Annotated in this window: 49 protein-coding genes and 1 riboswitch (1 of these 50 only partly in view); of the genes, 25 read left to right on the top strand and 24 right to left on the bottom strand. The window is 72.3% G+C overall.

Going from position 1 to position 56467, the window contains the following annotated elements; translation table 11 throughout:
• Nucleotides 1-630 precede the first annotated feature (630 nt).
• Nucleotides 631-2403, top strand: a complete 1773-nt coding sequence (locus tag ACZ6QO_RS00300) for a bifunctional metallophosphatase/5'-nucleotidase (protein WP_465846201.1) — start codon at nt 631-633, stop codon at nt 2401-2403.
• 194 nt (nt 2404-2597) lie between these two features.
• Complete coding sequence (locus ACZ6QO_RS00305; protein WP_465846202.1) at nt 2598-3464, top strand: hypothetical protein; 867 nt, start codon at nt 2598-2600, stop codon at nt 3462-3464.
• A gap of 418 nt (nt 3465-3882) precedes the next feature.
• On the opposite strand, the gene ACZ6QO_RS00310 is transcribed toward ACZ6QO_RS00305, so the two are convergent.
• The gene (locus ACZ6QO_RS00310) at nt 3883-4527 is read right to left on the bottom strand and encodes a TetR/AcrR family transcriptional regulator (protein ID WP_465846204.1); all 645 of its coding nucleotides are present in this window, start codon (nt 4525-4527) and stop codon (nt 3883-3885) included.
• A gap of 74 nt (nt 4528-4601) precedes the next feature.
• Here ACZ6QO_RS00310 and ACZ6QO_RS00315 point away from each other — a divergent pair, with 74 nt between their 5' ends.
• The 3 genes from ACZ6QO_RS00315 to ACZ6QO_RS00325 all read left to right on the top strand — a co-directional run bounded on the left by ACZ6QO_RS00315 (nt 4602) and on the right by ACZ6QO_RS00325 (nt 6331).
• The gene (locus tag ACZ6QO_RS00315; RefSeq protein WP_465846206.1) at nt 4602-5048 is read left to right on the top strand and encodes a VOC family protein; all 447 of its coding nucleotides are present in this window, start codon (nt 4602-4604) and stop codon (nt 5046-5048) included.
• On the top strand, nt 5045-6073 hold the full coding sequence (locus ACZ6QO_RS00320; RefSeq protein WP_465846207.1) for an aldo/keto reductase: 1029 nt from the start codon (nt 5045-5047) through the stop codon (nt 6071-6073). Before ACZ6QO_RS00315 ends, ACZ6QO_RS00320 begins: the two co-directional genes overlap by 4 nt.
• Before the next feature lie 75 nt (nt 6074-6148).
• A complete protein-coding gene (locus ACZ6QO_RS00325) occupies nt 6149-6331 on the top strand; it encodes a DUF397 domain-containing protein (protein ID WP_465847210.1) in 183 nt (60 codons plus the stop codon).
• Nucleotides 6332-6406: 75 nt separating this feature from the next.
• Here ACZ6QO_RS00325 and ACZ6QO_RS00330 read toward each other — a convergent pair whose 3' ends face one another.
• On the bottom strand, nt 6407-7870 hold the full coding sequence (locus tag ACZ6QO_RS00330; protein WP_465846208.1) for a nitronate monooxygenase: 1464 nt from the start codon (nt 7868-7870) through the stop codon (nt 6407-6409).
• 265 nt (nt 7871-8135) lie between these two features.
• Here ACZ6QO_RS00330 and ACZ6QO_RS00335 point away from each other — a divergent pair, with 265 nt between their 5' ends.
• Nucleotides 8136-8930, top strand: coding sequence for a GDSL-type esterase/lipase family protein (locus ACZ6QO_RS00335; RefSeq protein WP_465846210.1), 795 nt, complete (start codon nt 8136-8138; stop codon nt 8928-8930).
• Nucleotides 8931-9006: 76 nt separating this feature from the next.
• On the opposite strand, the gene ACZ6QO_RS00340 is transcribed toward ACZ6QO_RS00335, so the two are convergent.
• The 3 genes from ACZ6QO_RS00340 to ACZ6QO_RS00350 all read right to left on the bottom strand — a co-directional run bounded on the left by ACZ6QO_RS00340 (nt 9007) and on the right by ACZ6QO_RS00350 (nt 10913).
• Nucleotides 9007-9732, bottom strand: a complete 726-nt coding sequence (locus tag ACZ6QO_RS00340) for an alpha/beta fold hydrolase (protein ID WP_465846212.1) — start codon at nt 9730-9732, stop codon at nt 9007-9009.
• A 144-nt stretch (nt 9733-9876) separates the two neighbouring features.
• Nucleotides 9877-10629, bottom strand: a complete 753-nt coding sequence (locus ACZ6QO_RS00345) for a 4'-phosphopantetheinyl transferase family protein (RefSeq protein ID WP_465846213.1) — start codon at nt 10627-10629, stop codon at nt 9877-9879.
• Nucleotides 10626-10913 carry a hypothetical protein gene (locus tag ACZ6QO_RS00350; protein ID WP_465846215.1) on the bottom strand — a complete coding sequence of 96 codons (288 nt, stop codon included), beginning with the start codon at nt 10911-10913 and terminating at the stop codon, nt 10626-10628. Before ACZ6QO_RS00350 ends, ACZ6QO_RS00345 begins: the two co-directional genes overlap by 4 nt.
• Before the next feature lie 384 nt (nt 10914-11297).
• Between ACZ6QO_RS00350 and ACZ6QO_RS00355 the strand changes: the two genes are divergently transcribed.
• The gene (locus ACZ6QO_RS00355; RefSeq protein ID WP_465846217.1) at nt 11298-12731 is read left to right on the top strand and encodes a WS/DGAT/MGAT family O-acyltransferase; all 1434 of its coding nucleotides are present in this window, start codon (nt 11298-11300) and stop codon (nt 12729-12731) included.
• A gap of 91 nt (nt 12732-12822) precedes the next feature.
• Here ACZ6QO_RS00355 and ACZ6QO_RS00360 read toward each other — a convergent pair whose 3' ends face one another.
• Nucleotides 12823-13680, bottom strand: coding sequence for a hypothetical protein (locus ACZ6QO_RS00360; protein ID WP_465846219.1), 858 nt, complete (start codon nt 13678-13680; stop codon nt 12823-12825).
• Nucleotides 13681-14111: 431 nt separating this feature from the next.
• Between ACZ6QO_RS00360 and ACZ6QO_RS00365 the strand changes: the two genes are divergently transcribed.
• Nucleotides 14112-14894, top strand: a complete 783-nt coding sequence (locus ACZ6QO_RS00365) for a hypothetical protein (protein ID WP_465846221.1) — start codon at nt 14112-14114, stop codon at nt 14892-14894.
• Between the two features lie 326 nt (nt 14895-15220).
• On the opposite strand, the gene ACZ6QO_RS00370 is transcribed toward ACZ6QO_RS00365, so the two are convergent.
• The gene (locus ACZ6QO_RS00370; protein ID WP_465846223.1) at nt 15221-16141 is read right to left on the bottom strand and encodes an ROK family protein; all 921 of its coding nucleotides are present in this window, start codon (nt 16139-16141) and stop codon (nt 15221-15223) included.
• A 121-nt stretch (nt 16142-16262) separates the two neighbouring features.
• Nucleotides 16263-17609 (bottom strand): ROK family transcriptional regulator, encoded by a 1347-nt coding sequence (locus ACZ6QO_RS00375; protein ID WP_465846225.1) that lies wholly within the window; start codon nt 17607-17609, stop codon nt 16263-16265.
• A gap of 196 nt (nt 17610-17805) precedes the next feature.
• Here ACZ6QO_RS00375 and ACZ6QO_RS00380 point away from each other — a divergent pair, with 196 nt between their 5' ends.
• The 6 genes from ACZ6QO_RS00380 to ACZ6QO_RS00405 all read left to right on the top strand — a co-directional run bounded on the left by ACZ6QO_RS00380 (nt 17806) and on the right by ACZ6QO_RS00405 (nt 27661).
• Entirely contained in the window at nt 17806-19176 is a 1371-nt protein-coding gene (locus ACZ6QO_RS00380) for an extracellular solute-binding protein (RefSeq protein WP_465846227.1), read from the top strand.
• Nucleotides 19173-20102: a carbohydrate ABC transporter permease gene (locus tag ACZ6QO_RS00385; protein ID WP_465846229.1), complete on the top strand. Its 930-nt coding sequence runs from the start codon at nt 19173-19175 to the stop codon at nt 20100-20102. Before ACZ6QO_RS00380 ends, ACZ6QO_RS00385 begins: the two co-directional genes overlap by 4 nt.
• A complete protein-coding gene (locus ACZ6QO_RS00390; RefSeq protein ID WP_465846230.1) occupies nt 20099-20920 on the top strand; it encodes a carbohydrate ABC transporter permease in 822 nt (273 codons plus the stop codon). The genes ACZ6QO_RS00385 and ACZ6QO_RS00390 overlap by 4 nt, the downstream gene beginning before the upstream one ends.
• Before the next feature lie 3 nt (nt 20921-20923).
• Complete coding sequence (locus ACZ6QO_RS00395; RefSeq protein WP_465846231.1) at nt 20924-25201, top strand: glycoside hydrolase family 38 N-terminal domain-containing protein; 4278 nt, start codon at nt 20924-20926, stop codon at nt 25199-25201.
• Nucleotides 25198-25992 carry a DUF7158 domain-containing protein gene (locus ACZ6QO_RS00400; protein ID WP_465846232.1) on the top strand — a complete coding sequence of 265 codons (795 nt, stop codon included), beginning with the start codon at nt 25198-25200 and terminating at the stop codon, nt 25990-25992. Before ACZ6QO_RS00395 ends, ACZ6QO_RS00400 begins: the two co-directional genes overlap by 4 nt.
• A 112-nt stretch (nt 25993-26104) precedes the next feature.
• Complete coding sequence (locus tag ACZ6QO_RS00405) at nt 26105-27661, top strand: gamma-glutamyltransferase family protein (RefSeq protein WP_465846233.1); 1557 nt, start codon at nt 26105-26107, stop codon at nt 27659-27661.
• Between the two features lie 438 nt (nt 27662-28099).
• On the opposite strand, the gene ACZ6QO_RS00410 is transcribed toward ACZ6QO_RS00405, so the two are convergent.
• Nucleotides 28100-29110: an aldo/keto reductase gene (locus ACZ6QO_RS00410; RefSeq protein WP_465846235.1), complete on the bottom strand. Its 1011-nt coding sequence runs from the start codon at nt 29108-29110 to the stop codon at nt 28100-28102.
• 97 nt (nt 29111-29207) lie between these two features.
• On the opposite strand from ACZ6QO_RS00410, the gene ACZ6QO_RS00415 reads away from it, so the two are divergent.
• Both ACZ6QO_RS00415 and ACZ6QO_RS00420 read left to right on the top strand, forming a co-directional pair.
• Complete coding sequence (locus ACZ6QO_RS00415) at nt 29208-29927, top strand: TetR/AcrR family transcriptional regulator (RefSeq protein WP_465846237.1); 720 nt, start codon at nt 29208-29210, stop codon at nt 29925-29927.
• A gap of 80 nt (nt 29928-30007) precedes the next feature.
• Complete coding sequence (locus tag ACZ6QO_RS00420) at nt 30008-30964, top strand: cyclase family protein (protein WP_465846239.1); 957 nt, start codon at nt 30008-30010, stop codon at nt 30962-30964.
• Between the two features lie 69 nt (nt 30965-31033).
• Here the strand turns inward: ACZ6QO_RS00420 and ACZ6QO_RS00425 are convergent, their stop codons facing one another.
• On the bottom strand, nt 31034-31960 hold the full coding sequence (locus ACZ6QO_RS00425; protein WP_465846240.1) for a bifunctional 5,10-methylenetetrahydrofolate dehydrogenase/5,10-methenyltetrahydrofolate cyclohydrolase: 927 nt from the start codon (nt 31958-31960) through the stop codon (nt 31034-31036).
• 12 nt (nt 31961-31972) lie between these two features.
• A riboswitch (ZMP/ZTP riboswitch) is annotated at nt 31973-32056 on the bottom strand.
• A 183-nt stretch (nt 32057-32239) separates the two neighbouring features.
• Complete coding sequence (locus ACZ6QO_RS00430; RefSeq protein ID WP_465846241.1) at nt 32240-33211, bottom strand: NAD(P)-dependent alcohol dehydrogenase; 972 nt, start codon at nt 33209-33211, stop codon at nt 32240-32242.
• A 201-nt stretch (nt 33212-33412) separates the two neighbouring features.
• Between ACZ6QO_RS00430 and ACZ6QO_RS00435 the strand changes: the two genes are divergently transcribed.
• The gene (locus ACZ6QO_RS00435) at nt 33413-33919 is read left to right on the top strand and encodes a hypothetical protein (protein ID WP_465846243.1); all 507 of its coding nucleotides are present in this window, start codon (nt 33413-33415) and stop codon (nt 33917-33919) included.
• Between the two features lie 119 nt (nt 33920-34038).
• On the opposite strand, the gene ACZ6QO_RS00440 is transcribed toward ACZ6QO_RS00435, so the two are convergent.
• The 12 genes from ACZ6QO_RS00440 to lanKC all read right to left on the bottom strand — a co-directional run bounded on the left by ACZ6QO_RS00440 (nt 34039) and on the right by lanKC (nt 44753).
• Complete coding sequence (locus ACZ6QO_RS00440; RefSeq protein WP_465846245.1) at nt 34039-34506, bottom strand: DUF4383 domain-containing protein; 468 nt, start codon at nt 34504-34506, stop codon at nt 34039-34041.
• A gap of 99 nt (nt 34507-34605) precedes the next feature.
• Nucleotides 34606-35247 (bottom strand): alkaline shock response membrane anchor protein AmaP, encoded by a 642-nt coding sequence (locus ACZ6QO_RS00445; RefSeq protein WP_465846247.1) that lies wholly within the window; start codon nt 35245-35247, stop codon nt 34606-34608.
• Between the two features lie 3 nt (nt 35248-35250).
• Complete coding sequence (locus tag ACZ6QO_RS00450; RefSeq protein WP_465846248.1) at nt 35251-36126, bottom strand: DUF6286 domain-containing protein; 876 nt, start codon at nt 36124-36126, stop codon at nt 35251-35253.
• Nucleotides 36123-36620, bottom strand: a complete 498-nt coding sequence (locus ACZ6QO_RS00455; RefSeq protein WP_465846249.1) for an Asp23/Gls24 family envelope stress response protein — start codon at nt 36618-36620, stop codon at nt 36123-36125. The genes ACZ6QO_RS00450 and ACZ6QO_RS00455 overlap by 4 nt, the downstream gene beginning before the upstream one ends.
• Nucleotides 36617-36808, bottom strand: a complete 192-nt coding sequence (locus tag ACZ6QO_RS00460) for a DUF2273 domain-containing protein (protein ID WP_465846250.1) — start codon at nt 36806-36808, stop codon at nt 36617-36619. The genes ACZ6QO_RS00455 and ACZ6QO_RS00460 overlap by 4 nt, the downstream gene beginning before the upstream one ends.
• An 88-nt stretch (nt 36809-36896) precedes the next feature.
• Nucleotides 36897-37283, bottom strand: a complete 387-nt coding sequence (locus ACZ6QO_RS00465) for an Asp23/Gls24 family envelope stress response protein (RefSeq protein WP_465846252.1) — start codon at nt 37281-37283, stop codon at nt 36897-36899.
• Nucleotides 37280-37747 (bottom strand): Asp23/Gls24 family envelope stress response protein, encoded by a 468-nt coding sequence (locus ACZ6QO_RS00470; RefSeq protein ID WP_465847211.1) that lies wholly within the window; start codon nt 37745-37747, stop codon nt 37280-37282. Before ACZ6QO_RS00470 ends, ACZ6QO_RS00465 begins: the two co-directional genes overlap by 4 nt.
• A 153-nt stretch (nt 37748-37900) precedes the next feature.
• On the bottom strand, nt 37901-39613 hold the full coding sequence (locus ACZ6QO_RS00475; protein ID WP_465846254.1) for an ATP-binding cassette domain-containing protein: 1713 nt from the start codon (nt 39611-39613) through the stop codon (nt 37901-37903).
• A complete protein-coding gene (locus ACZ6QO_RS00480; protein WP_465846256.1) occupies nt 39610-41658 on the bottom strand; it encodes an ABC transporter ATP-binding protein in 2049 nt (682 codons plus the stop codon). The genes ACZ6QO_RS00475 and ACZ6QO_RS00480 overlap by 4 nt, the downstream gene beginning before the upstream one ends.
• An 85-nt stretch (nt 41659-41743) precedes the next feature.
• A complete protein-coding gene (locus tag ACZ6QO_RS00485; protein ID WP_465847213.1) occupies nt 41744-41869 on the bottom strand; it encodes a SapB/AmfS family lanthipeptide in 126 nt (41 codons plus the stop codon).
• A 37-nt stretch (nt 41870-41906) separates the two neighbouring features.
• Nucleotides 41907-42029, bottom strand: a complete 123-nt coding sequence (locus ACZ6QO_RS00490) for a SapB/AmfS family lanthipeptide (protein WP_465846258.1) — start codon at nt 42027-42029, stop codon at nt 41907-41909.
• A gap of 6 nt (nt 42030-42035) precedes the next feature.
• Entirely contained in the window at nt 42036-44753 is a 2718-nt protein-coding gene (gene lanKC, locus ACZ6QO_RS00495) for a class III lanthionine synthetase LanKC (protein ID WP_465846259.1), read from the bottom strand.
• A gap of 530 nt (nt 44754-45283) precedes the next feature.
• Here lanKC and ACZ6QO_RS00500 point away from each other — a divergent pair.
• Together ACZ6QO_RS00500 and ACZ6QO_RS00505 are read left to right on the top strand one after the other, a co-directional pair.
• On the top strand, nt 45284-45475 hold the full coding sequence (locus tag ACZ6QO_RS00500) for a DUF2795 domain-containing protein (protein ID WP_465846261.1): 192 nt from the start codon (nt 45284-45286) through the stop codon (nt 45473-45475).
• A 306-nt stretch (nt 45476-45781) separates the two neighbouring features.
• Nucleotides 45782-47638: a pyridoxal phosphate-dependent aminotransferase gene (locus ACZ6QO_RS00505; RefSeq protein WP_465846263.1), complete on the top strand. Its 1857-nt coding sequence runs from the start codon at nt 45782-45784 to the stop codon at nt 47636-47638.
• On the opposite strand, the gene ACZ6QO_RS00510 is transcribed toward ACZ6QO_RS00505, so the two are convergent.
• Nucleotides 47614-48612, bottom strand: coding sequence for a hypothetical protein (locus ACZ6QO_RS00510; RefSeq protein WP_465846265.1), 999 nt, complete (start codon nt 48610-48612; stop codon nt 47614-47616). The genes ACZ6QO_RS00505 and ACZ6QO_RS00510 overlap by 25 nt on opposite strands.
• 61 nt (nt 48613-48673) lie before the next feature.
• Between ACZ6QO_RS00510 and ppgK the strand changes: the two genes are divergently transcribed.
• From ppgK to ACZ6QO_RS00540, 6 genes are all read left to right on the top strand, one after another.
• Nucleotides 48674-49426 carry a polyphosphate--glucose phosphotransferase gene (gene ppgK, locus ACZ6QO_RS00515; RefSeq protein ID WP_465846266.1) on the top strand — a complete coding sequence of 251 codons (753 nt, stop codon included), beginning with the start codon at nt 48674-48676 and terminating at the stop codon, nt 49424-49426.
• 94 nt (nt 49427-49520) lie between these two features.
• Complete coding sequence (locus ACZ6QO_RS00520) at nt 49521-49952, top strand: ATP-binding protein (RefSeq protein ID WP_465846268.1); 432 nt, start codon at nt 49521-49523, stop codon at nt 49950-49952.
• A gap of 281 nt (nt 49953-50233) precedes the next feature.
• A complete protein-coding gene (gene hrpA, locus ACZ6QO_RS00525) occupies nt 50234-54124 on the top strand; it encodes an ATP-dependent RNA helicase HrpA (protein WP_465846269.1) in 3891 nt (1296 codons plus the stop codon).
• 244 nt (nt 54125-54368) lie between these two features.
• Nucleotides 54369-54824, top strand: a complete 456-nt coding sequence (locus ACZ6QO_RS00530) for an XRE family transcriptional regulator (RefSeq protein WP_465846270.1) — start codon at nt 54369-54371, stop codon at nt 54822-54824.
• A 37-nt stretch (nt 54825-54861) separates the two neighbouring features.
• Nucleotides 54862-55389: an ImmA/IrrE family metallo-endopeptidase gene (locus ACZ6QO_RS00535; RefSeq protein WP_465846271.1), complete on the top strand. Its 528-nt coding sequence runs from the start codon at nt 54862-54864 to the stop codon at nt 55387-55389.
• A protein-coding gene (locus ACZ6QO_RS00540; protein ID WP_465846273.1) for an MAB_1171c family putative transporter crosses the window boundary here: on the top strand, nt 55386-56467 show its 5' portion. It continues 151 nt past the right edge of the window; the window shows 1082 of its 1233 coding nt (coding positions 1-1082); its start codon is at nt 55386-55388; its stop codon lies beyond the right edge, outside the window. Before ACZ6QO_RS00535 ends, ACZ6QO_RS00540 begins: the two co-directional genes overlap by 4 nt.

Here is a 56467-nt window from a genome sequence, read left to right on the forward strand (position 1 = left end):
ATCTCCCCCCCCCTCCCCCCCCCCCCCCCCCCCCCCCCCCCCCCCCCCCCCCCCCCCCCCCCCCCCCCCCCCCCTCCCCCCCCCCCCCCCCCCCCCCCCCCCCCCCCCCCCCCCCCCCCGCCGCCGTCACCGCCACCGCACGCGGTGACGGTGACGGCCAGAACCGCGGCGAGCAGAGGGGTGACCATACCGGGGCGTAGCTTGCCCATGAACCCTCCTGGGGGGCGAATTATGATCTTGGAGGGAGCGCTCCCCGAGAAGCGTCACGCCGCTCACACCTTCGTGTCAACGGGTCATTCTGTAACAATCGCCGTGATGTACCCGCCAATGCCGGCATCGCCACGAGAGAGCGCTCTCTGCGATATTCCCGCATCTTCCCAGCTCAGAGAGCTCCTCTTCCGGTCATGAGGTCTGGGTGAGAGCGCTCTCAGGCCACGTCCAGGAGCGGTCCACGGGTATACACCGGGTTTCCTTCCTGTTAACCCGAGCCTTGACATTTTTCCACGGAAAGCGCAGGCTCGGTCGACAGGGAGCGCTTTCCGATTCTTCAACTACGGCGAGACATCGCACCGCGCGGGCGAAAGGCGTCTCGTGACCTGTAAGCGATTCGCGCTGGCTACCGTCCTCGCCATGAGTTCCAGAATCGGCCGGGCCATGGCCACCGGCGCCGCCGGCGCCGTGGCCGTCGGCCTGCTCGTGTCCCCCGCCCCCGCCTCAGCCACGGGCGGCCACACGGTCAAGGTCACCGTGATGGCCAGCTCCGACACCCACGGCAATGTCCTCAACTGGGACTACTTCAAGAACGCCGAGTTCGACGACAGCGCGCACAACGACGTCGGCCTGGCCAAGGTCTCCACCCTGGTCAACCAGATACGCGCCGACCGCGGCGCCGGCCGCACGCTGCTGTTCGACTCCGGCGACACCATCCAGGGCACCCCGCTGGACTACTACTACGCCAAGGTCGAGCCGATCACCGAGACCGGCCGGACCCATCCGATGGCCGGCGCCATGAACGCCATCGGATACGACGCCGTGACGCTCGGCAACCACGAGTTCAACTACGGGCTGCCGCTGCTGGCCGCCTGGGTCAAGCAGATGAAGGCCCCCGTGCTCGGCGCCAACGCCGTCTCGGCCAGGACCGGCCTGCCCGCGTACCGGCCGTTCGTCATCAAGACGATGAAGGTCGCCGGCGAGAAGCCGATCAGGGTCGGCGTGCTCGGCCTGACCAACCCGGGCGTCGCCATCTGGGACAAGGCCAACGTCGAGGGCAGGCTGAAGTTCCTGGACCTGGTCGGCACCGCCAAGAAGTGGGTGCCGGTGATCCGCGGCCTCGGCGCCGACGTCGTCCTGGTCACCGCGCACGCCGGCGACAACGGCATGTCCTCCTACGGCTCGGACCTGCCGGTCGAGAACGCCGCGGCCATGGTCGCCGAGCAGGTCCCCGGCATCGACGCCGTCCTGTTCGGCCACGCCCACAACGACGTCCCGCAGAGGTTCGTCACCAACAAGGCCACCGGGCGGCAGGTGCTGCTCACCGAGCCGGGCAAGTGGGGCCAGCGGCTGTCGGTCGTCGACTTCACCCTCGCCAAGCGGCAGGGCACATGGACGGTGACCGGCAAGTCCTCCACCACGCTCAACACCAACACCGTCGCAGAGGACCCGAAGATCGTCGCGCTGATGAAGGACCGGCACGACAAGACGGTCGGCTACGTCAACCAGGTCATCGCCCAGTCCAAGGAGCAGCTGTCGGCGGCGGAGTCGCCCTACAAGGACACGCCGATCCTGGACTACATCCAGAAGGTGCAGACCGACCTGGTGAGCAAGGCGATCGCCGCGACGGCCGACGCCTCGCTGCCGGTGCTGTCGATCGCCGCGCCGTTCAGCCGCACCGCCGTCTTCCCGGCGGGACCGGTGAGCGTGCGCGACATGGCCGGGCTGTACGTCTACGACAACACCCTGCTCGGCGTGAAGCTGACCGGCGCCCAGATCAAGGACTACCTGGAGTACTCCGCCAAGTACTTCGCCCAGGTGGCCCCGGACGCGCCGATCGACCTGGCCACGCTGACCAACGCGGGCGGCACCCCCGACTACAACTACGACCAGCTGTCGGGCGTCACCTACGACGTCGACATCTCCCAGCCGGTCGGGCAGCGCATCACCGGGCTGTCCTACCAGGGCGCGCCGGTGACCGCCGACCAGCTGTTCGTGGTCGCCGTCAACAACTACCGGCAGTCGGGCGGCGGCGGCTTCCCGCACGTCGCGACGGCTCCGGTGGTGTACAACGCCCAGGTGGAGATCCGGCAGGCGCTGATCGAGTACGCCACCGCCTCCGGCACCATCGACCCGGCCACCTTCGCCACCCCCAACTGGCAACTCACCCGCGCCGGCACCCCGGTCTTCTAACCCCCTCCCGGCCGGTGCCCCCACCCAGGGCACCGGCCGCCCCTTTCCCAGAGAGGTGAACTCCCCGCCGGGAAAACCCCTCCGAAGCGGGGGCTTTCGGCCCGCGCGGTCCGGGCGAAAGCCTCTGGGCGGGCGTCGCACCGGGCGTCATCGTCAGCGCAGGGCCCGAACGCTTCCAGTGAGGGGTTCTCCCGATGGATGAGACGATCGTTTCCCGCACCCGGCCGCCGATGTCAGGACCGCCACCCGCCCGGCCGGGTCCCCGATTCCGGGCGGCCTGGTGGCTGACCGGCCTCATCGCCGTCCTCACCGTCGTCGCCGCGGCGACCGGGCTGTGGAGGGACGACCTGTACCCCGGTTCCCCCGTCTTGGTCGCCAGGTTCCGCGGCAACGACCTGGCGACCCTGGCCGCGGGCGTCCCCCTGATGCTCGCGGCGCTGGCCGGATCGGTACGGCGTTCCCCGCGCGCCGACCTGGTCTGGGTGGGCATGCTCGCCTACTCGGTCTACAACTACGCCTACTACGTCTACGACCCCGCCTACACCGACCTGTTCCTGCTGCACGTGACCATCCTCGTGCTGTCTGCGACGGCACTGGGTTTGGCGCTGACGGAGCTGGACGTCACCCCCCACGCCCCGAGAGCGATGCGCTGGGTGAGCGGCCTGCTGCTCCTGCTGGCCGTCGCCATGATCGGCATGTACGCCCCCATGATCGTCCGCCAGGCCGCCACGGGACAGATACCGGCGGACGTCCTGCCGTTGCCCCCGGCCCAGATCCACCTGGGCCAGGCCCTCGACCTGACCATGATCGCGCCGCCGCTGGTGCTGGCCGGCGTGCTGCTGTGGCGACGCACCGCCTGGGGCCACGCGCTCGGCGTCGCGACCTGCGTCTACGTCGGCGCCTACCAGCTCAACTACCTGGCGGCCCGCTACTTCGTCGCGGAGACGGGAGCCCCCGGAGTCGCACACCTCGACCCGCTCGACCTCATCATCCCCGCCCTCCTCCTCCCCGCCACACTCGCCCTCCTCCACCACCCCCGCCGCCGCCGACCCCATCGATGACCCCTCCGAACGGCCCACCACGGATCACCCCACCCACGGCCGTGAAAGCTGCTCCGCTCCCCCAGCCACGGCGCAGCCGGAGCAGGAAGCGACCGGCGGGGGGGGGGGGGGGGCCCCCCCCCCCCCCCCCCCCCTTGCTTTTATGTCACCCTCCCCCGAGGCCCAAAAGGTGCCTGCGGTGCGNNNNCGTACGCCCCCCCCCCCCCCCCCCCCCCCCCCCCCCCCCCCCCCCCCCCCCCCCCCCCCACACCCCCCACCCCCCCCCCCCCCCCCCCCCCCCCCCCCCCCCCCCCCCCCCCCCGGGTTCGTTGCGCATACGACCTCCGCCGGAGCCCAGGAGGTCTAGCGTGGCCGGGGAACATCGACATCAGGGTCTTGCCGTTCGCGACCGGCGCCCACGCCGCTCACGATGGCTCATTCAGCCGGATTGTGCGGTGTGGCCGTAGAGGAGGGAGGTCCAGGCGTTGGTTAGGGTGTCGACGAGGATCTCCTCGTCGTCGAAGGGAGGTACCGCGGCCGCGGCGAGGTAGTAGAGCCGCTCCCCGAGCCAGGTGAGCGAGGCGGCGACGCTGCGGATGTCCGCGTCGCCGAGTCGCCGTCGGGCTTGCGGGTCGGACCGGATGCGTGCAGCGGCCGCGTCGGTGAACAGGTCCATCTGTTCGAGCCACAGGGCTCGCAAATCCTCGTCGGAGCCCCAGCTCTCGACGATCGCCATGAGGACGCCGGCGTTGGCGCGCCACAGACGGGCGCCGTCCGTCACGCCCGCCCGGAGCGCGGCGACCGGATCCTGCTGCCCCTCGATCCAGGGTTGCGCCGCCTGCTGCCCCTGCGCCACGGCTTCGCGCACGAGCTCGCCGAGCACGGCCTGTTTGCTCGGGAAGTAGAAGTAGAAGCTCGCCCGGGAGACCTCCGCGGCGGTCAGTATGTCGGCCACGCTGAGGGCGTCGAAGCGGCGGTGCCGCAGCAGCTCGCGCGTCGCGGACAGGATGCGCTCCCGCAACTCGGCGGAAGCGGGCGCCGTACCGGATCGCCGGGCGGAGCGCGCGATGCGCTTGGAGGGCATGCCGGCCAGCATACGACAGCCTGTACGGACACGAGGTCTGTACAGGCTGTCCATACAGTGTGTATGGTCTGATCATGACGCAATTAGCGATCCACTTGGTCGTTGGCGACCCCGACCACGCCGCCGTCTGGTACGCGGAGGCTCTGGGCGCCCGGGAGACGAGCCGCATCACCCTTCCCGACGGTCGCACGCTCACCGTGGAGCTCCGGCTCGGCGACACCGTCCTTGCGGTGGCCGGCGAGATGCCCGCGCGGGGCATGCGCTCGCCCGCCGGACTCGGCGGCACGTCCGCCGCCCTGCACCTGCGGGTCCCGGACGCCGACGCGGCCTGGGCGCGGGCGCTGCGGGCGGGGGCGACGGTGTTCGAGCCGGTGCACGACGCCTTCTGGGGCGACCGCACCGGTCAGCTGCTGGATCCGTTCGGGCACCGCTGGGCGCTGGACGAGCACGTGCGGGACGTGCCGCACGATGAGGTCGTCTCGCGCGCCGCGGAGCTGTTCAGCGGATCGGCGACGGCATGAGGTACCGCACGCTGGGCGCGAGCGGCCTGCGCGTGTCCGACCTGATCCTGGGCGCGATGACCTTCGGCGAGCAGGGCGGGGTCGGCGCGCCGTTACCGGAGTGCCGGCGGATGCTGGATCTGTACGCCGAGGCCGGCGGCAACACGATCGACACCGCGGTCAACTACCGCGACGGAGCGAGCGAGGAGATCCTCGGCGAACTGCTGGAGGGCCGGCGGGAGTCGTTCGTGCTCGGCACGAAGTACACCGTGTCCCGCGCCCGCTCCGACCCGAACGCCGCGGGCAACCACCGCAAGAACCTGCGGGCGTCGCTCGAGACCAGCCTGCGCCGGCTGCGCACGGACTATCTGGACCTGTACTGGGTGCACATGTGGGACCGTGACACGCCGGTCGAGGAGACCATGCGCGCGCTGGACGACGCCGTCCGGGCGGGCAAGGTGCTGTACGTGGGCATCTCCGACGCCCCGGCCTGGGTCGTGTCCCGCGCCAACACGCTGGCGCAGTGGCACGGCTGGAGTCCGTTCATCGGCCTGCAGGTTCCGTACAGCCTGCTGCAGCGCGACATCGAACGTGAACTGCTGCCGATGGCCGAGTCCCTCACCCTGGGCGTCACCGCGTGGAGCCCGCTGGCCGGCGGAGTGCTGTCCGGCAAGTACACCCGCCCGGACGGCCCCGCGGCGGGCGGCAGGCTGGCCGTCGGCTCGCTCTCGGCCCGTGACCATGCCGTCACCCGGGTCGTCCAGGAGGTGGCCGACGACCTGGGCGCCACACCCTCGCAGGTGGCGATCGCCTGGACGATGAGCCGCTCTCGCGCCGTCCATCCCATCATCGGGGCACGCCGCGTCGACCAGCTCCGCGACAATCTCGCCGCCGCCGACCTCACCCTGCCACCCGAGAGCGTCGCCCGCCTGGAAGAGGCGACCGGCTTCACGCTCGGATTCCCGGGCGACTTCATCGCCCAGACCTCTCCATGGGTCTTCGGCTCGGCGCTCGTCGACCCGCTCGCGGCCACGACCAGGCAATGACGACCGCGAGTTCGACGAGCTCAGCGGAAGGTGACGATGTCAACCCCCGAGCATGAGCAAACCGCTGCGTGGCACATGAGCAGTTTCAGTCCCGACGCCGGTTCCAATTGTGTTGAGGCCGGCCCGTTGCTCGATGGCAGTGGGCGGATCGCTGTACGGCACAGCCGTCACCCCGACGGCCCGACGATCATCTACGCCAGGGCCGAGTGGGACGCCTTCCTGGCCGGCGTCCGCGCCAACGAGTTCGACTTCCAGTAGAGGCGGCCCCCAGTAGAGGCGGCCCCCAGCAGAGGCAGGCGGGCCCGCCGTCGGCCGGCCGCCGCGCGCCGTCCCCTAGACGGCGCTCCCCGTGCCGAGGACGTGGTCGACGACGTCGGCGGCCGAGTAGTCCTCCGGCAGTCCCCGCAGGAAGTCCAGGTCCTGCCCGAGTGTGAGCAGCGGAGGCTCCTGGTAGCCGTCCGGGCGGCGCTGCCCGAGACCGGTGGCGGCCACCAGGCCGTTGCACAGGCAGCGGCGGCCCTCGGTGTCCTCGGCGGGCCGCCCCTTGCGCACATGCTGGGCGACCGGCTCGGCCGGGCAGCGGTAGCCGAGCGAGCCGTCCGGCCTGCGGTAGGGGGTGCGCAGATGCCCGAGGTCGCACAGCCGCGGACGCGCGGCGTAGACGTCCTCGCCGGACAGGGTGCCGGCCACCTCGGCGATCTTGAAGGGAAAGCCTGCGGGCGAGGCGCCCGGGTCGTTGCGGACCACGAGGTCCCCCGCGCGGGCGCGCTCCAGCAGGCGCCGTCTCAGCGCGCCGTCCAGCCCGGACTCCCGGCACAGCGCGAAGGCGGAGCCGACCTGGACGCCGGCGGCGCCCGCCTCCAGCGCCCGCGCCAGGCCCTCGGGCGTCCCGTACCCGCCGGCCGGCCAGAACGGCAGCCCGAGCGCCGCCACCTTGCCGAGGTCGGCCTCGTCCCGCGGCCCGTAGAGGGGTTCACCGGTGTCGCCGAGGCGCATCCTGCCGCGCGGCGGCGCGCTGTGCCCGCCCGCCATCGGCGACTCCACCACGAACCCGTCCGGCCGGGTGTGCGGGGAGCGCGCCAGATAGGCGGCCAGGACGTGGGAGGAGACGATGGCGAGCAGCCGGGGCCGCCGCAGCGGCGCGGGAGCGTGGCCGAGCAGCGCCTTGGGGTCGACGCCGACGGTGTACCGGTCGCCGGCGCCGGCGTCGGCCACCGCGACGGTGATCTCCGCCGGTCGGTGCCCGGCGAGCGCGTCCAGCAGCCCCGGGATCTCCGAGGGGATGCCGGCGCCCATCAGCATGTAGTCCACGCCCGCGAGCATCGCCCCGTACACGGCGGCGGGCGTGGCCATCTGGATCTTCTCCAGGTAGTTGACCCCGATCGGCCCGTCGTGCCCTTCCTTGGCCAGGAACACCTCGGCGTAGTTGGCGACCACCGTGAGCTCCGTGCGGGCGGCGTTCGGGCGCAGCCCGAGCCTGGGCACCGGCCGGTAGGGGGCGCCGGCGGCGAGACCTCCGGGGACGAAGTAGCGGGCCAGGACGCGCGCGGCGATCTCCGGGGACGGGAAGCGGGCCAGGGCGCGGCGCAGGTGGCCTCCGGGGTCGCCGCGCTGGAGCCGCCTGGCCAGCACGACGTCCAGCGCCGTCCCCGACACCACGCCGAGCTGCCCGGTCAGGGCGACGGCGCGCGCGAGCGGCCAGCCGGAGACGGCGACCCCCATCCCGCCCTGGATCAGCACGGGCTGCGAGGGCGCGGGCGTGGGAGCCGGCAGGGCGGTCTCATCACTGGTCGTCAAGGCACTACCTCCTGGGCGGCGGAGCGCCGCGGGGCCCGCCGGTGGGTTGTCGCACCTGTGATCCAAGCGACCGGCGGGCTCCCGCACCCAGTGACCAAGGTCCCGAGTGACCGGGTCTTACGGTCGCGGGGGGGGGGGGGGGGGGGGGGGGGGGGGGGGGGGGGGGGGGGGGGGTTCGGGGGGGGGGGGGGGGGGGGGGGGGGGCGGTGGGGGGGGGGGGGGGGGCCCCCCCCCCCCCCCCCCGCTTCCGCCCATTCCCGGCTCGGTGCTTCCGTCCCTGCCTTCGCCGGGCTCCGGTCCGGACGACGCGGGCTCGGTCCCGCACGTGATGATCGTGGGCGACTCGATCAGCCAGGGGCGCGAAGGCGACCACACCTGGCGCTACCGGCTGTGGCGGACGCTCCTCGACCAGGGGGCGGCGGTGCGCTTCGTCGGGCCGTGGAAGGGCACCTGGGTGTCCTCCGCGGTCTGGCCGGCCGACCGCCCCGTCCACCCGGCCCGTCCAGACGACCCCGCGCACGCCGGCGCCTACCGCCGGGGGCTGCACTTCCCGAGCTGCCGGCACTACGCGAGCTGGGGGCGGCTGATGCGCGAGGCCAAGGACAACATCGAGGACGCGGTCGCCGTCCACCGGCCGGACTGGCTGATGGTCGCGCTGGGGTTCAACGATCTGGCGTGGGGAGTCTCGGGCCCCGACCGGCTGCTCGCGGATCTTGAGACCTTCGTCCGGCGCGCCCGCGTGGCGAATCCCGCTATTCAGTTCTTAATCGGAAATGTCATTCATCGCACCCCGCTGCCGGAGCATCCGCGCCTCGCCGGCGACACCGACGCCTACAACCGGGAGCTGCCCTCGCGTCTCGCGGCGCTGTCCACGGAGGCGTCCAAGGTGGTGCTCGTCGACCTGGCCGGGGTTTACGATCCTCGCATTGACGCCTATGACGGCGTCCATCCGAACGGCTCGGGCGAGATCAAGATCGCCGCGGCGTTCGCCGCCGCCTTCGCCCCGGCGCTCCGCCGGGTGCCGGCCGGCGTCCCTGACCAGGCGCCCGCACTCGGCTGACGTAGGCCCGATGCCCGGACTGGGCTGACGTGGACCAGGCGCCCGCACTGGGCTGACATGCCGCGCGGGCGGGGTCTCAGACGCGCTCGGCGGCGATGGAGGTCAGCAGCGAGACCAGCCGGTCGGGGGCCGACACCATGGGCCAGTGGCCGGTGTCGAGCGTGTGGAAGGTCCAGTTGGGCTCGGCGCGCATGGCGGCGACGTCCTCGGAGACGCGCCCGCCGAAGTGCTCCTTGGAGCAGACGATGTAGCTCGCCCGCTGGTGCGCCAGCGGGCGGGTCAGGACGGCGGGCTCCGACAGGGTGTGCCCGGGGTGGCCGACGAAGCGCTCGACCAGCCAGTGCGCCTGGCGCCTGGACAGGTCCTGCCCCTCGGCCACGCTGCTGACGTCCGGGATCGGCCAGCGGCCGCGGTTCTCGGCGATCAGCCGCAGCTCCCCGGCGCGGACGCGCTCGGGGAAGGCGTGCAGCATCGACTTGCCGTCGTGCGGAAGGAAGCCCTCGACGAACACCGTGCGCGCCACGCGGTCGGGCGCGCGGTCGGCGACCTGGCCGGCGACGATGCCCGAATAGCTGTGCCCCACGACGATCACGTCACGCAGATCGTGTTTCTCCAGCAGCGCGAGCACATCGTCGACATGGGTGGCCAGCCCGACGGTGGAAACGTCGGTCTCTGGATCGATCAACCCGGAAAGGGTGAGCGGGTGGACCTCATGGCCGAGTGCGCGCAGCCCGCGGGTCACCGGTTCCCAGACCCACGCGCCCATCCACGGGCCGGGAATGAGGATGAATTGGTTTTTCACGGCAGGTCAGCTTCCTCTCCTTTACGGCTGGACTGCCTGATCGGTACGGAATTCGGACCTGGCGGGGCTTTTAGTATGCGGGCCGGGGCGAGATGAATTTCCGTAGTTATTGAACAGGCTCGTGCCGGATGGCGTCAACGGTGGTCAGGCGGCCACGGGGAGCGCGGCGGACGGGCGCAGGGCGGTGGCGTCCCACTCCGACACCCTGATCGGCTGGTCGTCACCGAGGACGGCGACCACGCCGGCGTAGCCCTCCCCGGGGTAGATGGTGCGCATCTGCACCGTGTGCGGGGGAATGTCCAACGGCCAGCTCAGCAGGGCGGGCTCCTCGCCCGGACCGCTCACCTCGACCTTGTGCGGCGAGATGCGCAGGCCGTGGCCGGTGGCCTTGAGCACCGCCTCCTTGCACACCCACATCCGGGCGAACGCGGCCTGCTGGTGCCGCACGGGGAACGTCTTCAGCACCTCCTGCTCGTCACGCGACAGGGCGCACCCCACCAGCTCGCTCACCGGGGCCGTGGGCACCTGCTCGACGTCCACGCCCACCGGCCCGGCGGTGGTCAGCGCCACCGCGACCCGGTTGCCCGAGTGCGAGATCGACGCGTGCAGCCCGTCGTCGGTGAGGATGTACGGCCGGCCGTGCGGCTTGTCGCAGGTCATGCAGCGCCGCTCGATGGGCACCCGCTCGGGGGCGATGTCGAGCTGGGCGCCGGCGGCGGTGCGCAGCAGCCAGGCGGCGGTGACGAACCTCTGGCGGTCCTGCTCGCGCTTGTAGGCGGCGGCCCGCTTCAGCTCGGTGCCGTTCAGCACGCCGACCAGCGACTCGATCGCGTGGTCCTGCGGGTCGGCCCACCAGATGTGGCAGTCGACGGTCCGGAGAGAAGCGATGGCGTTCATGGCGTGTCCTCCTTGGGTGTGGGGCGGCCGTTGGTCAGGGTCCGGCAGGTCACCAGTTCCCAGTCGCTGACTTCGGGGTTGGTCAGGATCCGCGTCACCTCGGCGCGGATCTGCGCGTCGGTGGTGTCCTCGTCGGTGTGCACGCGGATGGCGATGTCACCGGTCACGTTCTTGAGGTCTTTTCTCCAACTTCTGGGGAGCAGGGCCAGAATTCTTATTCCGTCGACCGGAGAGTTCGGCAACGGTTCTCCGGCCGTCCTGCGGATGGTCAGTTCGACGAGCATTCGGTCACCTCAGTCCCAGGTCGTTCCGGGCATGACGGGCGCATGGCCGGGGGCGGTGCGCGTGACGGCGAATTCGAATTCGGCGCGGGCGGTGTTCTCGCTCTGCATTTCCGTTCCCTTTCCTTCGGTGCTGCCTTTGTTCTGGCAAGAACAACTCTGCGGGATTCCGGGGCGCCGGAACAGAAGAAACGAAGTCAGCAAGCTGCAGAGCGGTTGCAGTTTCCTGCCAACCTGGCGGGGTGCGAGCGCGCGCGAGCCGCCGGACGCCGGCGACCGCGCAGGTCACCGGCGTCCGCACCGGCGAGGGGGCAGCGTTCCCGCGGGGCGAGGCGGGCTGATAGAACGGAGACGGCCCGCACCCGCCCGGCCCGAGGAGGTGGACCCGTGCGGCAGCTCAGTGCCCTCGACGCGCAGTTCCTGGCTTTCGAGACCGACACCAACGTGGCCAACGTCGCAGGCCTGTCGATCCTGGAAGGCCCGATCGGCCGCGACGAGCTGCTGGACCTGGTCGAGGAGAGGTCGGCGCTGGTCGCGCCGTTGCGGCAGCGCATCATGCAGGTGCCGTTCAACCTCGACCACCCCTACTGGGTGCAGGACGACGAGCTCGACCTCGACTACCACGTGCGCGAGCTGGCCCTGCCGCCTCCCGGCACCGACCGGCAGCTCGCCGCGCAGGTGGCCCGGCTGCACGCCCGCCGCCTCGACCGGCGCCACCCGCTGTGGGAGATGTACCTCATCCACGGGCTCCAGGGCGGCCGCACCGCCCTGTACACCAAGCTGCACCACGCCGCGATAGACGGCCTCGGCGGGGCGGACGTGCTGGCCGCGTTCATGGATCTGGAGCCGAACCCGAAGCGCCGGCCCGGCAAGCCCCACGTGGAGCCCGACTTCGCCCCCGAGACGGCGCAGATGCTGCTCAGGACCGGCGCCCGGCTGGCCGCCAACCCGGCCCACCTGCTCAGGTTCCTCGCCGAGGCGATGCCCTACCTGGACGAGATCCCGCTGCTCTCACGCCTGCCCGGCGCCGGAGCGGTCTCGCGGGCCACCCGGTGGCTGGCCCGCGAGCTGAAGATCACCGACGGCCGCGAGGTCCCCGAGCTGCCGAAGCTCGCCGTGCCGCGCACGCCGTTCAACGGCCCGGTCTCCGCGCACCGCCGCTTCGCCTTCGCCGAACTGCCGCTCGACGAGGTGAAGAAGGTCAAGAACGTCTTCGGCGTCACCGTCAACGACGTCGTCATGACGCTGGCCGCCACCGCGGTGCGCAACTGGCTGATCGACCAGGACGCGCTGCCCGAGGTCCCGCTGGTCGCCGGCGTGCCGTTCTCGCTGCGCGGCGTGGAGGGCACCGAGCCGGGCAACCAGGTCACCCTGATGATCACCTCGCTGGACACGCACATCGCCGACCCGCGTGAGCGGCTGTACGCCGTGCGCGACTCCATGCAGCGCATCAAGGACCGCTTCAGCCTGTCGCCGGCGCGCTGGCTGCGCCATCTGAGCGAGAGCATGCCCGCCGCGCTGACGGGCCTGGCCGAGCGCGCGGCGTTCGGCCTGGCCGCGCAGACCTCGCCGCCGGTCAACCTGCTGATCTCCAACGTGCCGGGCCCGCAGATCCCGCTGTACATCTGCGGCCGGCGCCTGCTCGCCCAGTACCCGGTGTCGGTGGTCACCGACGCCAGCGGCGGCCTGAACATCACCGCGTTCTCCTACAACGGCCAGGTCGCGGTCGGCGTCATCGCCGACCGGGCCATGGTCCCCGACGTCTGGAAGCTCACCACCCACCTCCGCGACGCCCTCGACGAGCTGATGTCCCTCACCTGACCGAGCGTCCCGCCCGCGGACCGGCCACCGGATCGCTGGAATGGCGGAGCCCCTCCACCGGCACGGGCGGAGGGGCTCGGGGGAACGGGAATCAGCTCGGCGGGAAATTGCCGTTCTTGGCGACCGGCAGGGCCAGCTGGCTCGCGCCGGTGAGGACGGCCTGCTCGGCCGGCAGGCCGGCGAGCACGGGGTTGATGTGCCGCAGGGTCAGCGAGACCGTGGGCAGGGCCGGGGTGGCGAGGTCGAACTTCTCCAGGTCGATCCACCGCACGATGTTGAACACTTCGCTCGGCATGTTGTCGCCGGCCTTGAACACCGGGACGCACAGCTGGCGGGCATAGAGGACCTGCGCGCCGTGCGTCGGGATCATCGGAGTCAGCACGGGGTTGAGCTGGCGCAGCGACAGCTGCTGGTTCAGCGGGGTGTTCGGGGTGATGGCGTAGCACTTGAGGTCGATGTGGCGGACCAGCGACAGCACGTCGGCGGGCGGCACCACGTTGTTCTTGATGACCGGAACGCACAGCTGTTGCGGGGTGGTCATGGCTATCTGCGTGCGCGGCAGGTTCTGGAACAGGGGGTTGAGGTGGCTGAGCACCAGACCCGTGTTCACCGTGATTCCGGAGATCTTGTAGCAGGACAGGTCGATGTACCTGATGAAGTCGAGCGCGGGCGACGGCGGCGTCTGGTTGTTCTTGGCGACCGGGACGCACAGCTGCTCGCGCTGGCCGAGGGTGACGGTCTCGGTCGGCAGGGCGCTGAGCACGGGGTTCATGTGCCGCAGCGTGAGCGTGGTGGCCGGCGGCTGGTACGGATTGGTCTTGAAGCATTCCATGTCGAGGAAGGCGGTCAGAGCTTTCGGCGTCGGCAGCGCGAGGGCGGTGGCCGACGGCACGCCGAGGAATGCCACGGCGAGCACCGCGACGGCGGCGGACGCGAGGCGCCGGAGCACCGTTTTCCTGCGCCCGTGAATTGCGATTACGGATCGGTCCATTGTGGCTCCAAAAGCTGGGGACAGGCCTTCTCGCCACCGAGTGTGTGCCGCCGCGACCGCTTCCACAATATCGCTGGCCGCTTCCGGCCGTACCCGGCATTCGGGCCGATGCGCCATGGAGTTATTATCAGGCATAAAAAGCATCGCAGGCTCACTGAAAATCAATAAATGGCAGGCTTTATAGCGACTTATCGACCTGGCGGCACGGGCGACCGGCCACACCCCTTCCCCCCGGCGCCGCCGCACCCGCCAAGGGCGCCCGGACGACGGCTTCGGCGCCACACGCCTCCGGGAGCGGAGACTCACGCACCAATCCCAATCGGTTCGGCGGACGAATAAGGACCGTGCCGGCTGGAGAGCCGGACGCGCGAACCGAGAAGGGGGTCCGCATGAAGCTCGTCACCAAGGTCGCGGCACTGCTCGCCGCCCTGCTCCTCGCAGCGGGGGCGGTGGGCGCGACGATGGCGGTGGCCGCACCGTCACCGCCGAAAGATCCATACCCGGCCGTCAAGGTCGACCCCGCGATCTGCAAGGTCGAGGCGCTCCGGGTGAAGAAGGCCCAGATCAGGCGCGAGTTCTCCGCGAAGAGGTACGACCGGGCGGCCGAGGCCCTCGCCAAGGGCGTGGGTTCCCGCGACGATTTCCGCAAGGCCGAGACGGACCTGGCGAAGCTGGACATCGAGCTGACCGACGCGAAGTACGCCGAGGCGAGCTGCCAGCTGAACAAGGGAGCGAGGCCGAAGCAGTCCTGCGAGGCGATGGCCCTGGAGCTGAACCGGCTCATCGACCAACTGGCGAACCGCAAGAAACTGGAGGCGGCCGCCAAGGAGGCCTACGAGAAGGCCAAGACCGCGCCGGGCGGATTCGGCGTCGAGCAACTGGAGTCGCTGGAGGAGACGGCGCGGATCACCGAGATCGAGCGTCAGGAGACCGAGCAGGCCATCCAGGACCAGCGCGACCTGATCAAGGCCGACCCCGCCTGCAAGGACTTCCCCAGCGAGCGCCCAGACCCCCCGGCGCCCACCTCCACCCCCACTACTCAACCCACCCCAACCCCCACGACCACCACCGTCCCGCCCACCTCGGCCCCGACCGCCACCGTCGCCCCCACCGCCACCTCAGCTCCCACCACCCCGGCCCCAACCCCCACCGTCGACCCGTCGGACGCATGAACCCGGCAATTCCCAGGGGACGGTGACCGGCTCCCGGCCACCGTCCCCGTCGGAGTGGTGGGCGGCCGAGACCGGACTTACCCGGGCGGGGGAAGACGGCGAAAATCGCTGAGACGCTCTGGTCCCGGCGTTTCGCTGTGAATCTCCGGCCTGGCGGTACCGGTGCGGATTTCACCGTCGCCTGGATTCACGGCCTTTCCGCGCCGCGCCAGGCGGCCACCACAGGTATGCCAATACCCGCGGACGCCGGACCGGCTCAGGATTCGCGCATCTCTGTTTCCGCGCCGCCGCGGCGTCCGTGGTATCGGCGGAAATCGTTGGTGTGGTCAGGTGGTCCGGGGGGAGGACAGCAGGGCCATGCGGGCGGCGCCTACCAGGCCGGCGTCGCGGCCGAGGGCGGCGGGGGTGACGCGGAGGCGGCGGACGAACTCAAGGCCCGCTCGTTCGGAGACCGCGCGGCGCAGCGGGGCGAACAGGACCTCGCCCGCCGCGGCGACGCCGCCGCCGACGACCACCTGGTCCAGGTCGCAGACCGTGGCCACCGCGAGGATCGCCATGGCGAGCGCGTCAGCCGCGCGGTCGAAGGCGGCCAGCGCCACCGGGTCGTCCTCGGACGCCGCGCGCGCGAGCTCGCGGGCGTCGGCGCCCCGCCAACCTTGCCGGGTGGCCCAGCGGACCATCGACGGGCCGCTCGCGATCGTCTCGACGCAGCCGACCGCGCCGCACGGGCAGGGCTCGCCGGCGGGGTCCACCACGATGTGACCGATGTGCCCGGCGTTGCCGGTCGGCCCGGTGTACGGGGCGCCGTTCAGGACGAGCCCGCCGCCGATGCCGGTGGAGACGACGATGCCGAGCATGGCGCCGGCCTCGCGGCCCGCGCCGCGCCAGTGCTCTCCGGTGGCCGCCGCCACGGCGTCGCCGAACAGGTGGCACGGGGCTCCGGGCACGGCGTCGGCCACCCGGGCGAGCAGCGGGAAGTGCCGCCAGGCCGGGATGTTCACCGGGCTCACCGTGCCCGCCTGCGGGTCGAGCGGACCGGCGGACGCCACGCCCACGGCCAGGGGCGGCACCTCGCCGGCGACGTCGCGGAGCAGTCCGACCAGGGCGTCGCTCACCACGCCGGGGTGGCCGGGCGGCGCGGCCGGGGTCGGCACCTCACCCCTGCGGAGCACCGTCCCGTCCTTGCCGACCAGGGCCGCGGCCAGCTTCGTGCCGCCGATGTCGGCGGACAGCACGTACGAAGTCATGGGTTCCTCGTCGCTCGGGTCGGGGATCGGCGGCCCGGCGCCGGTCCGGTACGCGGGAGGCCGGTGCGTGCGGCCTGGGCGGACGGCGCGGACGGCGCGGTGGCGTCAGGGGATGAGTGTGTCACGAGGTCAGCAGGGCGCCGAGCCGGGGGGCGTAGGTGGCGTGGAAGACCAGCGAGGCGGCGCCGATCGCCGCGGCGTCGGCGGCGATCGGGGAGGTGACCACCTCCACCTGGTGGAGCCGGCGGGCCAGCGGGCGGCTGGCCACGGCGTCGGCGATGGCCTCGTGGTAGATGTGCCCGACGTCGTGCATGGCGGGCCCGCCCAGTACGAGCAGGTCGATGTCCAGCACGTTGACGATGCTCACGGCGGCGGCCGCGAGCCGTTCGGCGACCTCGCGGATGACGCTCAGCGCGAGCGGGTCGCCGGCCGCGGCCGCCGCGCAGATCGCCGCGTGGTCGGGGGAGGAGAGGGAGGCGGCCGAGGCGTGGGCGTCGGGGGAGGTGGGGGTGGGGGCGGGGGAGTCCGCGGTGGGTAAGTGGGCGGAGGTGCCCTCTGGGGCTCGGGCCGGGGTGGCGGGGGCCTTCTTCACGCCTTGGGCGTGGGTGGTGAGCGTGCTGGGTTCGCCTTGGGCGAGGCGGGTGCGCACGGTGGCCTCTATGGCGCTCGGGCAGCACAGGGCCTCGATGCAGCCGCGGTTGCCGCAGTAGCAGTCGGGCCCGTCGGGCATCACGGTGATGTGGCCGAACTCGGCGGCGTTGAGCGAGCGGCCGCGGTAGATCTGGTTGTCAAGGAAGAGGCCGCCGCCGATGCCGGTGCCCAGGTACAGGTAGGCGAAGCTGGCCGTCGCGCGGGCCGAGCCGGCCCACCGCTCGCCGATGGCCGCCGCCGCGGCGTCGTTGTCGAAGGTGACCGGGAAGCCGGTGTGCTCCTCCAGCAGGCGCTTGATCGGCACGTGGTCCCAGCCGGTCAGGCGGGGCGGGAAGCTCATCACGCCGTCGGCGTCCAGCGGGCCGGGGCAGGCCAGGCCGATGCCGAGCACCTTGTCGTCGGGGACGCCCGCGCGCCGCAGCATGTCGCGGGCCGTGCGCGCCATCTGCCGGATGACGGCGTCGGGCGCCAGGCCGGGACGTATGGCGTCGCGCCGCATGGTGACCGGCTGCCCGGCGAGGTCGGCCAGGACGTAGGACAGCTCGCCGGGGTCGAAGTGGATGCCGACGGCGTACCCGGCGGCCGGGTCGACGCGCAGGATGGTGCGCGGTTTGCCGCCGCTGGAGGGCAGCGAGCCGTCCTCCACGACCAGCCCGTCCTCCAGCAGCCTGCGGACGATGACGGAGACGGTCTGCGCCGTCAGCCCGCTGCGCTCGGCGATCTGGACGCGGCTGATGCCGTCGGACACCTGGATCGCCTCGAGGACGACGGCGCGGTTGTAGCTGCCTACCTTCGGCAGGTTGGTGCCCATCTGCATGTGCGGCTCCCGGCGTCCTCTGGATCTCTCTCGGGCAATATCGCACAGACCGTTGACTTAGTAAATCAAAAAGATTTAACTACTCGTCACCCAAGGAAACACGGCCGAAACGACTTGTCGGCCGGCCGCTCCTGGTGCGGGGATCGGGGCCCCGCGTCGTGCCCTCATGGCGGCCGCAGGCCGGAGAAGGAGTCCGATGAGACGAGCGATGGTTGCCTCGATGGCGGTGGTCGCGATCGCCGCCACCGCCGCCGCCTGCGGAGGCGAGAGCCCGCAGCAGGGCGCGAGCGGGGCCAAGGAGATCGAGGTCCTGTACAAGATGGAGCCCACCTGGCCGCACATGGACAAGGTGCTCAAGCAGGCCAAGACGGACTACGAGGCCGCGCACAAGGGCGTGACGATCAAGCTGACCGCGGTGCAGGGCAACAACGAGGTGTACTACACCAAGCTCGCCCTGCTGAACCGCTCGGCCGACTCCGCCCCGGACGTGTACCTGCACGACACCTTCCAGGTCAACGCGGACGTCGCCGCCGGGAAGCTGGCACCGCTGGACGACTACCTGAAGTCGTGGCCCGACTGGAGCGCCCAGTACTCCGAGGCGGTCCAGCAGGCCGCCAAGGGCCCCGACGGCAAGATCTACGGGGTGCCGATCAGCACCGACACCCGCGGCCTGTGGTACAGCAAGGACGTGTTCGCCAAGGCGGGCCTGCCGGTGCCGTGGGAGCCCAAGACCTGGGCGGACGTGCTGAGCGCGGCCCGCGCCATCAAGCAGAAGGCGCCGGACGCGATCCCGTTCAGCATGTACTCGACCAAGCCGCACGGCGAGGCCGCCACGATGCAGGGCTTCGAGATGCTGCTCTACGGCACCCCGGGCGGCACGCTGTACGACGACACGCAGAAGAAGTGGGTGGCCACCGGCAAGGGCATCACCGACTCGCTCGGCTTCATCAACACGATCTACCGGGAGAACCTCGGCCCGAAGCAGGCCGACGCGTTCAGCACCAAGCTGTACGACAAGATCACCATGGAGTGGTTCCCGAACGGCAGGCTCGGCATCGACCTGGACGGCGCGTGGGTCTCCTCGGCGTGGAAGCCGACCGGCTCCAAGCCGTGGCCGCAGTGGACCGAGAAGATCGGCTGGACCCCCATGCCGACGCAGAACGGCGAGGCTCCCGGCGCGGTCAGCATGTCCGGCGGCTGGGTCATGGCGATGAGCTCCTACGCCAAGGACAAGAAGGACGCCTTCGACTTCATCAGCGTGGTCACCAACAAGAAGAACACGCTGACCTACTCCGTGGGCTCCGGCGACCTCGCTCCCCGCAAGGACGTGGCCGCCGACCCGTCGTACTCGGCCGACAACCCTGCGGTGAAGTTCTGGACCGACCTGGCCTCCGTCACCCACTACCGGCCCGCCTACGAGGTGTACCCCAAGGTCTCGGCCGAGGTGCAGAAGGCCATGGAGGCCATGACGACCGGCTCCAAGACCCCCGAGGCGGCGGCCAAGGCGTACGCCGACGCGCTGCCCGGCGTCGTCGGCGGACCGGACAAGGTGCTCGCCGGCTCATGACCGCCGCCACCGTGACCCCGTCCCGGCCGTCCGGCTCCCTGCACAAGGGGGAGCCGGACCGGCCGGCCGGCGGGAACCCGCGCCGGCTGCTGCCCCTGCTGCCCGCGCTGGTCCTGCTGGTGGTCTTCATGGCCGGGCCCATCCTGTGGAGCGTCTACATCGCCTTCACCAACGAGACGCTCACCGGCGCCGCGTCGGTGAACTCGCGGTTCGTCGGCTTCGCCAACTTCGCCAAGATGTTCGGCGACGAGGACTTCCGCAACTCGTTCCTGCTCACGTTCGTGTTCGTGATCGGCTCGGCCGTCATCGGGCAGAACACCCTCGGCCTGGTAATCGCGCTGCTCCAGCGCGGGCGCGGGCGGACGGTGCGCAGCGTGGTGAACGGCGTGGTGATCGCGGCCTGGGTGGTGCCCGAGGTGGTCGCGGCGGCGTGCTGGTACTCGTTCCTGTCGGAGGAGGGCACGCTGAACGAACTGCTCGGCGTTCTCGGACTCTCGCAGGACTGGCTGTTCACGGCGCCGATGATCGCGATCATCCTGGCCAACGTCTGGCGCGGCACCGCGTTCTCGATGCTGGTCTACTCGGCGGCGCTGTCGGACGTGCCCGCAGACCTGCTGGAGGCCGCCGCGGTGGACGGGGCGAGCGGCTGGAGCAGGCTGGTGCACATCACCCTCCCGCTGATCCGCCGCTCGATCATGTCCAACCTCATGCTCATCACGCTCCAGACGCTGGCGAGCTTCGGCCTGATCTACGCGCTCACCGGCGGCGGGCCGGGCACGGCCAGCCAGACCACGCCGCTGTACATGTACGAGCAGGCCTTCCGCTACTTCGAGATCGGGTACGGCAGTGCGATGGCCCTGGTGATGCTCGTCATCGGCGCGTTGTTCTCCCTGGTGTACCTGCGCCTGATCAAGGAGCGCCCATGACCCGCGTGGCCGCCCGCACGGCGGCGCTGGTGTCGCTCGCCGTGATCACCCTCGCCTTCGCAGGCCCGTTCCTGTGGGTGGTGCTCGCCTCCGTACAGCCGGAGGCCGGCCTCACCGCCAAGCCGAGCTGGAACTTCTCGCTGCGCAACTTCAGCGCCGTGCTCACCTGGGAGACCGTCTACCGGCCGGTACTCAACTCGATCGTCATCTCCGGCGGCACCGCGCTGCTCACCGTGCTGGTCTCGGGCCTCGCGGCCTATCCGCTGTCCCGGTACAAGCTGCGCTTCAAGCGCCACTTCATGCTGACGCTGCTGTTCACCACCGGCCTGCCGGTGACGGCGATCATGGTTCCGGTGTACAGCATGTTCTTCCGGTTCAACCTGTACGGGTCGATCCCGGCCATGGTGCTGTTCCTGACGGCGAGCTCGCTGCCGTTCTCCATCTGGATGATGAAGAACTTCATGGACGGCGTCCCGGTCAGCCTGGAGGAGGCCGCCTGGGTCGACGGAGCCGGATGGGTGCAGTCGCTGGCCCGCGTCGTCGGGCCGCTCATGGCGCCGGGGGTCGCCGTCGTCGCGATCTTCGTCTTCGTCGGCCAGTGGGGGAATTTCTTCGTCCCCTTCGTCCTGCTCGACACGCCGGAGAAGCAGCCGGCGGCCGTCACGATCTACACCTTCTTCTCGCAGTACGGCCAGGTCGCCTACGGGGAGCTGGCGGCCTTCTCGATCATCTACACCGCGCCGGCCGTCGTCCTGTACGTCGCCGTGAACAAATATCTCGCCGGTTCGTTCAGCTTCGCCGGATCAGTGAAGGGTTGACCCTTGCGTATCACCAGCGTGGAATCCACCGAGCTCTTCGTCGAGGCCGGGCAGGTCGTCCGCGTCCACGTCGACGGACCGCCGGGTGAGATCGAGGTCCGCGTCACCGGCCCCGGCGTGGCCGGCGCCGCCCGGACGGCCGCCCGCCCGGCCGAGGTCGCGGTGTCCGCAGGCGCCGCGCCGGGCACGCGCGTCCCCATCGCGGTGACGGTCTCCGGCCCGACCGGCGACGTGCCGGTCGCGAACGAGCCGGGCGGGGACGAGCCGGGCGGGGACGCCGTCGCGTCCGGCGAGCTGGTGGTGGCCGAACCGGGCTGGACGGTGTGGATGGTGCCGCACTTCCACTACGACCCGGTGTGGTGGAACACCCAGGCCGCGTACACCACCACCTGGGACGACGCCGGCCCGGTCTCCCAGGAGTTCCGGTGGGACGGGCAGAAGGCCGGGTTCGACCTGATGCGCGAGTACCTCGACACCGCGCGCCGCGACCCCGACTTCAAGTTCGTGCTGGCCGAGGTCGACTACCTCAAGCCCTACTGGGACGCCCACCCCGAGGACCGCGCCCACCTGCGCAGGCTGCTCGCCGAGGGCCGCGTCGAACTGCTGGGCGGCACCTACAACGAGCCCAACACCAACCTCACCTCGGCCGAGTCGACGATCCGCAACATCGTCCACGGCGTCGGGTTCCAGCGCGACGTCATGGGCGGCGACCCGGCCACCGCCTGGCAGCTCGACGTGTTCGGGCACGACCCGCAGTTCCCCGGGCTGATCGCCGAGGCGGGGCTCACCTCCAGCTCCTGGGCGCGCGGCCCGTACCACCAGTGGGGGCCGATGCTCACCGGCCGCGACCGCGAACGCGACGGCTGGGGCGACCCGGACACCATGCAGTTCCCCGCCGAGTTCGAGTGGCTGTCGCCGTCGGGCAAGGGCGTGCTCACCCACTACATGCCCGCGCACTACAGCGCCGGCTGGTGGATGGACTCCTCCGCCGACCTGGCCACCGCCGAGCAGGCCGTGTACGAGCTGTTCGTCCGGCTGAAGAGGGTCGCGGCGACGCGCAACCTGCTGCTGCCCATCGGCAGCGACTACACCCCGCCGAACAAGTGGGTCACCCAGATCCACCGCGACTGGAACGCCCGGTACGTCTCGCCGAGGTTCGTCGTCGGGCTGCCCAAGGAGTTCTTCGCCGCCGTGCGCTCCACGCTCGCCGAGGCCTCGCCGCAGACCCGGGACATGAACCCGATCTACACCGGCAAGGACGTCTCCTTCGTCGACACCAAGCAGGCCCAGCGGTCCGCCGAGTCGCTGGTCTCCGACGCCGAGAAGTTCGCCACCCTGGCCTCCGCCGCCACCGGCGCCCGCTATCCGCACGCCGCGCTGGACAAGGCGTGGCGGCAGCTCATCTTCGGCGCCCACCACGACGCGATCACCGGATCCGAGTCCGACCAGGTGTACCTGGACCTGCTCACCGGCTGGCGCGAGGCCCACGACCTCGGCCGCGACGTGCTCGCCGCCTCGCTCGGCGAGCTGACCGCCCGCGTGGACACCCGCGGCGACGGCACCGCCGTGGTGGTGTGGAACCCGTCCTCGTGGGCTCGCACCGACCTGGTCCGCGTACGACTGCCGCTGCCCGGGCCCGGCGCGCTGGGCGTGCGCGTCACCGACCCGCGGTCCGGCGAGCTGCCGGTGCTGCTGGAGAACGCCGAGCACCACGAGGACGGCAGCCTGCTGGCCGTGGACGTCGTCGTGCTCGCCCGGGACGTGCCGTCCGTCGGCTGTCTCACCCTGCGGGCCGAGGCGGTCGCCGAGCCCGCCCCCGCCGCCGGGTGGACCGCCCGCGAGGGCACGGTCATCTCCACCGCCACCCACCTGGTCGAGGTCGACCCGGCGCGCGGCGGCTGCGTGTCCCGGTTCTACGATGTCGCCCGCGACCGCGAGCTGCTCCAGCCCGGCCGGGTCGGCAACGAGCTGGTCGTGCACGACGAGTACCCGGCGCACCCCGAGTTCCACGAAGGCCCCTGGCACCTGGTGCCCAAGGGCACCGCCACCGGCTCGGCCGGGCGTCCCGCGACGTCGGTCGCCGTCGAGACCTGCGCCCTCGGCGAGCGGGTCACCGTCACCGGCCGCGTCGGGCCCGCCGCCTACACCCAGGTGGTGACGCTGTGGCACGGCCTCGACCGCGTCGACTGCGTCACCCACCTGGACGAGTGGGAGGGCGAGGACCAGCTCGTCCGGCTGCGCTGGCCCGCCCGCGTCCCCGGCGCGCTGCCGGTCAGCGAGGTCGGCGACGCCGTCGTCGGCCGCGGCTTCGGCCTCATCGACGTCGACTCCGGCGAGCACCCCTGGACGCTGGACAACCCCGCGGGCACCTGGTTCGCGCTGTCCTCCACCGCCAGGGTCGCGCTGCGCGGCGAGGACGGCGCCCCGATCGGCGAGCGGGCCATCGGCATCGCCGAGATCATCGGTGGCGAGCCGCGCGAGCTTGCCGTGGCGCTGGTCCGCAAGGGCGTCACCGCCACCTGCTCCAGCGGCTCCGGCCCCCGGTACGGCGACCTCGGCGTCGACTCCAACCTGCCCGACGTGCGGGTCGCGCTCGGCACGCCGGAGGAGAACCCGTTCGTCGCCCAGGTACTCGCGGCCGCCGAGCCGGCGTACGCCGAACTGCTGCGCGAGCGCCTCGCCGCGGACGGGCGGGCGCGCGTGTGGGTCCCCGCCGCCGAGCCGCTGGAGAAGGTGTGGGTGCCGAGCGCCGACCTCACCGGACCGCGCGCGCTCCCGGTGCTCATCGTCGCCGGCGAGGGCGCCGCCGCGGAGCTGGCCGCCGACCTGGACGACGCGGTCATTGAGGTCGCCCAGCCCGCCGAACTGGCCGTCCTCACCGAGCCCGCGCTGGACGACTACAGCATCGGCGTGGTCAACCGCGGCATCCCCGGCTTCGCCGTCGACGCGAGCGGCGCCCTTCATCTGTCGCTGCTGCGCTCGTGCACCGGCTGGCCGTCCGGCGTCTGGATCGACCCGCCGCGCCGCACCGCCCCCGACGGGTCGAACTTCCAGTTGCAGCACTGGACGCACTCCTTCGAGTACTCCCTGGTCACCGGGGCCGGGGACTGGCGTCAGGCGGGGCTGGTGCGCCAGGGGCACGACGTCAACCACCCGCTGGCCGCGCTGCCCTCGCCCGCGCACGACGGCGAACTGCCCGCCACGACCTCCCTGCTTTCGGTCGAGCCCGCCGGGGACGTCGTGCTCGCCGCCCTGAAGGCCGCGGGCAACCCTCTCGCCTCCGGCCGCCCGGCCGGCGAGCGGGTCGAGGGCGTCACCCTGCGGCTGTACGAGGCGGCGGGCCGGCACGTCACCGCCCGCGTGAGCACAGCGAGCACGGTGAGCACCGTCCTGCCCCTCGACGGCGCCCACCGCGCCGACCTGCTCGAACGCCCGCTGATCGCGCTGGACCTCGGAGCCTTCCCGCTGGCTCCCATGGAGATCGCCACCCTCACCGCCCCGCTCGCCGGACGGGACGCCGTCGGACGGGACGCCGCGGGCGGGCCTGGCGTCTCCCTCGGGCCGGAGGCCGAGCCGTACCAGCCGGTCTACACCCGTTACTGGCTGAACAACACCGGCCCCGCGCCCATCGGCAACGTGCCCGTGGCCGTCCACCTGTCCGCGGCCGGCGCGCCGGTGTCCGGCGCCGTCGAGCTGGAGGTGACGGTCGCCTCCGGGCTGACCGAGGGCGAGGCCGGCGGCGTCGTCACCCTCGTCGCGCCCGAGGGCTGGACCTGCGAGCCCGCCGAGCGGCCGTACGCGCTGCCGCCCGGCGGGCACGCCGCCTTCCCGGTGCGGGTGACGCCGCCGGCCGGCGCCGAGCCCGGCGAGTACTGGCTGCGCGCCCGTCTCGCCCACGGCGGGCAGACCTACGAGGACGTGGCCCGGCTGCGCGTCGGCGACGTCCCGGACGCCGTCCTGGACGTCTCGCTCCGGACGCCCGTCGTGCGGCTCGTCCCCGGCGACCCCGCCGCCGCCTCCGGCGCGGTCGAGGTGCTGCTGCGCTCCGACGCCGCTACGGAGGTGTCCGTCCAGGCGCAGCTCATCAGCCCTTGGCACACCTTCGAGCTGGTGCCCGAGTGGAACACCGGCGTGGTCGTCCCCGCGCGGGGTGAGGCGCTGCTCCGCTTCGACGTCCAGGCCCCGCCCGGCGCCCGTCCCGGCCGCTGGTGGGCCGTCGTCAAGCTCGCCTCCGCCGGCCGCCTCCACTACACCGAGGCCGTCCGCATCGAGGTCCGGTGACGGCGGGCCGGAACGTCATGACCTCCGCGGCGGCCGTCGCCGCGGAGGTGGGCGGGCAGGCCGTACCGGTCGCGCACGTCGACGCGCGGGAGGCGGAGCTGCGCGCGGGGCCGCTGGCCTCGCGCCTGCCGCGCCCGCACACCGCCGAGGGACGCAACCTGCGCCGCTGGCTGGTCCAGGTGCTGGTGACCGAGGCCCTGGTCGAGCAGGAGGCCGCCGCCCTCGGCATCGCCGGCCCCGGCGACGGCGGCCGGCGCGCGCCCGCGCTCACCCTGCCGGCCGCGCTGCGCACCGGCGGCGTCGTCGCCGCCGTGACGGTCGCCATGCCGCTGGCCAGGGCGCTGCGCGACGCGGTCACGGCCGGCGTCCGGGTGCCGGAGAAGGACCGGCGCCCCTACTACGAGCGCAACCTCGACCGCTACACCCGCCCGGAGACGCGGCACGTCAGCCGGGTCGACGGGGGGCGGGCGTCGCCGCTCGGGCCGATGCGGCGGGACGAGCTGACCGGTCCGCTGGGAGACGCGGTCTTCGCAGCGGCCGAGGGCGAGACCGTCGGCCCCGTCGAAGGCCCCGGCGGGCCGTGGACCCTGCGGGTGGACCGCGTCGAGCCGGGCGGCCCGCTGCCGTACGAGGCGGTGCGGAACGGCATCGCGGACGAGCTGACCTCGGTCGCGGCCGAGCAGTGCTTCGCCGGGTGGCTGGAGCGGCGGTACGCGGAGAAGGTGCGCCTGCGCCCGGGCTACGAGCATCCCGCGGACCCCCGCCACCCCGACGCCGTCCACCACCACTGACGGCGCGACCGGACGAACGGGAACAGGCGCGGTGACGGAACGGGATGCGGTGACGGAACGGGATGCGGTGCCCGGACGATGCCGGGACGGAGGCGGGCCGTACAGTTCGGGGATGGCGCACACCAGGTTCGCGACGTCCGGGATGGTCTGCACCATCGATCATCTCGCCTCCGGGACGGGGCTGGCCGTGCTCGACCGGGGCGGCTCGGCGGCGGACGCCGCGATCGCGGCCAATGCCGTGCTGGCCGTCACCGCCCCGAACGCCTGCGGCCTCGGCGGCGACCTGTTCGCCCTCGTCCACGACGGCGACGGCGCGCCCACGGCGCTGAACGCCTCCGGCCGGTCCGGCTCCGGCGCCGACCCCGGCCGCCTGCGCGCCGAGGGGCATGAGCGGATGCCGTTCCAGCACGACATCCGGTCGGTCCCGGTGCCCGGGTGCGCCGACGGATGGCTCGCCCTGCACGCGAGGTACGGGCGGCTGCCGCTCGGCGACCTGCTCGCCCCCGCCGCCCGGTACGCCGAGGAGGGCTTCCCGGCCGGTCCGGCGCTCGCCCCGGCGGCCGGCGTGCTCCCCGGCGTCCGCGGCCCGCTGGAGCCCGGCGCCCTCATCCGGCGGCCCGGCGTCGCCCGGGCGCTGCGAGCGCTCGCGTCCGGCGGGCGTGACGGCTTCTACCTGGGCGAGTTCGGCGAGGGCCTCCTCGCCCTCGGCCGGGACGCGGCGGTCGGCGGCTCAGCGGCGGGGGAGTACGACGAGTCCGACCTGGCCCGCGTGAACGCCGACTGGGTGCGCCCGCTCCGCGCCCGCGCCTTCGGGCACGACGTGTGGACCATCCCGCCGAACTCGCAGGGCTACCTGGTGCTCCTGGCCCTCGCCATCGCCGACGGGCTCGACCTGCCCGCCGACCCGGCCGACCCGCTGTGGGCGCACCTGCTCGCCGAGGCGGCCAGGGCGGCCGGGCACGACCGTCCCGACGTGCTGTTCGACGGCGCCTCGGTGGACGCCGTGCTCGCCTCCGCGGACGCCCGCCGCGCCGGCGTCGACCCGGCCCGCCGGGCCCGGCTGCGCGACCTCGTCGCGCCGGGCGACACCACCTACCTGTGCGTCGTGGACGCCGCCGGCATGGGCGTCTCGCTCATCCAGTCGAACGCCGCCGGCTTCGGCAGCATGCTCTTCGAACCGGCGACCGGCATCAACCTGCACAACCGCGGTCTCGGCTTCTCGCTGGCCGCCGGCCACCCCGCCGAGTACGGGCCGGGACGCCGCCCGCCGCACACGCTCGCCCCCGTCCTGGTCACCCGGCCCGACGGCTCCCTGCGCACGGTCGCCGGCACGATGGGAGGCGACTCCCAGCCGCAGATCCTGCTGCAGGTGCTGACCCGTCTGCTCGCCGCCGGCCAGTCTCCCGGGGAGGCCATCGACGCCCCGCGCTGGCGGCTCGGTCCCGGCGTCACCGGCTTCGACGCCTGGAGCGAGCCCGACGAGGCGTCCCTGGACGTCGAGCAGGGCGCGCCCTGGTCGGACGGGCTGGCCGGTCGGGGCCACCTGGTCCAGGAACTGCCGTACGGGGGTTCGTTCGGGCACGCCCACCTCATCGACGTCCGGCCGGACGGCGTCCTCGCCGGCGCCGCCGACCCCCGCGCCCTCATCTCCAGCGTCGCCGCCCGCTGACGCCCCGCCCGCAAGGCCCACGCTCCTGAACGCTCGGCCCGCTGAGCCGCGCGGCCCGCTGACGGCCGGCCTGTCCGGGCGGCCGCGCCCGTCCAGAATTCTCGGGCGAGGCGGGAACAACAATGCCGGGGACGTGGTTACATGAGTCGTGACCGGTGTGTCCGGTGTCCCCGGGCCTCACCTATTGCCTTCGCGGATTACCGTTCGGCTGGAGCCGCGTTGAGCCTTTCGCCGAGAGGCGACCCGCACACCGGTTCGCACACGTAGAAGGAAGACCCCGCCAGGTGCACCTGGCGGGGTCTTCCGTGTTCCGGCGCCCCGCGCCCTCGGGGGCGTTGCGGGGCGGGGCGCCGTCCTCCTCGGAGGGGTGTGGCCCGCTGTCCGGCGGAGCGGCCTGCGCGGCACGGAAAGCGGCTCCGCCGGACGCGGCGTGCCGGATCAGGACGCGTCGCCCGGCGTCTCGCTGTCGAGGTGGCGCATCTGGGATGTGGCGTACCGGTCGCCGGAGGCGGCGCCGGCGGGGACGGCCCGCTCGATCTCCGCGAGGTCGTCGGCATCGAGCGTCAGGTCGGCGGCGGCCAGGGACTCGGCCAGGCGGTCGCGGCGGCGGGCGCCGATGAGCGGGATGATGTCGTCGCCCTGGGCGGCGACCCAGGCCACCGCGATCTGCGCGACGGTGGCCCCCTTGGCCTCGGCGACGCGGCGCAGCGACTCGACCAGGTCGAGGTTGCGCTGGAGGTTCTCCGCCTGGAAGCGCGGGCTCATGCCGCGGAAGTCGCCCGCCGCCATCTCCCGGTCGGGACGCCAGTGCCCGCTCAGCAGACCCCTGGACAGCACGCCGTAGGCGGTTATGCCGACGCCGAGCTTGCGCGCGGTCGGCAGAATCTCCTGCTCGATGCCCCGGGACAGCAGGGAGTACTCGATCTGCAGGTCGCAGATCGGGTGCACCGCGTGCGCGCGCCGCAGGGTCTCGGCCCCGACCTCCGACAGGCCGATGTGCCGCACGTACCCGGCCTGCACCATCTCGGCGATGGCGCCGACGGTCTCCTCGACGGGGACCTGCGGGTCGAGCCGGGCGGGACGGTAGACGTCGATGTGGTCGGTGCCGAGGCGGCGCAGGGTGTAGGCGAGAAAGTTCTTGACGGCGGCCGGCCGGCCGTCGTAGCCCGCCCAGCCGCCGCCGGGGTCGCGCAGGGCGCCGAACTTCACGCTGATGACGGCCCGCTCGCGGGCGCGTCCGGCGAGCGCGTCGCGCAGCAGCATCTCGTTGTGGCCCATGCCGTAGAAGTCGCCGGTGTCCATCAGGGTGATGCCGGCGTCGAGGGCGGCGTGGACGGTCGCGATCGACTCGGCCGCGTCGGCCGGTCCATACAAATCGGACATGCCCATCAGGCCGAGGCCGAGCTCGGAGACGGCCGGCCCGGTCGTGCCAAGGGTGCGGGTGCGCATGACGTGCGTCCAATCGTGTGACTGGTTACGTTGCTAACGATACGAAGATATCACCGCTACCTTAGCGGCGCTACCTCATATCTGTTAGCTTTGTTTCATGTCCGTCGAGACGCTCAGCACCAGAGAGCGCGTCCTGCGCGCCGCCGCCGACCTGCTTTCCGAGAGAGGCAGAGAGGCGGTCTCCACGCGCGCGGTCGGCGCGGCGGCCGGCGTCCAGGCTCCTACGCTGTACCGGCTGTTCGGCGACAAGGAAGGCCTGCTGGACGCCGTCGCCGCCTACGGGTTCGAGGAGTACCTGTCGACCAAGCTCTCGCTGGAGCGGTCCGGGGATCCGGTGACCGACCTGCGCCGCGGCTGGGATCTGCACATCGGCTTCGGCCTCGCGCGTCCCGCCTTCTACGTGCTGATGTACGGCGACGCCCGGCCGGCCACGGAGTCACCGGCCGCCCGCGAGGCGGAAGGGCTCCTCACCGGCCTCATCGAGCGCATCGCCGCGGCCGGGCGGCTGAGAGTGCCGGTGGACCGCGCGGTGGCGATGGTCCAGGCCGCCGGCGTCGGAGTCACGCTCAGCCTGATCGCCACCGCCCCCGAGCGACGCGATCCGCAGCTGTCCACCCTGACCCGGGAGGCCGTGCTCGGCGCGATCACCACCGGCGGCGACGAGGCCGACGGCGCCGACGGGACCGACGCGATCGACGGAGGCGACCTGGCCGGGCGCGCGGTGGCGCTCCAGGCGGCGCTCCCGCAGGACGACCCTCGCCTCAGCCCCGCAGAACGGGCCCTGCTCACCGAGTGGCTCGACCGCCTGGCCCGGTAGTGTCAGACGCCCTGGAAGCCGGGGCGGGATAGCCTGCCTGCGATGCCTTGGACCACGTGGCCGGAGGAGTCGATGCTGGGATGACGGCAGGGCGGCCGATGCCCGCACAGGACGACGTGCTCGGGTACTTCAGCACGCTGTCGAACTGGGGACGGTGGGGCGACGACGACGAGCTCGGCACTCTCAACCACATCACCGACGACGTCCGGCTGGCGGCGGCGCGGGCCGTGCGCCACGGCAGGAGCGTGTCGTGCGCGTGGGAGGTCGCCGTGCCGGACGACATGGAGCGGTCGACGACGACGTGCCCGTGCGCCGCCGACATGCCGGGCGCCGAGAACATGCCGGCGCCCGGATTCCGCGACGACCGGCGCTGGGGCTTCTCCTCCGAGCGGCTCGGCGTCACGTTCCACGGCAACACCATCACCCACCTCGACTCGCCGTGCCACATCTACTGGGACGGCACGATGTACAACGGGCGGTCGCACTCGTTGGTCGACGCCGCCACGGGGTCGTCGTGGGCGTCGGTCACGGCGGCGGCGAACGGCATCGTCACGCGCGGTGTCCTGCTGGACGTCGCCGGGGTCCGCGATGTGCCGTGGCTGGAACCGGGGCAGGGGGTGTATCCCGACGATCTGGAGGAGGCCGAGCGCCGCCAGGGTGTGCGGGTGCGCTCCGGCGACGCGGTACTCCTGCGCACCGGCCGCGGCCGCGCCCGGCACGAGGCCGGTGCGGCCGGCGGTTTCGCGCAGGCCGGGTGGCACGCGTCCTGCCTGCCGTGGCTGCACGAACGGGAGGTCGCGCTGATCGGCGCCGACACCCCGCAGGACGTTCTGCCGTCGGGGTACCCAGAGGTGCTGATGCCGGTGCACGCCGTGAGCCTTGTCGCGATGGGTCTGTGGATGCTCGACAACTGCGACCTGGAGGCGTGCGCGGCGACGGCCGCCGGGCTCGGCCAGTGGGACTTCCAGCTGGCGGTCGCGCCGGTCCGCTTCGCCGGCACGTCCGGCAGCCCGGTCAACCCGATCGCCACCTTCTGACCGCGGCGCGGCGCGACCGCCTGGGGCCGCGACCGCCTGACGGCCGCGACCGTTTGGGGCCGCGAGCGTCTAAAGACGGGGGGTCGCGCTCGCGCGTTCCGCGGCCGTGACGGCGTTGCGGAACAGCATCGCGACGGTGGTGGGACCCACCCCGCCGACCCGGGGGGTGATCGCGCCCGCCACCCGCGCGCAGGACTCGTCGACGTCGGGCAGCAGCCGCCGCCCGGCGTACCGCACGCCGCCGCCGATCACCACCGAACCCGGTCTCACATGCTCGGGGGTGATGATGCCCGGCACGCCCGCCGCGGCGATGAGGATGTCGGCGCGCAGGGTGTAGCGCGGCCAGTCGGGCACCCCGGTGTGCACGACGGTGACGGCGGCGTTCGCGGTCGGGCGTTTCTGCGCGAGCAGCATCGCCAGCGGCCGGCCGAGGGTGGCGCCACGGCCGAGGATGACCACCTCCCTGCCGGCCACCGGGATGCCGTAGTGGGCCAGAAGGGCCTCGATGCCGGCAGGGGTGCACGGAAGCGGCCCCGGCAGGCCGAGCGCCAGGCGTCCCATGTTCAGCGGGTGCATGCCGTCGACGTCCTTGTCCGGGTCCATGGACAGCAGCGCGCGGTCGTAGTCGAGATGCGCCGGGACGGGATGCTGCACGAGCAGCCCGTGGACGGCGGGGTCGGCGCTGAAGGCGGCGATGGCGGCGTGCAGGTCGGCCTGGGTGGCGGACGCGGGCAGGTGCTCGTGCGGCGAGATGAAGCCCAGTTCGGCGGCCTTGCGCTGCTTGATGCGGATGTAGCCCGCGCTGGCGTCGTCGTCGCCGACCAGGATCGTCGCGAGCGCGGGCGCCACTCCGCGGTCCTTGAGCGCGGACACGCGCTCGGCGACGTCGGCGAAGATGGCCTCCGCCACCGGCCCGCCCGCGAGGACGCGCGCCGCCGATTCGGGCTCGCCCGCCTGCTGGGCGGGCGCGGGAGAGTTGTCAGGGAACGGGGACATGTCACTCCTCGCCGTGGGCGCCCAGGCGGTCGACTCCCACGAGCAGGCTCCCCGATGGTCGTTGCCATCCCCTTGCCGCCAGTCGCCTGACCTCCAGCATGCCCGATCCGCGCCCTACTACGCGACCGGCGCGGTCACGGCCGCACGGGCGGGCAGGGACAGGCACGGGTACGGGCAGGCAGGGAGAGGCGCGGCCGGAACGGACAAGTGTGGGCCGGCGCGGACAGGTGCGGCCGGGACGGACACCGGTGACGCGGTTCCGCCGCCCGTGCGACGGACTCAGGACGGATGGCCGACCGTGATCACGACGTTCCCGATCTTGCGCCCGGACTCGACGTACCGGTAGGCGTCGAGGATCTCGTCCAACGGATATGTCCGGTCGATGACCGGACGGAAGTCGCCGGACTCGATGAGCTCTTTGAAGTGCCGCGCCATCGCCGGGTCCTGCTTCGGCAGCGGGAACAGGACCTTCTTGCCGCCGAAAAGCGCGGTGGCCAGCGCCAGGAACGGGTTCTGCCAGAAGAGGCCGAGGTCGGAGGCGATGTAGACGCCGCGCGGTTTCAGCAGCCGCCTGCACCGGCCGAACGTGCTCTTGCCGACCGCGTCGATGACGACGTCGTATCGCCGCTCGTCCCTGGTGAAGTCCGTGGCCGTGTAGTCGACGACCCTGTCGGCGCCCAGTTCTTTGACGAGTTCGACGTTCTTCGTGTCGCAGACAGCGGTGACGACCGCGCCGGAACTCTTCAGCAGCTGGACCGCCGCCGAGCCGATGGCGCCGGTCGCGCCGTAGACCATGACGTCCTGCCCGCTTCGCACCTTCGCCGCCGTGATGAGGGAGAGGGCGTAGTGCGAACCCTCGGTGCTGGGCGCGGCCTCCTCGTAGGTCAGGCCCTCCGGCATGGCCGCCAGCGCGCCGTTCTCGGGAATGACCATGTACTGGGCATGGGCGCCGAAGGTGGTGTCGTTGTATCCGAAGACCCGGTCGCCGGGCGCGAAGCGCGTGACGCCGTCGCCGACCGCCTCGACCTCTCCGGCGAACTCGTTGCCGAGGACGGTCAGCCTCGGCCGGATCGGACCGATGACGGCCCTGTAGAAGAAGGGTTTCGCCGCGCGTAGTCCGCAGTCGGTGCGATTGACCGTCGTCGCGTGGACTTTGACGAGCACTTCGCCGTCTTTGACCGCCGGTTCCGCCACCTCGGCGATCGCGACCACTTCCGGTGGACCGTACCTGCTGCGGACCGCGGCCTTCATGACTGGAGTGTAGCCACCGGTTCGCCACGGCGCGGCGCCCTTTCGCGGTGTGAACGGGACGCCGGCACCGGCTGCGGCGGGGCGTGTCACGCCCGCGTCACGCCGCCATGACGTCCGGTGCCTCATGGTGAAGCCACGTGGCCTCCTCGACGGAGAGGCGACGGCAGATCCGGAGCAGCAGCGACGAAAGGGGACCGCGGAATGAAGAGGACCATTCGGCGGGGACTCGTCGGCGTACTGGGCACCTGTTGCCTGACCGCGACGCTTCAGACGGCGGTGAACCCGGCCCGCGGGGATGCCATGGGCAAGACGACGCAGGCCGTCAGCGCTTCGAGCGGCATCGGAAACGACGACGGCGACCGCCGCAGAGACCGGAGCAGCGGCAAGAGCAGAGAACGAAGCCGAGACGACCGCGACCGTGACCGGGGCCGCGGCAGCGGCAAGAGCCGGGAGCGTGGCCGGGAGGACCGTGACCGCTACCGCGACCGTGACCGGGACCGCAGCAGCGGCAAGAGCAGAGAACGTGGCCGCGAGGACCGCGACCGGGACCGTGATCGGGACCGGGGCCGCGGCAGCGGCAAGAGCCGGGAGCGTGGCCGGGAGGACCGTGACCGCGACCGTGACCGCGATCGCAGCAGCGGGAAGAGCAGAGAGCGAAGCCGAGACGACCGCTACCGCGACCGTGACCGCGGCCGAGACCGGTTCTGACCGGCACTACCACAACTAGACCCGGTGTCGTGGCCGGATGACCTGCGACAGGTTGACGCCGCCCGGTGGGAGGTCGTGTCCCACCGGGCGGCGTCCGCCCATACACCTTGTCCCGGCCGTCAGCCGGGGAAGGGGCCTCTGCCCGCGAAGCGGGGGCGGCCGTGGCGGGACAGCGACACGCCCAGGGCGATCATGATGACGCCGAGCAGGAAGTGCAGCCAGTTGTCCGCGCTGTTGAACGGGACGAAGTTGGCCGTGCTCTCACGCCCGACCAGCAACCCGTAGATCCACAGCAGCAGGTAGATGACGCCGCCCCAGACCAGGAAGTTGCGGGCTCCGGTCCAGCTGCGGGCCATCGCGAGGCCCGCGACGCCGAAGATCAGGTGCACGATGTTGTGCAGGGTCGACACCTGGAACAGTCCCAGCAGGTGGGCTCCTGAGTCGTGCCCGGCGAACTTCATGGCGCCGTAGTCGGTGGTGATGCCAGGGATGAACCCGAGGACGCCGACCGCGAGGAAAACGATGCCGACGACGAACGCGGCGGTCTGCAGCGGTGTCCGGGTCATCTGACGCGTGTGCGCGCCCATGACGCCTCCTGCGTGAATCTTGCTTGCTGTTGTTGTGTGGTGGTCGGTCGGTGGTGGAAGGGAACATCGCCGGGGCCGGCGCGCCGGCCCCGGCCGGCGTCAGTGGTGCGTGCGCACGGTGTGCATCCGGACGGTGGCGGGCAGGCGCTCGGTCTCCAGGGACCGCCGCAGCCGCGCCACCGCGCGCTGGATACCCTGCTGGGCGGCGGCGGGGTCGGACTCGTCGGGCAGGACGACGGCGAGCGTCAGGCTCGGCGCGGCGGGGGCGCCGCCGAGCCGGGCACGCACCCGTTCCGCGGGCGTCCCGCGCCTGCGGGCCACGCCGTGCCCGGCGGCCGCCGGGGCGGGCTGTTCGCCCACGGCCGGGACCTCGTGCATGGCGTGGATGAGATCGTCCTCGATGGCCTCGGCAGCGGCCCGGGCCGACAGGTGCGTGGCGCCGTGCCCGGGGTCCTCCTCCAGGTCCAGGTGGCGGATGGTGTTCCTGCGCGCCTGGAGGAACAGCCAGCGCAACGCGAGCAGCACGACCACGAGCGCGGCGATGGCGAGCGCGGGCCAGAACCAGGCGTTACGGGCGGCGAACGCGGCGACCTGGCCGGAGACGACCGGTTCGCTCCGTCCGCCGAACAGCCCGAGGCCCTTGGCCAGCGCGGCGAGGCCGGCCAAGAGCAGGATCAGGCCGACGATCGCCAGCCCGGTGCGGTTCACGCGGGCGTCGTGGCGGGTGTCGAGGCGGCTCACCGTTCATCCCCCCTTCCGGCGCACGTCGACCCGTACGCGCATGGGCCTCAGCGGGCGCAGTTCGGCCAGCCGGCCCTCGACGGCTTGACCGACCTGGGCGGGCAGCTCCACCGGGTCGCGGAGCGGGGTGGCGACGCTCACCTCCGCGCGGCGCCGCCGCAGCCGCACCCGCGCGCGGGACACCCCGTCCACCGCCGAGGCGACCGCGGCCAGGTGGCGGCGCAGCCCGGCGCGGGTGATGCCGGTGACCGTCTGCGGGTCCTCGGACGCCAGCGCGACCAGCCGGGCGCGCCCGGGGCTCAGCGCGGCGTACAGGAGCAGGAGGCCGAGCAGGCAGGCCACGACGGCGGTCGTGAGCGTCGCCGGGTCGTCCCAGCGGGCCCGGCCGAGCGGGGCGAGCCACGACAAAGTGGGCATCCGCGGGTGTGCGCGGGCCGCCGCCGCCACCGCGCCGACCAAGGTGACGATGCCGGCCGCCGCGAGGAGCAGGGCGACCAGGGTGGCGGGCAGCGTCCGATGCGAGCGGAACGCCCGCGCCGCCGCCCTGCGCCGCGCCCGGTCGCCGGACGGTCGCCCGGACTCGACCTCCGGCGCGCCCATGTCCACGTCATACGCCGCCGCCGCCGGCGTCCCGGCCGGCTCGTGCCGCGCCATCGCGCCGACCGCGGGCTCGTACGCCGGTGCCTGTCCGGCCTGTCCGCCGGTCGCGGACTCGTAGGCCGGTTCCCACCCGGCCTGTCCGCCGGGCGTGGGACTGTTCGCCGGGTCCTGTGCGACTGGTCCGTTCGCCGTGGGATCGTATGCCGAGTCTTGTCGCGGCGGCCTGTTCGCCGGGGGTGGCCGGATCGGGTCGTGGTCGCCGGGGGCTGGTGTGGTCACTGGACGCGCCTCCCTTGTTCGGCAGGGTGGATGAGCCGGGCGACGTCGATGTCGACCTGCCGCGCCTCTAGACCGGTCAGCTCCCTGACGCGGGTGACGACGTGCTCGCGCACCCGGTGGACGACCTGGCGGATCGGCGCGGGGTAGACCACCGAGAGGGTCACCCGCAGGATCGCCAGCCCGCCTTCCACGTGGCCGCTGACCCGTGGAGCGGCCTGCTCGGTGTCGCGCCCGAGCGGCACGCCGAGCATCCGCGGCGCGGCCCCGCCGACCTGCTCGACCTCGCGGACGGCGTGGGCCGCGATCCGCTCCAGAACCCGGTCGGAGATGTCGGTGTGCCCCCGCGCCTGCGGGGACGCGACTTCCCCGGCCGGTGGTCCGGCGGCGCCGGACCCGGCGTCGTGCCTCCCCGCGGCGGGAGGCGCGGCCGTGCCAGAGCCGCCCGGCGCCGGTCCGCCCGCGCCGGGCATCGGGCGGTTCGGCTCGGTGTTCATGTGCGTCTCCGGCCGCCCATCAGTCCGCTCATGTCGAGCTCACCGGTCATCGCGCGGCCGACCAGGAACCCCAGTACGCCGAGCACGAGGACGACGAGGAACGCCGTGAGGCCGCCGACGATCACGGCGAACCCGAGCGCGGCTCCGAACAGCAGTCCGACCGCCGGCCATAGACGGTTCTCTTCCATTTCGCTCACCTTCCACTGTCCACTTTCTAAGGGGGGCACTCCCTGTGCGGCGGCGCACGCCCGCTCCGGCCGCGCCGCCGCCCGTCCCTCACCCGCCCGCCTCCGCAGAGCGGTCCGTCTCGCCCCGACCGGAGCGGTCCGTGTCTTCTGGGCCCTCGGCGGTGACGGGTTCGTCCCCTGGCAGGGCGATGTCGTCGATGCGGACGTGGACCGGCAGGCCGGGTGCCAAAGGTTCGACGGCGGCGCGCACGTCCGCCGCGATCTCGGCGAGCGGTCGTCCGTACCGGGCGACCACGGCCACCTCTATCTCGGCGTCCCGCACGGCCACCCCGGCGACCGTGCGGCCGGCGAGGTAGGTGGCGATCGGCCCTCCGGCCAGGGAGGCGACGTCCGGGCAGCGTTCCGCCGCCTGGGCGATGCGGTCGGCCAGCCGCTCCACCTCGGGCTTCTCGCGGACGCCCGTCGGCGAAGTCATCGGACCCTGGCCTCCTGGGGCTCGGTGGTCTCCTCGCCGGGCAGGTGGAGGTCGTCCACGGTGATGTTGACCTCGGTGACCTCCAGGCCGCACATGTTCTCCACGGCGTCGATCACGTTCCGGCGGACCCCGGCCGCGAGGTCGGGGATGGACACCCCGTACTCGACGATCACGTCCAGATCGGCCGCCGCCTGGCGTTCGCCGACCTCGACCGCGACACCCTGGGTGCTGGCCGTGCCGCCGCCTCCGGTGATGGCCTCGCGTACGGCGCCCAGCGCCCGGGACATGCCCGCGCCGAGGGCGTACACCCCGGACACCTGACGGGCCGCCATGCCCGCGATCTTGGCCACCACGGTGTCGGCGATCGTCGTCCTGCCGTGCTCGCTGACGAGTTCGGCGTTGCCCCGATGCGCCATCGGCCGGGCGGTCGTGACGTCGGGCGCCTGGGTCTTCGTCTGGTTCATCTGTGTGCTCACCTCGTTGCCTCCGTTCCAGCAGGACTGGCCTGCGTCGCCGAATAGGAAGGCACAACCGGCGTAAGTGAGCACGTACCCGTGAATAGGGAGATATATGGTTATTTATGGCAAATGTCTGATTAGCTGCGTGAGTCGTCGGCCTCAGGCGTCCGCGCCCACCGGAGCCTCCCACCGGCCCATCAGGTCCCGGTAGAGACCCGAAGCGGCGACCATCTCCTCGTGCGTCCCCGCCAGCGCCCGCGTCCCGTCCATGACGAGCACCCGCTTGGCGCGCAGCGCGGAGGTGAGGCGGTGGGCGATCACGATGAGCGTCCCGCCCCGGGCGGCGAACGCCTCCTCGGCCCGCGCCTCGGCCGCCGGGTCCAGATGGCAGGTCGCCTCGTCGAGCAGGATCAGCCGCGCGGGCGACAGGTAGGCGCGGGTGAGCGCGATGAGCTGCCGCTCTCCCGACGACAGCTCGCCGGGGTCCACCTCGGCCGCGTAGCCGCCGAGCCTGCGGGCAAGGTCCGCCATGCCGACCGCCTCCACCGCCCGGTCCAGCTCCGCCTGCGAGCGGTCGCCCGCCAGGTAGGTCAAGTTCTCGCCCAGCGTGCCGCGGAACACGTAGGCCTCCTGCGGGATCAGGACCCGGGCGCGGCACAGGGCGGCGCGGTCCATCTCCTCGACCGCCACTCCGCCGATGAGCACCCGGCCGGCGCTCGGGCGCAGGATCCCCGCCACCAGCGCCGCCACCGTGGACTTCCCGATGCCGCTCGGCCCGACGACGGCGACATGGTCGCCCTCCGCCACCGTCAGGTCCAGGCCGGACACGACCGGCTCGGCTTCGGGACCGTAGGCGAAGCTCACCCCGCGCAGCCGTAGCAGCGTGCTGTCCGGCGCGCCCGCGCGGCCGGTCGCCGCCGCCGGGGGACGGGCGCTGGTCGCCGTGATGCGCTGGAGCGCCGTCACCAGGCGCACGCCGTTCACCCCCGCACCCTGCACGAGACTGCCCAGGGCCGGGGTGAGCGACTGGGCGACGTAGGTGAGCGTGCCGAGGATGATCCCGGCGGTCGCGCCCTGCCGTACCAGCGCGGGCGTGGCCACCAGCACCAGCAGGATGGGCAGCCAGCCGCCCACGGCCAGCGAGACGGTCCGCACGGCCGTGAGCCGGGCCAGGGTCCGGGTGGCGCGCGCCTGCCGTTCGACGTCCCGCCCGACCTCGCCGGCCACGCGGTCCTCGGCGCCGCACGCCGTGATGTCCCGCAAGCCCTCCACCATGGCGGCCAGCGACGACGCGGTCCGCTCCTCGGCCAGGATGAGCTCGCGCTGCGCCCGCGCCATCGCGGGCAGCGAGAGCGCGAACATCGCCAGACCGGCGGCCAGCGGCAGCAGCACCAGCGGCAGCACGGCGCCCATCAGCGTCAGCACGCCGAGCACCACGCCGGTCACCGAGAACAGGAACGACCTGACCACGGCGATCACGGCTCCGAAGGAGTCGCGGGCCAGCTCCACCTGGCGGTTCGTCCGCGCCACCGCGGCGCTGTCGGTGCGCAGGCCCGAGAAGGCGGCCCGGTGCAGCGTGCCGTCCACGACGCGGCGCATCAGTTCGTCCCTGAACGGTTCGACGATCCCCGCGATCGCCAGCAGCACCTGCCGCGCGCCGAGCGCCGCCGCCAGCCAGGCCGCGCCCAGCACGGCCAGCCAGGCGAGGCCGGTCACCGGCCGCCCGGCGGCGAAGCCGTCGTCCAGGGCGCGCGCGATGGCCTGCCCGGAGACGAACGACGGCGCCGCCTCCGCGAACGACCAGCCGATCAGGCGCACCAGATGGCGCGGACGCGCGCGCAGGGCCTGCCACAGCAGGTCGCGGACGCTCATGTCCGCTCCGCCACCGGGACGCCCCGCGCCACCCGCGCGGCGGAGGAGGCGGCGTGCTCATCCGGGTGTTCCTCCGCACGGTCCCCGCCCGTCCCGGCTCCCGCCTGAGTCGGCGGATCGGGCGGGCGCGTGCGGCCCGCCGCCGCGGCGGAAGACGATGGCGGGCCGGGGGAGCGGGCCGGGCCGGCCACCACGGCCGGGCCTCCCAGGACCTCGGGACTGGGGGCGTCTGCGGCGGAGGGGCCGGCGACCTGGAAGACGGCGCGGTAGGCGGGGTCGCGCCACAGGACCTCGTGCGTGCCGCGAGCGCGGATCCGTCCCTCCTCCAGCCAGACGACCAGGTCGGCGCGCGCCGCCGTCGTGGCCCGGTGGGCGACGATCACCCTGGTGCGGTCGCGCAGTTCCTCGGTGAGGGCCCTGGCCACCTGGTACTCGGTGACGGTGTCCAGGCTGGAGGTGGCGTCGTCCAGGATCAGCAGCCGGCCGCCGTGGGCGAAGGCCCTGGCCAGTCCGACGCGCTGGCGCTCGCCGCCCGACATGGGGGCCTCGTCCACCGGGGTGTCGTACGAACGGGGGAGTCTGCGGATGAACGGGTCGGCCGCGGCGGCGCGGGCGGCGGCGACGGCCGCGTTCGCCGGGCGTCCCACGGCGATCGCCTCGGCGAGCGTGCCGCCGAAGAGCACCGGCCGTTCGAACGCGTAGCCGACGGCCTCCCGCAGGGCGGCGCGGCCGAGCCGGCGCAGCGGCACCCCGTCGAGCAGCACCTCGCCCTCGTCGGGGTCGACCAGCCGCCCGGCCACGGCCGCGAGCAGCGACTTGCCGCTGCCGGACCTGCCGACCACGGCGAGCGCGGCGCCGCCCGGAACGGTCAGGCCGATGTCGTGCAGCGCGGGCCGCCCGTCCACCCGCACGGTCACGCCGCGCAGCTCCAGCCGTCCCCGCTCCCCGGCCGCGGCATCCTCGGCGAGAGGTTCGTCGTCGGCGTCGGCGAACAGCGGGGCGTAGGGGAAGTGCGGGTCGTCCCGCGGGGCGAGGCGGGCGTCGCCGTAGGCCACGGCGGGCCGGTCGAGGACCTCGCGGACGCGCCGGGCCGCCGAGCGGGCACGGGCGAGGCGGTTCAGGTAGCCGAGCGCCGAGCCGATGCCGGCGCCGAGGACGGCGTACCGGGCGGCCGCGAACAGGTCTCCGACGCTCATCGCGCCGGCGGCCAGCCGGAACCCGCCGACCCCGATGACGGCGATCTCCAGCAGCGGCACGACGATGGCCGCCTGTACGCCGGCGCGGGCGTTCACCCGCCACAGGGCCATGCCGCTGGCGTGCAGGCGCGGCAGCGGTCCGAGCACGCGCCGGACCTCCAGCCGCTCGGTGCCGGCCGCGGCGACGGTGCGCGCACCGGACAGCGCGTCGATCAGCCGGGCCGCGATGTCGCTCTGCGCCTCCTGGTAGCCCGAGGCGACGGCCGTGCTCTTGCGGAGGAACGCGCGCAGTACCACGCCGATCAGGGCCAGGCCCACCGCGAAGGCCACCGCGGGCCAGGGGTCGATGAGCGTGAGCGCGACCAGCGAGCCCGCCGCGGGGACGAGCAGCGCCAGGGCGGTGATCAGCGCCTCGGGGGCCGCCCCGACCTCCTCGGTGTTGGAGCCGGCGCGGGTGACGAGGTCGCCGGCGGAGAAACGCCGGGAGACGGAGGGGCCGACGCCGAGAATGTGCCGGACGACCCGCAGGCGAAGCAGGCGCGAGGCCTGGGCGCCGCCCGCGCCGGCCGCGAACACGGCCACGGCGTCGCACGCCACCATGACGACGACGAGCGAGACGCAGTACAGAAGGGGGCCGCCGGTCAGAACCGGGACGCCGGAGAGAAAGGAGTCGCCGGCGAGATGTGAGTCGCCGCCCTGGCCGCCGGGAGCGACGAGGACGTCCACCGCCGTGCCCAGGGCGGCCGGGAGCAGCAGCTCGACGACGGCGCCGCACAGCGCGGTGAAGGCGTACACGGCGGGCCACCGGCCGCTGCGGCGGAGCACCTCGAAGAGAAGCCCATCCGACATGGCAAAGGTTTCCCCTCCGAGGTTCGCGGGAATGGTGAGGCCTGGAGCGGCCGGGTGAGGGCCGCCCCAGGCACTGGCACAGATGTCAGCTGCAGAGGATGCTGAGGCTGCTGTTCTCGTGGGGGGTGCAGCCCACGAGGCTCAGGACGCTGCCGCCGCCGCCACCGTGGCCGCCGGGGATCTCCATGTCCTGCAGGTCGAGAAGCGCCATTCCAGTCACGCCCTTTCCGTTTGCCTTGGGTCTGATATCAGGTGCAGAGGATGCTGAGGCTGCTGTTCTCGTGGGGGGTGCAGCCCACGAGGCTCAGGACGCTGCCGCCGCCGCCACCGCCGGTCGGGAGCTCCATCTGCTGGAGGTCGAGGAGAGCCATTGACGATCACCTCCTTCCGGTGTTCGTCGGGTTCACCGCTTCGGCGAGATTGCCGGAGGGCGAGATCAGGGGCACGGTCACCGGCCGGTCGTGCAGCACGGTTCCCAGTGCGAGAAGGACGCCGGCCGTGCCGGTCGCCAGGTCCATCGACAGCCGCAGCAGCTGGTTGCCGGGGAAGGCGAGCCCGCCGCCGTAGGGCATGGCGTGCCAGCCGAGCCGCGTGACCTGGCCGGCCACCTCGGGGGAGTCGCGGTCCACGCCGGGCCGCAGTCCGAGGGCCAGGGCCGCGATCATGCCGGCCCGGCCGGCGAACAGGCCGGACTGCACGTAGTACTCCAGGGTCGCGACCGGGGCGATGTCCGACAGCGCCTGCCGGAAGCCCTCATCGTCGCGGTGGGCCAGATACCGGGCCAGGACGACGCCGATGCCGGCCGAGCCCTCGTCCAGGTAGGGGTTGGTCCGCCAGCCCTGTTCCACCTGGAGCTGCCCGTCGGAGCGTTGGGTGCAGCGGCGCAGGTCCTGCCGCAGCGCGACGTCCGCGTGGTCGAGCATCCCCGCGTCGCCGGTCAGCTCGTACGCCCGCAGGAACAGCAGCGCCGGGCCAGAGGAGCCGCGCATCAGCCCGGCGTGCGGCCTGCCGCCTCCGCTGATCTCCGGCACGCTGTCGACCGAGCCGAGGCGGGCCGCCACCATGTCGACGATCTGCAGGGCGGTCGCGGTGAGCTCGCGCTCGCCGGTCGTCGCGCCAAGGTGCAGCAGGTTCAGTCCCATGCCGGACAGGCCGGCGTACAGGCTCTGGCCGAGTTGATCCCACTTCTCGCGCAGGCACGAGGTGACCAGCTCCAGGGCGTCCTGTCTGCGGCCGAGCGCCTCGAAGGCGTAGGCCACGCCGTGCAGGCCGTCGTAGAAGCCGAGGCCGGTCCCCGGTTTCGGCGCCATGGCGCGTTCGCGCAACCAGGTCTCGTGCTCGGGGAACCGTCCCGCGCCGGTCTCGGCGAGCGCGTACAGCACGCCCGCGGCGCCGTTGGCCAGGTTGAGCCCGCCGCCCGGCTGGAACTGGGCCGCGTCGCCGGGGAACAGCCGGTCGGAGCGGTCCGGGGTCGCCGAGGCCAGGATGGCCCGGTGGGTCGCCTCCCGGATCGAGTCCCAGGAGGCGCGGCCGGGCATCGGCAGCTCGCGCATCGCCTTCAGGGGGTGGACCGGGGAGGCCGCGCGCGCGGGAGTGGTCCCGGTGGGCGCCGCGGAGGCCGGCGGCTTCGGCGCGGGCGTCTCCGGTACGGAGGGGGACGCCGGCGCGGTATCGGCCAGGCCGGGGTCGCCGCCGAGGATCGTGCGCACGGCCTCCTCGACGAAGGCGTGCGGCACCGGGAAGGTGCCCCGCACCAGCTCGGCCAGGTGGATGACCTTGGCGCGATGCAGCGGGATCAGCACCGTCGACATCGGGGCGAACAGGTTCAGCCGCATGCAGGCGAGGGCGTACTGGTCGGCCGCGATGCCGAGCCGGTCCCGGGGCGGGCAGAAGCCCGGATGGGCGAGGGTGGGGCGGGCCTGGTTCTCTGCCAGGCTGGCGACCTCGAAGTCGATCAGCACGACGCGGTCGTCCTCGACCAGGACGTTGAACGGGTGCAGGTCGCCGAAGACGACCCCGCGCCCGTGCAGCGCGGTCACCGCCCGCTCCACGCGGGCCAGCATGTCGAGCGCCCAGTCGGTGTACTCGGCCGCGTCCTCGGGGGTGAGGGTGGCGCGGGTCAGGGGGTGCCGGTGCACCGACTCCTGGCTCAGCGTCGTCCCGTCGATGAACTCCTGGACCAGGAAGTGGTGCTCGCCGAGGACGAAGTAGTCGTACAGCGCGGGGACGCTGTCCAGCCCTTCCAGGCGGCGCAGGATGTCGGCCTCGTGGCTCAGGCGGGCCACCGCGTCGCGGCCGGCCGCGTCGAGCCCGGCATGCGGCCTGGCCTCCTTCAGGATGACCGTGCGGTCGTTGAGGGTGTCCTTGGCCTGGTAGACGCCGCCGCCGTTGGAGAAGTGCAGTACCTTCTCGATCTCGTACGGCCGGCCGGCGAAGGTCACCGCGTTGCGGGCGTCGAGGTGCGGCTTGAGGAAGTCGGGAAGGGTCACCCAGGACGGCGGCGAGAAGGACGGTCCACGCTTGTCGGGCACCAGGGTGCCGTCGGCGTCGGCGATCGCGAGCACCCGGTCGCGGTTGGGCGTCAGGCAGTAGCGCTCGGCGAACCCGCCGTACCGCACGTACAGCGGACCGTCGCCGTAGCGCAGGTCGCTGAGGATGTACGGGCCGCGGACGCCGTGCAGCAGCTCGTCCAGCTCCTTGAGCACGAGCTCCAGCTCGGCCTCGTCGGAGGGGTAGATCGTGACCAGTTTGCCGCTGCTGCCGCGCTCGGCGTACTTGGAGTTGAGCATCATGACCACGCGCGGCCCGCGCAGGAACTTGAAGCTGAGCCGGCGGCCGACGCAGTAGTCCCAGATCGTGGCGAGCGTCTTCTCGGCGTCGTCAAGGCGGGCCGAGACGTGAATCTTCCACCCTTGGAGGGGTAGGGAGAGATCCTCCGGGCCGTAGTGCAACCAGGTGTCGGTGGCGCGATGCTGCCAGCCGTCCGGCACATCCCTGCCCGCTATGGGAAAGTCGGGATACTTCGTGCGCTGGTTGTCAAGGGTGTCGTAAAACAGTGGATCGGCGAGGCAATAGATCTCGTACCTGTCGATCACGTCTCGCACCCCTCTCTTAGGCCGGTCGCGCTGAGCGCTAAGAGGAGAATTACGGATAGCCCCAGCCATGCCTAGTGACCGGACCCATAGCTCGCATATGTCAGTGTCACTATTCGTTTCGTGATAACTGTCATACTTACGGAGCTTGACCAGTGGATCTTTCAGTGCCACTTTTGTCGATGACATCGGGAAAAATTACGGGTTGACACGCTTTGCCGAGCCGGGCGGGTCGTCCGTCGCCCCATGAGCTGGGCGTCCGCCGACGCGCCGGCCGTCCGGCGGGTAGGGGACGGTCCCGGCGTCGTAGGGCGATAGCCTGGGCATATGTAGTGATTTAAGGGTTTTTGGCCGACATGTCAGGTTGTTCCGGACAGCACCGTATCGCGGGACGCCGCCCGCGCGCCCGCACAATGCAGAATGTCGTTCGGGTTGCGGGCAAAGACTCGGGCATCGCCGGTCCGGTGGGGCGGAATGTCGGGTTTCTCGACCGGCGGGCGGGATAGGAACTACGTCGCGACAAAGGGGGAAGCATGACGCAGGTGGACTTCATCCACGTTCAGAAATTCCTGTCCGGCGTTGACTACCCGGCGACGAAGGAACAGCTCGTGGAGCACGCCAAGCAGAAGGGCGCGGACGAGCAGGCGATGGACGCGCTGCGGCGGCTTCCCGACAAGGAGTACGAAGGACCGAACGGCATCAGCAAGGAGCTGGCCAAGTCCTGACCACTTCAGTCAAGCGCCGGGCGGCCATTGAGACTCTGATTCGTCCCGCCCGGCGAGGCGTTCCGCCGCCCCGGCGGCGCCAGGAGGCTCAGGCGGCCCGGTCGCCCGGGCGGATGGAACAGCTGATATCCGGACGGAACCGGTGATCGGTGAGCCGCGTCGAACCCGTGATCGTCCGGCCGGCGGGCCCGCGAACGGCGGGGCCGTGCGCGAAGCGGGGATGAACCCGTGAGGCACCGGCCGCGTACCTCAGGGTGTCGCGCCCGCGCACGCCCGTCATGAACGCCGTCATGGAGGAGACCTCTGTTGGCCGGTTCCACCGATCTCAGCCCGCTGCGCGCCGAGGCGAACGGCCCCTCGTCCTTCTCGTACGCGCGCGGGCCCGGCGGCGCCCAGGCGGCCCCGGTGGACTTCCGCCTCCCGTGCAACCCGTACTTCCCCACGCCCGAGATGTTCGAGCTTCTCGGGCGCAACGCCGCGACCGTCCTGCGGCACCACCCCAGCGACGCGGACGCGGTCGCCGCCGAACTGAGCGCGGTCCTCGGCCTGAAGGCCCAGACGGTCGTCATGGGCAACGGGACGAGCGAGCTGATCACCTGGATCGACCACCTGCTCGTCCAGGAGAGCCTCGCCGTCCCCATCCCCTCCTCCGGGCGCTGGACCGACCAGCCCTTGCACACGGGCAAGCGCGTCGACATGTACCCCCTCCAGGAGGACCAGGGCTTCGCGCTCGACGTCGAGGCGTACGCGCGGTTCGTCCGCAAGCGCGGGTCGAGGGTGGCGGTGATCTGCAACCCCAACAATCCCGACGGCGGCCACCTGCCCCGCGCCCGGGTCGTCGAGCTCCTGGACTCCCTCTCCGACCTGGACCTGGTCGTGGTGGACGAGTCCTACGCCGACTCCGTCGACTCAGAGGCCGTCCCGAGCGTGGCGGGCGAGGCGGCCATCAGGCCGAACGTGATCGTGCTGCGGAGCCTGGACAGGGCGTTCGGGCTGCCCGGCGCCCGCCTCGGCCACCTGGTCGCCAACCCGGCGCTCGCGGACAGGATCCGGCGGACGCTGCCCCGGTGGAACCTCAACTCCTACGCCGAGTCGCTGGTCTTCATGCTCAGGGACCACATGCGGGACTACCGGGAGAGCCTTCGCACCGTGGCGGAGGACCGCCGGTCGATGTCCCAGCGGCTCTCGGCGCTGCCCGGGGTCACGGTGTACCCGTCGCAGGCCGATTTCCTGATGGTGCGCCTGCCCGAGGGCAAGGACGGCCAGGCGCTGACCGAGTATCTGCGGTCTGCGCACAACCTGCTGGTGCGCGACTGCGGCGACAAGCTGGGCTCCAGCAGCGACTTCCTGCGGCTGGCGGTGCGTCCGCGAGAGGACGTGCAACGCCTGGTCGACGGGCTGCACTCCTACCTGTTCTCCGTCGGCAACGGCCGGGCCGCCGCCGCCATCGGCGCCGCCTCCTACCCGTCGTCGCCGTCCCCCCTCGCGGACGCTTATACCCCCTCGAACTCGTCCTTCCAGGGGGACTCCTACGCGTCGCCGTCATCCCGGCCGGAGGCGTACACGTCCTCGGCCTCGCGCGCGGACTCCTATGCGACGTCGGCCTATCTGGCCGAGCCCTCCTCGGCGACGCCGTCCGCCTACCTTTCCGCGACGCAGGCCCAGCCCTCCTACTCCAGCGATCCCGCCCCGGGCTCCTACCGAGCGGAGACCGCCGCCTCCTCCTACACCTCGGCCTCGGCCTCGTATCGGACGGAGCCGACATCGGCCTACCGGGCGGAGCCGACGTCGGCCTACCGGGCGGAGCCGGCGTCCGCCTACCGCACGGACCCGGCCCCGTCGTACTACCGCGCCGAGCCCTCCTCCTACCGGGCGGAGCCGGCGTCCGCCTATGGCGCGGAGCCGGCGTCCTCCTACCAGTGGGAGGTGCCCTCGGCCTACCGGCGCGAGGCCCCGGCGGGCTCCTCGTACCGGCAGGAGGACTCCCAGGCCGGGCCGGCGCGCACCGACCCGTTCGTGGTGGGCAGGGACGACCCCAGGCACGGCCGCCTCGACCCGCTGGACACCTCGACGAGGTGGACGTTCGACGAGAACACCGCGCCCTTCGACGCCGTGCTCGGCACGCGCGCGGACGGCGTTCAGCGAGGGCGGCCTGCCCGGTAGACCTGCTTGGTGAGCGCGGTCAGCCGGGCGGCGGAGCCCGCGTACGAGGAGCCCGCCGGCTGGAGGGTGAGCACCACGACGATCAGCCGGTCGCCCGCGCCGACCAGGCCGGTGGTGTGCAGCACCGGGCGGACCAGGTTCACCGGCGGCCGCACGGACGCGCCCACCGTCCCGGCGCCGTCCGCGGACGCGGCGTCCGCCGCCGCGGGAACCGCGGCTTCGGGCGCGGCGGGGGGAATCGCGGACCCGGGCGCCGAGACCGAGAGCGTGGAGCCGGACGCGGCGGCCGGGGAGCCGCCGGCCCGCGAGCCCGAGCAGGGCACCGCCGGCGTGGCGCCGTAGCCGGACCACCCCTGCTTGACCGCCCACGGCCGCGGCACGGCGCTGGGGATGCCGAAGTACTGGTCGAAGCGGTCGCTGGCGCACCGCGTGGCCTGGCGCAGGTGGCCGAGGATGAGGCCGCGGGCGCCGGCGTCGGCCCGGTCGAGCAGATATCGGTAGGTGCGCACGACGTCGGAGGCGCTGAGCGCGGTGTAGCCCCAGAAACCGGGACGGGAGGCGGGCGGCGGTTCGGTGTCCCGCAGGCCCAGCCGGCGCACCACGCGGTCGATGATCGCCCGCTGGCCTCCGCGCCGCCAGAACGCCGACGCGGCGTCGTCGTCGCTGGAGCGCAGCATCAGCTTGAGCAGCGCACGGTCGGCGGCGGGGATCGCCCGGCCGGGCTTGCGCGACTCCAGGTAGTCCAGCGCGATGAGGATCTTGACCACGGAGGCGGACCGGAAGCGGCTGTGCACATTGCGGGCGAGCGTCGTCGTGCGCGTCTTCCGGTCGAAGACCATGTAGCTCGCGGTCGTGCCGGCCGGGACGCGGGGGACGGCGGGCGCCTCGGCGGCGCTCGCGGCGTCGGCCGCCCGCGAGGGCAGGCATGCCATGGTTAGCGCGGCGGACAGCAACATCGTCAACGGTCTGAGCATGTACGGCATCATGCGCACGATAGCGGTAATAACGGTTTGACGGGCTCGACGAGGAGTGGACATGAACGTGCTGGGAATCGACATCGGCGGATCGGGCATCAAGGGGGCCCCGGTGGACACCGTGGCCGGGGCGCTGTCGCAGGAGCGCCTGCGGATGCCGACGCCGAGCCCGTCCGCTCCCAAGGAGGTCGCCGGGGTCGTCCGGCAGATCGTCGAGCACTTCTCCTGGACCGGGCCGGTCGGGGTGACCTTCCCCGGGGTGGTGGTGGACGGGGTCACCAGGACGGCGGCGAACGTCGACTCCGCCTGGATCGGCCTGGACGCGCGCGAGCTCTTCTCGAACGCCACCGGCCTTGAGGTCACCGTGCTCAACGACGCCGACGCGGCGGGCGTCGCCGAGGCCCGGTTCGGCGCCGGACGCGGCCGCGCGGGGCTGGTGACGGTGTTCACCTTCGGCACCGGCATCGGCAGCGCGCTCATCATGGACGGCCTGCTCATCCCCAACACCGAGTTCGGGCACATCGAGATCGACGGGCACGAGGCCGAACGCCGCGCCTCCGACCACGCCCGCGAGAAGCACGACCTCAGCTGGGAGGACTGGGCCCGGCGGGTGCGGAGGTACCTGGAGCACATCCAGGCGCTGCTGTCCCCGTCGCTGATCGTCATCGGCGGCGGCGTGAGCAAGAAGGCCGGCAAGTTCCTGCACCACATCGAACTGCCGGGCACACCGGTGGTCCCGGCGGAGCTGCTGAACGAGGCGGGCATCATCGGCGCCGCGCTGGCCGCCGAGGCCGCCGCGCACGTGCCGCGCTGACGCGCCGCCGATCACATCACCTTTCCCTTACCGCGTTTGCCCCCTCTCCTGGGGGCACTTTTAACAAGGTGGGCGGATGGGAGAGGGAGGAAGCATGGAGGTGACCATCGCATTGCGCTTGCCGCGCGATGCGGCCAGCGTGTCCGTGACCCGGCAGGTCCTCGGTGCGGAGCTGGAGATCCTCGGGGTCGAGCGGGAGATCAGGGAGGACATCCTGCTCATGCTCACAGAGGCGTGCTCGAACGTCATACGGCACGCCACCGAGGCCGACGAGTACACCGTCAGCGCGCAGCTCGTGGCGGACAAGTTCATGATCACAGTGGTCGACACCGGGCGGGGCTTCGACCCTGAGCAGCTCGGCGAACGCTCCCCGATGGCGGAGCACGGACGGGGGTTGCAGATCATGCGGGCGCTGGCCGACGACGTTCGTTTCATCAACCGTCCCCGGCGCGGCGCCATCGTGTGCCTGGAGAAGGCGCTGAAGTACGTCCAGGACTCCCCCGGGGAGCTGTTGCGCGCCCACTGACCACGGTCTCTCCGGCCCGCCCTGCCCGGCACACGGGTGCCGCCGGGCAGGGAAACCCCCGGGCCGCAGAGCCGGCTCCCGCGCAGACCAAGACGTCCCGCCGAGGCGCCGCCCCGGCGGGACGTCGTTCGCCCGGGCGCGTCCACGGAGAAGACCGCAGGTCAGGCGGGCGGGGGAGGGCTCCGCGCCCGCGCCGGAGGTAAACCGTTGGCGGAGAGCGGGGGAAGGTTGCTTATCCTTGCCGGTGGCGGTCGTTCGACGAGACGGCCGAGAAAGCGACCATGGGAACGTCTTCGTTGAAATCGCCCCTGACCGATCTTCGTGAACGCCTGCCCGCGCTGATGCTGCGCGACGAGCTGCGGCTGCGCCGCCGTCTCGACGGCGCGCGGCGCGTTCGCGACGGCAAGGCCCTGCGGTCCATCGCCGACCAGGTGGCCACCGAGATCGACGCGGCCGAGGCCCGGGTCGCGGCGCGGCGGGCGCTCGTTCCCGCACTCACCTATCCCGAGAACCTGCCGGTCAGCGGGCGCAAGGACGACATCCTCCAGGCCCTGCGCGATCATCAGGTGGTCATCGTCGCGGGTGAGACCGGCTCCGGCAAGACCACCCAGATCCCCAAGATCTGCCTGGAGCTCGGCCGGGGCGTCAAGGGGCAGATCGGTCACACCCAGCCGCGCCGCATCGCGGCCCGCACGGTCGCCGAGCGCATCGCCGAGGAGCTGGACGTCCCGCTGGGCGACGCCGTGGGGTACAAGGTCCGCTTCACCGACCATTCCGGCGACGACACGCTCGTCAAGGTCATGACCGACGGCATCCTGCTCGCCGAGATGCAGCGCGACCGGCTCCTGTCGCGGTACGACACGCTGATCATCGACGAGGCGCACGAGCGCAGCCTCAACATCGACTTCATCCTCGGCTACCTCAAGCAGCTCCTGCCCAAGCGGCCCGACCTCAAGGTGATCATCACCTCGGCGACCATCGACCCCGAGCGCTTCTCGCGCCACTTCGGGGACGCGCCGATCGTCGAGGTGTCCGGCCGCACCTACCCCGTCGAGGTGCGCTACCGCCCCATCCGCGACGACCAGGAGGACCAGGCGCAGGCGATCGTCGACGCGGTGGACGAGCTGTGCGCCGAAGGACCGGGGGACATCCTGGTCTTCCTCAGCGGCGAGCGTGAGATCAGGGACACCGCCGAGGCGCTCAAGGGCCGGCCGGAGGAGGTCCTGCCGCTGTACGCGCGGTTGTCGGCCGGCGAGCAGCACCGCGTCTTCCAGTCCCATCGCGGGCGGCGCATCGTCCTCGCCACCAACGTCGCCGAGACCTCTCTCACGGTTCCCGGCATCAAGTACGTGGTCGACCCCGGGTTCGCCCGGGTGTCCCGTTACAGCCACCGGCTGAAGGTCCAGCGACTGCCGATCGAGCCGGTCTCGCAGGCGTCGGCCAACCAGCGCAAGGGCCGCTGCGGCCGCACCTCCGACGGCGTGTGCGTCCGGCTGTACTCCGAGGAGGACTTCCTCGGACGGCCGGAGTTCACCGACCCCGAGATCCTGCGCACCAACCTCGCGTCGGTCATCCTGCAGATGACCTCGCTCGGCCTCGGCGACATCGCGGCCTTCCCGTTCGTCGAGCCGCCCGACCAGCGGCAGGTGAAGGACGGCGTCAACCTGCTGCACGAGCTCGGCGCCTTCGACGAGCACCGCAAGCTCACCCCGATCGGCGGAAAGCTCGCCCAGCTCCCGATCGACCCGAGACTCGCGCGCATGGTGCTGGCCGCCGACGGCAACGGCTGCGCCACCGAGGTCATGGTGATCGCGGCCGCGCTGACCATCCAGGACCCGCGCGAGCGGCCCGCCGACAAGCAGGCCCAGGCCGACCAGAAGCACGCCAGGTTCGCCGACAAGGAGTCGGACTTCCTGAGCTACCTCAACCTCTGGGACCATCTGCGCGAGCAGCAGCGCGAGCTGTCCTCCGGCCAGTTCCGGCGCATGTGCAAGGCCGACTTCCTCAACTACCTGCGCGTGCGCGAGTGGCAGGACATCTACAGCCAGCTCAAGCAGGTCGCCAAGGGTCTCGGGGTGACCCTCAACACCACGCGGCCCGACTCCTACCGCATCCACGTCTCGCTGCTCGCCGGCATGCTGTCCCACATCGGCGTGCTCGATGTGGAGAAGGCCGACAAGAACGAGCAGGGCCCGCGGCGGCGGCCGGCCCGCGAGTACATCGGCGCCCGCAACGCGCGCTTCGCGATCTTCCCGGGGTCGGCGCTGTTCCGCAAGCAGCCCCGCTGGGTGATGGCGGGAGAGCTGGTGGAGACCTCCCGGCTGTGGGCGCGGGTCGTCGCCAAGATCGAGCCCGAGTGGGTCGAGCCGCTCGCCGGCCACCTGGTCAAGCGCACCTACAGCGAGCCGCACTGGGAGAAGAACCAGGGCGCGGTCATGGCCTACGAGAAGGTCACGCTGTACGGCGTGCCGATCGTCGTGGACCGCAAGGTCAACTACGGCAAGGTCGACCCCGAGCTGTCGCGAGAGCTGTTCATCCGCCACGGCCTGGTCGAGGGCGACTGGGACACCCACCACCGCTTCCTGAAGGAGAACCGCCGGCTGCTGTCGGAGGTCGAGGAGCTGGAGAACCGCGCCCGCCGCCGCGACATCATGGTGGACGACGAGACGCTGTTCGACTTCTACGACAGGCGCGTGCCCGACACCGTCGTGTCGGCCGCCCACTTCGACACCTGGTGGAAGCGCAAGCGGCAGGACGAGCCCGACCTGCTGACCTTCTCCGCCGAGATGCTCATCAACCAGGGCGCGGACGCCGCCGACCTGCAGCAGGCCTATCCCGACGCCTGGCGGCAGGACGGCCAGCGCATGCGGCTCACCTACCAGTTCGAACCCGGCGCCGACGCCGACGGCGTCACCGTGCACGTCCCGCTCCAGGTGCTCAACCAGGTCGGCGACGGCGGTTTCGACTGGCAGATCCCCGGCCTGCGCGAGGAACTGGTCACCGAGCTGATCCGCTCGCTGCCCAAGGTGGTCAGGCGCAACTTCGTCCCCGCCCCGAACTACGCCAAGGCCGTGCTCGAACGGGTCACCCCCGGCAAGGAGCCGCTCGCGGAGGCCGTGGCGCGCGAGCTGTTCGCGCTGACCGGCGTGCGGGTGCCGCCCGACGCGTTCGACCCGGCGCGGCTGCCCGACCACCTGCGCGTCACCTACCGCGTGGTCGACGAGCACAAGCGCACGGTGGCCGAGGACAAGGACCTCGACGCGCTGAAGCGCAGGCTGGCGCCCAAGCTGCGCGCCACGCTGTCCCGCGCGGGCGAGAGCCTCGAACGCACGGGCCTGCGCTCGTGGACGTTCGGCGAGCTGCCCCGGCTGTTCCAGCAGGGCAGGGTCAAGGGATATCCGGCGCTGGTCGACGAGGGCGCGACGGTCGGGGTGCGGGTCTTCGAGACCGAGGCCGAGCAGCGGGCCGCCATGTGGAAGGGCACGCGGCGGCTCGTCCTGCTGAACGTCACCTCGCCGGCCAAGGCCATCCTGCGCGGGCTGAGCACCCAGCAGAAGCTCGCGCTGAGCCACAGCCCGCACCGCGACGCCGCCGAGCTGTTCGAAGACTGCGTCACCTGCGCGGCCGACAAGCTCATCGCCGAGGCGGGCGGGCCGGCGTGGAACGCCGAGGCCTTCGCGCGCGTGCACGACCACGTGCGCGCCGAGCTGTACGACACCACGGCCGAGGCGGTGGACAGGGTCGAGCGCATCCTGGTGATCTGGCAGAAGGCCCGCACCACGCTCGGCGCGATGAAGGACCCGCAGGACATCCTGGAGGAGATCGACGAGCATCTGTCGTCGCTGGTCTTCCCCGGTTTCGTCACCGCCGCCGGTCACGGGCGGCTGCCCGACCTGCAGCGCTACCTGCGGGCGGTCGAGCGGCGGCTGGAGAAGCTCCCCGACGACCCCTTCCGCGACCGTGAGCGCATGCTGAAGCTCGACGACATCCGCATGGCCTACGAGGAGGTCGTGGACCGGCTTCCGCCGGCGCGCAGGTCCGAGCAGGCGGTCACCGACATCCGCTGGATGCTGGAGGAGCTGCGGGTGAGCTACTTCGCCCAGACCCTCGGCACCCCCTACCCGGTCTCCGACAAGCGCGTCATGAAGGCCATGGCCCAGCTGACCGCCTGAGCCCCCGCCCGGCGCGTACAAGACGCCGCCGAGGACGCCGCCGGTCGAGGTCCGGGAGGGAGCACCTCGGCCGCGACAGCAGTGATCTTAACTCTGATTAAACTCGTGCTATCGTGTATTCACGTGCGTTAAGAAGGCGAGGGTGGAGCGTGGCGCTCGGGGGGCGTACTCCGGACGTCAACTGTTGTCAGGAGGGCCATGGTACGCTTTTCACATCAGTTGATTATGCTTGCTGGAGGACGTCATGGATGAGGCGCGTGCGCGTCCATCGACGCTCGCCGACAAGCTGAACCACCTGTTCACCACGATTCACCCCGCCGGCCGAGGCCCCTACAGCAACGAGGAGGTCGCCTCGGCGATACGCGAGCAGGGCGGCCCGACGATCTCGGGTACCTACATCTGGTACCTCCGCAAAGGTGAGCGCGACAACCCCACGGTCAAGCACGTCGAGGCGCTCGCCCGCTTCTTCGGTGTCCCCCCGGCCTACTTCTTCGACGATGAGGCCGCTTCGCGCATCGGCGCCGAGCTCGGCGTTCTGAACGCGCTCAAAGACGCCCGTGTCCAGATGGTCGCGCTGCGGGCCGCAGGCCTGTCCAGCCAGAGCCTCGACACGATCGTCGAGATAGTCGATCGAGTAAGAGACCTCGAGGGCCTGCCTCGAGGTGACGCCGCACGACACGAGAAGCCGAAAGAGCCGTAGTCATGTGATTCCGCTCATGTGAGTGGAAGGGGCGAGCATGAGCCTGATGCGAGTACGACGGCGGTGCGACGCGATCGTCGACGCGTTGCCGCTGCCTGCTCCTTTCAGCGCGCGCAGATTATGCGAAGTCGTCAGCGAGCGCCGGGGCCGGCCGATCCACCTGGAGGCCGTCCCCGCGCTCAGCGGAGCGCTGGGCGGGCTGTGCGCCCCCACCGAGACGGTGGACTACATCTTCTACCAGCAGGACACCACCCCGCTGCACCGCGAGCACATCATCCTGCACGAACTGGCGCATCTGCTCTGCGGGCACGAGGGCAGCGCGTCCATGCAGGAGGAGATGCTCGGGACGCTGTTCCCTTCCCTGGACCCGCAGAAGGTGCGCGACGTCCTGTGGCGCAGCAGGTACTCGGCGGTGGAGGAACAGGAGGCGGAGTACATCGCCTCGCTGATCCTGCACCGCGTCTCGTCGCGCGCCCCCGAGCCGGTGCGCCGGCCGCGCCCGGGTGACGCCGACCTCGTCGGACGCCTTGAGCGTACGCTCGGCCGCCCCCTGGACGGCCGATGAACACAGTGCTCTACACGATCTGCGCGCTCCTCGCGTGGCTCGCCGTCTGGAACAAGGTGGCCATCACCGTCCGGTCCGGCGGCGACCCTCCGCGGCTCGCGCTGTGCACGGCGCTGGCGTTCATGGCGTTCACCATGACCATCGCCATTCCCGAGGTGTGGACGCGCGTCGACGTGCTCCTGGGGGTGCCGAACGTCTCGGCGCTGCTCTCCCAGGGCTCGGCCGCGATGTTCGGGCTGAGCATCCACCTGATGGTGTCGCTGATAGACCTGCCGAAAACGGAGGCCGGCAGGACGATTCGGCGGCACATCGCCGTGGCGGTCGCGATTGTGACGATCATGGCGGTGCTGTTCCTTCGGATACCACCGGGCGAGGAGGCGCCCGCCGATTTCGTGGTCAGGTACGCCGGCGATCCCGACGCCGTCGCCTATCTCGGGATTTACATCCTCATCTTCGCGGCGGTCCAGGTGCAGAACACCATTCTGTGCCGGACCAACGCGAACGCCGGCGGCCCGCCCTGGCTGCGGCGCGGGCTGCGCATGGTGGCGGTCGCGTCCTTCCTCGGGCTGGTGTACTCGGCGATCAGGGGCGCCGACCTCGTCACGGTGCGGCTCGGCGTCGATGTGCGCGTCTTCGAGGTCGGCGCGCGCCTGGTCATCTTCGCCGGGGTGGTGCTCGCCTCGCTCGGGTGCACCGCCCCTTCCTGGGGGCCGAAGGTCACGGCCGGGCGCGACCGGGCGGTTCGTCTTCTCGGTTACATGCGCCTGTACCGGCTGTGGGCCGAGCTCTATCGCGCCATGCCCGACATCGCGCTCGACCCGCCCGCGTCGCCGGCCCGCGACTTGGTCGCGAGCCTCCGCGATCTCGATTTCCGCCTGTACCGGCGGGTCATCGAGATCACGGACGCCATGCTCGTCCTGCGTCCCCACTACAGTTCCGAGGTCGCCGCCGAGGCCAGGGCGCTCGGCGAGCGGGCCGGGCTGACCGGCGACGACCTGCGGGCCGCCGTCGAGGCCGTCCAGCTGAAGCACGCGCTCCTCACCAGGGACGGCCGCGCCGAGAGCGCGCGCGCCCCCGA

Source organism: Sphaerisporangium sp. NPDC049457, from assembly GCF_055586705.1.

Excerpts from the sequence above, each read along its gene's own strand:
- ACZ6QO_RS00300 (WP_465846201.1), top strand. The coding sequence starts at position 631 with ATGAGTTCCAGAATCGGCCGGGCCATGGCCACCGGCGCCGCCGGCGCC.
- ACZ6QO_RS00305 (WP_465846202.1), top strand. The coding sequence starts at position 2,598 with ATGGATGAGACGATCGTTTCCCGCACCCGGCCGCCGATGTCAGGACCG.
- ACZ6QO_RS00310 (WP_465846204.1), bottom strand. The coding sequence starts at position 4,527 with ATGCCCTCCAAGCGCATCGCGCGCTCCGCCCGGCGATCCGGTACGGCG.
- ACZ6QO_RS00315 (WP_465846206.1), top strand. The coding sequence starts at position 4,602 with ATGACGCAATTAGCGATCCACTTGGTCGTTGGCGACCCCGACCACGCC.
- ACZ6QO_RS00320 (WP_465846207.1), top strand. The coding sequence starts at position 5,045 with ATGAGGTACCGCACGCTGGGCGCGAGCGGCCTGCGCGTGTCCGACCTG.
- ACZ6QO_RS00325 (WP_465847210.1), top strand. The coding sequence starts at position 6,149 with ATGAGCAGTTTCAGTCCCGACGCCGGTTCCAATTGTGTTGAGGCCGGC.
- ACZ6QO_RS00345 (WP_465846213.1), bottom strand. The coding sequence starts at position 10,629 with ATGAACGCCATCGCTTCTCTCCGGACCGTCGACTGCCACATCTGGTGG.
- ACZ6QO_RS00350 (WP_465846215.1), bottom strand. The coding sequence starts at position 10,913 with ATGCTCGTCGAACTGACCATCCGCAGGACGGCCGGAGAACCGTTGCCG.
- ACZ6QO_RS00365 (WP_465846221.1), top strand. The coding sequence starts at position 14,112 with ATGAAGCTCGTCACCAAGGTCGCGGCACTGCTCGCCGCCCTGCTCCTC.
- ACZ6QO_RS00370 (WP_465846223.1), bottom strand. The coding sequence starts at position 16,141 with ATGACTTCGTACGTGCTGTCCGCCGACATCGGCGGCACGAAGCTGGCC.
- ACZ6QO_RS00375 (WP_465846225.1), bottom strand. The coding sequence starts at position 17,609 with ATGCAGATGGGCACCAACCTGCCGAAGGTAGGCAGCTACAACCGCGCC.
- ACZ6QO_RS00380 (WP_465846227.1), top strand. The coding sequence starts at position 17,806 with ATGAGACGAGCGATGGTTGCCTCGATGGCGGTGGTCGCGATCGCCGCC.
- ACZ6QO_RS00385 (WP_465846229.1), top strand. The coding sequence starts at position 19,173 with ATGACCGCCGCCACCGTGACCCCGTCCCGGCCGTCCGGCTCCCTGCAC.
- ACZ6QO_RS00390 (WP_465846230.1), top strand. The coding sequence starts at position 20,099 with ATGACCCGCGTGGCCGCCCGCACGGCGGCGCTGGTGTCGCTCGCCGTG.
- ACZ6QO_RS00405 (WP_465846233.1), top strand. The coding sequence starts at position 26,105 with ATGGCGCACACCAGGTTCGCGACGTCCGGGATGGTCTGCACCATCGAT.
- ACZ6QO_RS00410 (WP_465846235.1), bottom strand. The coding sequence starts at position 29,110 with ATGCGCACCCGCACCCTTGGCACGACCGGGCCGGCCGTCTCCGAGCTC.
- ACZ6QO_RS00415 (WP_465846237.1), top strand. The coding sequence starts at position 29,208 with ATGTCCGTCGAGACGCTCAGCACCAGAGAGCGCGTCCTGCGCGCCGCC.
- ACZ6QO_RS00420 (WP_465846239.1), top strand. The coding sequence starts at position 30,008 with ATGACGGCAGGGCGGCCGATGCCCGCACAGGACGACGTGCTCGGGTAC.
- ACZ6QO_RS00425 (WP_465846240.1), bottom strand. The coding sequence starts at position 31,960 with ATGTCCCCGTTCCCTGACAACTCTCCCGCGCCCGCCCAGCAGGCGGGC.
- ACZ6QO_RS00430 (WP_465846241.1), bottom strand. The coding sequence starts at position 33,211 with ATGAAGGCCGCGGTCCGCAGCAGGTACGGTCCACCGGAAGTGGTCGCG.
- ACZ6QO_RS00435 (WP_465846243.1), top strand. The coding sequence starts at position 33,413 with ATGAAGAGGACCATTCGGCGGGGACTCGTCGGCGTACTGGGCACCTGT.
- ACZ6QO_RS00440 (WP_465846245.1), bottom strand. The coding sequence starts at position 34,506 with ATGGGCGCGCACACGCGTCAGATGACCCGGACACCGCTGCAGACCGCC.
- ACZ6QO_RS00455 (WP_465846249.1), bottom strand. The coding sequence starts at position 36,620 with ATGAACACCGAGCCGAACCGCCCGATGCCCGGCGCGGGCGGACCGGCG.
- ACZ6QO_RS00460 (WP_465846250.1), bottom strand. The coding sequence starts at position 36,808 with ATGGAAGAGAACCGTCTATGGCCGGCGGTCGGACTGCTGTTCGGAGCC.
- ACZ6QO_RS00465 (WP_465846252.1), bottom strand. The coding sequence starts at position 37,283 with ATGACTTCGCCGACGGGCGTCCGCGAGAAGCCCGAGGTGGAGCGGCTG.
- ACZ6QO_RS00470 (WP_465847211.1), bottom strand. The coding sequence starts at position 37,747 with ATGAACCAGACGAAGACCCAGGCGCCCGACGTCACGACCGCCCGGCCG.
- ACZ6QO_RS00475 (WP_465846254.1), bottom strand. The coding sequence starts at position 39,613 with ATGAGCGTCCGCGACCTGCTGTGGCAGGCCCTGCGCGCGCGTCCGCGC.
- ACZ6QO_RS00480 (WP_465846256.1), bottom strand. The coding sequence starts at position 41,658 with ATGTCGGATGGGCTTCTCTTCGAGGTGCTCCGCCGCAGCGGCCGGTGG.
- ACZ6QO_RS00485 (WP_465847213.1), bottom strand. The coding sequence starts at position 41,869 with ATGGCGCTTCTCGACCTGCAGGACATGGAGATCCCCGGCGGCCACGGT.
- ACZ6QO_RS00490 (WP_465846258.1), bottom strand. The coding sequence starts at position 42,029 with ATGGCTCTCCTCGACCTCCAGCAGATGGAGCTCCCGACCGGCGGTGGC.
- ACZ6QO_RS00500 (WP_465846261.1), top strand. The coding sequence starts at position 45,284 with ATGACGCAGGTGGACTTCATCCACGTTCAGAAATTCCTGTCCGGCGTT.
- ACZ6QO_RS00510 (WP_465846265.1), bottom strand. The coding sequence starts at position 48,612 with ATGCTCAGACCGTTGACGATGTTGCTGTCCGCCGCGCTAACCATGGCA.
- ppgK (WP_465846266.1), top strand. The coding sequence starts at position 48,674 with ATGAACGTGCTGGGAATCGACATCGGCGGATCGGGCATCAAGGGGGCC.
- ACZ6QO_RS00520 (WP_465846268.1), top strand. The coding sequence starts at position 49,521 with ATGGAGGTGACCATCGCATTGCGCTTGCCGCGCGATGCGGCCAGCGTG.
- hrpA (WP_465846269.1), top strand. The coding sequence starts at position 50,234 with ATGGGAACGTCTTCGTTGAAATCGCCCCTGACCGATCTTCGTGAACGC.
- ACZ6QO_RS00530 (WP_465846270.1), top strand. The coding sequence starts at position 54,369 with ATGGATGAGGCGCGTGCGCGTCCATCGACGCTCGCCGACAAGCTGAAC.
- ACZ6QO_RS00535 (WP_465846271.1), top strand. The coding sequence starts at position 54,862 with ATGAGCCTGATGCGAGTACGACGGCGGTGCGACGCGATCGTCGACGCG.